At 37.3% G+C, this 57,671-nt stretch carries 44 protein-coding genes (1 of these 44 running past the window's edge); 9 read left to right on the top strand and 35 right to left on the bottom strand.

Annotated features, from left to right (window positions below; all coding sequences use genetic code 11):
• The 6 genes from NF867_RS16300 to NF867_RS16275 form a co-directional block, all read right to left on the bottom strand.
• Window positions 1-340, bottom strand: the beginning of a protein-coding gene (locus NF867_RS16300) for a DcaP family trimeric outer membrane transporter (protein ID WP_252589458.1). Its footprint begins 860 nt before the window's first position; 340 of the gene's 1,200 nt are visible here — the first part of the coding sequence; its start codon is at window positions 338-340; the stop codon falls past the left edge of the window.
• A 370-nt stretch (window positions 341-710) separates the two neighbouring features.
• A complete protein-coding gene (locus NF867_RS16295; RefSeq protein WP_252589457.1) occupies window positions 711-1,493 on the bottom strand; it encodes a DUF3050 domain-containing protein in 783 nt (260 codons plus the stop codon).
• Window positions 1,494-1,508: 15 nt separating this feature from the next.
• Window positions 1,509-2,252 (bottom strand): menaquinone biosynthetic enzyme MqnA/MqnD family protein, encoded by a 744-nt coding sequence (locus tag NF867_RS16290; RefSeq protein WP_252589456.1) that lies wholly within the window; start codon window positions 2,250-2,252, stop codon window positions 1,509-1,511.
• A 4-nt stretch (window positions 2,253-2,256) separates the two neighbouring features.
• Window positions 2,257-2,952, bottom strand: coding sequence for a histidine phosphatase family protein (locus NF867_RS16285; protein ID WP_252589455.1), 696 nt, complete (start codon window positions 2,950-2,952; stop codon window positions 2,257-2,259).
• Between the two features lie 93 nt (window positions 2,953-3,045).
• The gene (gene mqnE, locus NF867_RS16280; protein ID WP_252589454.1) at window positions 3,046-4,254 is read right to left on the bottom strand and encodes an aminofutalosine synthase MqnE; all 1,209 of its coding nucleotides are present in this window, start codon (window positions 4,252-4,254) and stop codon (window positions 3,046-3,048) included.
• A 155-nt stretch (window positions 4,255-4,409) separates the two neighbouring features.
• Window positions 4,410-5,213 carry a CHAD domain-containing protein gene (locus tag NF867_RS16275; RefSeq protein ID WP_252589453.1) on the bottom strand — a complete coding sequence of 268 codons (804 nt, stop codon included), beginning with the start codon at window positions 5,211-5,213 and terminating at the stop codon, window positions 4,410-4,412.
• Window positions 5,214-5,284: 71 nt separating this feature from the next.
• Between NF867_RS16275 and NF867_RS16270 the strand changes: the two genes are divergently transcribed.
• Window positions 5,285-6,400, top strand: a complete 1,116-nt coding sequence (locus NF867_RS16270) for a trans-sulfuration enzyme family protein (protein WP_252589452.1) — start codon at window positions 5,285-5,287, stop codon at window positions 6,398-6,400.
• 108 nt (window positions 6,401-6,508) lie between these two features.
• Here NF867_RS16270 and NF867_RS16265 read toward each other — a convergent pair whose 3' ends face one another.
• The 4 genes from NF867_RS16265 to NF867_RS16250 all read right to left on the bottom strand — a co-directional run bounded on the left by NF867_RS16265 (window position 6,509) and on the right by NF867_RS16250 (window position 13,303).
• Window positions 6,509-8,095, bottom strand: coding sequence for an ABC-F family ATP-binding cassette domain-containing protein (locus NF867_RS16265; protein ID WP_252589451.1), 1,587 nt, complete (start codon window positions 8,093-8,095; stop codon window positions 6,509-6,511).
• 226 nt (window positions 8,096-8,321) lie between these two features.
• Window positions 8,322-10,526: a catalase/peroxidase HPI gene (gene katG, locus NF867_RS16260; RefSeq protein ID WP_252589450.1), complete on the bottom strand. Its 2,205-nt coding sequence runs from the start codon at window positions 10,524-10,526 to the stop codon at window positions 8,322-8,324.
• A gap of 251 nt (window positions 10,527-10,777) precedes the next feature.
• Complete coding sequence (locus NF867_RS16255) at window positions 10,778-11,167, bottom strand: GIN domain-containing protein (protein WP_252589449.1); 390 nt, start codon at window positions 11,165-11,167, stop codon at window positions 10,778-10,780.
• A 222-nt stretch (window positions 11,168-11,389) separates the two neighbouring features.
• On the bottom strand, window positions 11,390-13,303 hold the full coding sequence (locus NF867_RS16250; protein WP_252589448.1) for a RecQ family ATP-dependent DNA helicase: 1,914 nt from the start codon (window positions 13,301-13,303) through the stop codon (window positions 11,390-11,392).
• A gap of 127 nt (window positions 13,304-13,430) precedes the next feature.
• On the opposite strand from NF867_RS16250, the gene NF867_RS16245 reads away from it, so the two are divergent.
• The gene (locus NF867_RS16245; RefSeq protein ID WP_252589447.1) at window positions 13,431-14,294 is read left to right on the top strand and encodes a fructosamine kinase family protein; all 864 of its coding nucleotides are present in this window, start codon (window positions 13,431-13,433) and stop codon (window positions 14,292-14,294) included.
• 79 nt (window positions 14,295-14,373) lie between these two features.
• Window positions 14,374-16,593: a bifunctional alpha,alpha-trehalose-phosphate synthase (UDP-forming)/trehalose-phosphatase gene (locus tag NF867_RS16240; protein ID WP_252589446.1), complete on the top strand. Its 2,220-nt coding sequence runs from the start codon at window positions 14,374-14,376 to the stop codon at window positions 16,591-16,593.
• 11 nt (window positions 16,594-16,604) lie between these two features.
• Here NF867_RS16240 and NF867_RS16235 read toward each other — a convergent pair whose 3' ends face one another.
• From NF867_RS16235 to NF867_RS16200, 8 genes are all read right to left on the bottom strand, one after another.
• The gene (locus NF867_RS16235; RefSeq protein ID WP_252589445.1) at window positions 16,605-18,392 is read right to left on the bottom strand and encodes a glycoside hydrolase family 15 protein; all 1,788 of its coding nucleotides are present in this window, start codon (window positions 18,390-18,392) and stop codon (window positions 16,605-16,607) included.
• 83 nt (window positions 18,393-18,475) lie between these two features.
• Window positions 18,476-19,711 (bottom strand): MDR family MFS transporter, encoded by a 1,236-nt coding sequence (locus tag NF867_RS16230; RefSeq protein WP_252589444.1) that lies wholly within the window; start codon window positions 19,709-19,711, stop codon window positions 18,476-18,478.
• A gap of 214 nt (window positions 19,712-19,925) precedes the next feature.
• Window positions 19,926-20,561 carry a carbonate dehydratase gene (gene can, locus NF867_RS16225; RefSeq protein WP_252589443.1) on the bottom strand — a complete coding sequence of 212 codons (636 nt, stop codon included), beginning with the start codon at window positions 20,559-20,561 and terminating at the stop codon, window positions 19,926-19,928.
• 137 nt (window positions 20,562-20,698) lie between these two features.
• Window positions 20,699-22,081, bottom strand: a complete 1,383-nt coding sequence (locus NF867_RS16220) for a dihydrolipoamide acetyltransferase family protein (protein WP_252589442.1) — start codon at window positions 22,079-22,081, stop codon at window positions 20,699-20,701.
• Window positions 22,082-22,298: 217 nt separating this feature from the next.
• A complete protein-coding gene (locus NF867_RS16215) occupies window positions 22,299-23,222 on the bottom strand; it encodes a ribonuclease Z (RefSeq protein WP_252589441.1) in 924 nt (307 codons plus the stop codon).
• Between the two features lie 12 nt (window positions 23,223-23,234).
• Window positions 23,235-23,621, bottom strand: coding sequence for an STAS domain-containing protein (locus tag NF867_RS16210; RefSeq protein WP_252589440.1), 387 nt, complete (start codon window positions 23,619-23,621; stop codon window positions 23,235-23,237).
• A 78-nt stretch (window positions 23,622-23,699) separates the two neighbouring features.
• Entirely contained in the window at window positions 23,700-24,650 is a 951-nt protein-coding gene (locus tag NF867_RS16205) for a phosphoribosylaminoimidazolesuccinocarboxamide synthase (RefSeq protein WP_252589439.1), read from the bottom strand.
• An 81-nt stretch (window positions 24,651-24,731) separates the two neighbouring features.
• On the bottom strand, window positions 24,732-25,700 hold the full coding sequence (locus NF867_RS16200; protein ID WP_252589438.1) for a PhoH family protein: 969 nt from the start codon (window positions 25,698-25,700) through the stop codon (window positions 24,732-24,734).
• A 167-nt stretch (window positions 25,701-25,867) separates the two neighbouring features.
• Here NF867_RS16200 and NF867_RS16195 point away from each other — a divergent pair, with 167 nt between their 5' ends.
• From NF867_RS16195 to NF867_RS16185, 3 genes are all read left to right on the top strand, one after another.
• Window positions 25,868-26,644, top strand: coding sequence for an SAM hydrolase/SAM-dependent halogenase family protein (locus tag NF867_RS16195; protein WP_252589437.1), 777 nt, complete (start codon window positions 25,868-25,870; stop codon window positions 26,642-26,644).
• A gap of 92 nt (window positions 26,645-26,736) precedes the next feature.
• Window positions 26,737-27,033, top strand: coding sequence for a putative quinol monooxygenase (locus NF867_RS16190; RefSeq protein WP_252589436.1), 297 nt, complete (start codon window positions 26,737-26,739; stop codon window positions 27,031-27,033).
• Window positions 27,034-27,305: 272 nt separating this feature from the next.
• The gene (locus NF867_RS16185; RefSeq protein ID WP_252589435.1) at window positions 27,306-29,126 is read left to right on the top strand and encodes an ABC transporter ATP-binding protein; all 1,821 of its coding nucleotides are present in this window, start codon (window positions 27,306-27,308) and stop codon (window positions 29,124-29,126) included.
• Window positions 29,127-29,292: 166 nt separating this feature from the next.
• On the opposite strand, the gene NF867_RS16180 is transcribed toward NF867_RS16185, so the two are convergent.
• On the bottom strand, window positions 29,293-30,513 hold the full coding sequence (locus NF867_RS16180; protein WP_252589434.1) for a DUF1015 domain-containing protein: 1,221 nt from the start codon (window positions 30,511-30,513) through the stop codon (window positions 29,293-29,295).
• A gap of 97 nt (window positions 30,514-30,610) precedes the next feature.
• Between NF867_RS16180 and NF867_RS16175 the strand changes: the two genes are divergently transcribed.
• Window positions 30,611-30,922 carry a hypothetical protein gene (locus NF867_RS16175; protein WP_252589433.1) on the top strand — a complete coding sequence of 104 codons (312 nt, stop codon included), beginning with the start codon at window positions 30,611-30,613 and terminating at the stop codon, window positions 30,920-30,922.
• 154 nt (window positions 30,923-31,076) lie between these two features.
• Window positions 31,077-33,323, top strand: coding sequence for a bifunctional SulP family inorganic anion transporter/carbonic anhydrase (locus NF867_RS16170; protein ID WP_252589432.1), 2,247 nt, complete (start codon window positions 31,077-31,079; stop codon window positions 33,321-33,323).
• A gap of 79 nt (window positions 33,324-33,402) precedes the next feature.
• On the opposite strand, the gene NF867_RS16165 is transcribed toward NF867_RS16170, so the two are convergent.
• The 16 genes from NF867_RS16165 to NF867_RS16090 form a co-directional block, all read right to left on the bottom strand.
• Window positions 33,403-34,368: a transglutaminase family protein gene (locus NF867_RS16165; RefSeq protein ID WP_252589431.1), complete on the bottom strand. Its 966-nt coding sequence runs from the start codon at window positions 34,366-34,368 to the stop codon at window positions 33,403-33,405.
• Window positions 34,369-34,379: 11 nt separating this feature from the next.
• Window positions 34,380-35,315: an alpha-E domain-containing protein gene (locus NF867_RS16160; protein ID WP_252589430.1), complete on the bottom strand. Its 936-nt coding sequence runs from the start codon at window positions 35,313-35,315 to the stop codon at window positions 34,380-34,382.
• A gap of 27 nt (window positions 35,316-35,342) precedes the next feature.
• Entirely contained in the window at window positions 35,343-36,797 is a 1,455-nt protein-coding gene (locus tag NF867_RS16155) for a circularly permuted type 2 ATP-grasp protein (protein ID WP_252589429.1), read from the bottom strand.
• A gap of 260 nt (window positions 36,798-37,057) precedes the next feature.
• Window positions 37,058-38,464 (bottom strand): SusE domain-containing protein, encoded by a 1,407-nt coding sequence (locus NF867_RS16150; RefSeq protein ID WP_252589428.1) that lies wholly within the window; start codon window positions 38,462-38,464, stop codon window positions 37,058-37,060.
• Between the two features lie 81 nt (window positions 38,465-38,545).
• Window positions 38,546-39,313 carry a hypothetical protein gene (locus tag NF867_RS16145; protein ID WP_252589427.1) on the bottom strand — a complete coding sequence of 256 codons (768 nt, stop codon included), beginning with the start codon at window positions 39,311-39,313 and terminating at the stop codon, window positions 38,546-38,548.
• 24 nt (window positions 39,314-39,337) lie between these two features.
• Window positions 39,338-39,838: a DUF5004 domain-containing protein gene (locus NF867_RS16140; RefSeq protein ID WP_252589426.1), complete on the bottom strand. Its 501-nt coding sequence runs from the start codon at window positions 39,836-39,838 to the stop codon at window positions 39,338-39,340.
• Between the two features lie 27 nt (window positions 39,839-39,865).
• Entirely contained in the window at window positions 39,866-41,245 is a 1,380-nt protein-coding gene (locus NF867_RS16135; RefSeq protein WP_252589425.1) for a RagB/SusD family nutrient uptake outer membrane protein, read from the bottom strand.
• A gap of 35 nt (window positions 41,246-41,280) precedes the next feature.
• Complete coding sequence (locus tag NF867_RS16130) at window positions 41,281-44,367, bottom strand: SusC/RagA family TonB-linked outer membrane protein (protein WP_252589424.1); 3,087 nt, start codon at window positions 44,365-44,367, stop codon at window positions 41,281-41,283.
• Window positions 44,368-44,764: 397 nt separating this feature from the next.
• Window positions 44,765-47,380 (bottom strand): DUF4961 domain-containing protein, encoded by a 2,616-nt coding sequence (locus tag NF867_RS16125; RefSeq protein WP_252589423.1) that lies wholly within the window; start codon window positions 47,378-47,380, stop codon window positions 44,765-44,767.
• A 100-nt stretch (window positions 47,381-47,480) separates the two neighbouring features.
• The gene (locus tag NF867_RS16120; protein ID WP_252589422.1) at window positions 47,481-48,542 is read right to left on the bottom strand and encodes a SusE domain-containing protein; all 1,062 of its coding nucleotides are present in this window, start codon (window positions 48,540-48,542) and stop codon (window positions 47,481-47,483) included.
• Window positions 48,543-48,598: 56 nt separating this feature from the next.
• On the bottom strand, window positions 48,599-50,194 hold the full coding sequence (locus tag NF867_RS16115) for a RagB/SusD family nutrient uptake outer membrane protein (protein WP_252589421.1): 1,596 nt from the start codon (window positions 50,192-50,194) through the stop codon (window positions 48,599-48,601).
• Between the two features lie 24 nt (window positions 50,195-50,218).
• Complete coding sequence (locus tag NF867_RS16110) at window positions 50,219-53,224, bottom strand: SusC/RagA family TonB-linked outer membrane protein (RefSeq protein ID WP_252589420.1); 3,006 nt, start codon at window positions 53,222-53,224, stop codon at window positions 50,219-50,221.
• Between the two features lie 214 nt (window positions 53,225-53,438).
• Complete coding sequence (locus NF867_RS16105) at window positions 53,439-54,230, bottom strand: inositol monophosphatase family protein (protein WP_252589419.1); 792 nt, start codon at window positions 54,228-54,230, stop codon at window positions 53,439-53,441.
• 1 nt (window position 54,231) lies between these two features.
• Window positions 54,232-54,702 (bottom strand): GtrA family protein, encoded by a 471-nt coding sequence (locus tag NF867_RS16100; RefSeq protein ID WP_252589418.1) that lies wholly within the window; start codon window positions 54,700-54,702, stop codon window positions 54,232-54,234.
• 54 nt (window positions 54,703-54,756) lie between these two features.
• Complete coding sequence (gene mtaB, locus NF867_RS16095) at window positions 54,757-56,091, bottom strand: tRNA (N(6)-L-threonylcarbamoyladenosine(37)-C(2))-methylthiotransferase MtaB (protein ID WP_252589417.1); 1,335 nt, start codon at window positions 56,089-56,091, stop codon at window positions 54,757-54,759.
• Between the two features lie 145 nt (window positions 56,092-56,236).
• A complete protein-coding gene (locus tag NF867_RS16090) occupies window positions 56,237-56,800 on the bottom strand; it encodes a UbiX family flavin prenyltransferase (RefSeq protein ID WP_252589416.1) in 564 nt (187 codons plus the stop codon).
• 258 nt (window positions 56,801-57,058) lie between these two features.
• Between NF867_RS16090 and NF867_RS16085 the strand changes: the two genes are divergently transcribed.
• Window positions 57,059-57,595 carry a thioredoxin family protein gene (locus tag NF867_RS16085; protein ID WP_252589415.1) on the top strand — a complete coding sequence of 179 codons (537 nt, stop codon included), beginning with the start codon at window positions 57,059-57,061 and terminating at the stop codon, window positions 57,593-57,595.
• Window positions 57,596-57,671: the final 76 nt, after the last annotated feature.

The raw sequence follows: 57,671 nt of genomic DNA, 5'->3' as shown, positions 1-57,671 counted from the left end.
TGTGAAATGTCGTTCGGCCTACATCGGTGCCTGTACCAAATAAATCGAATGCGAAACGGAGAGAAAGGTTACCCAAACGAGTTGGTATATTACTTCTAAAATCCAGGAATGATTGACGGGCACTAAAAAAAACATTGCCGTCACTGCCATATTGGTTTTTAAATGCCGGCAATTGTGTGGGACGCATAACATCAAAGTAATCAGGATTAATTTGGTTAAAATTATATCCCATATCAGTCATTATCTGTCCCGCAATTTCAAATTCAGGTTTAGGTTCTTCTTGGGCAAATAGGTTCAGATAAATAAAACTTATAAGCAGAGTTAGATAGAACTTTTTCATAGAGTTGGTTTTGTAATTAACTGTATGCTAATGCTTTAAAAATTTACCGTTTTTTTATTTATGAAACAAGGTGAAAACAAAAACTCAACAGCGGTTACTATGCGATTTCAATAAGTGCTTTCAAAGCAAAAAGCCCTTGAAAGTTGTGTGACCAATTTTCAAGGGCTTATTTAATAACTGTTATGCAACTGCTTCTAGTGTTGCACTTAGCCTTCATTTATGGGATTTATTTACAAGTTTTCAGTACTCCGAATTAATTATTTTATCCAATATCTAAATTGGGGAGAGATTTAGCCTTAAAAATCAAAAGGCCCGTTACAATAAAGTAACGAGCCTCTGTACCTAAGGTATATTTTTAGGATAAGCTATATTAACTCACAAGAACAGTGGTCTTTTTGATCTCGGCAAGTACACCATCCCACAGCTTGATGCGCGAGTTTAGGGCAGCAATTACAGCCTTTTCTGCAGCTTTCCATTTATCATCATCATCACAAAGCTCCTCGGTCATTTGAATAGCTAATTGGCCATGATGACCACCATCTACTTCGATATGACGCTCAATATAATACCTGAAAATGCCGATTTCGCCAGGATGTTGTTGATCCAATTCTCGTAGAATGGAAATAAACATATCGGGTATTAAGTCTTCTCGACCAAAAGTAAAAACGGCCGCTTGTGTATGCAGCTTTCCTTCGGCAATGGTATCGAAAGTGAAATTCACGAATTGTTGTATCGAATTGGGTAGTTCAGCTGTGCGAAGAGCATTAGTAACTGAATAAATACCGGTTACGCATTTTAAAAAGAATTTTAACTGCGATTTGTCGGCACCTGCCTGTTTCATGGCATCGAGGTATAACTCAAAGTGACTTATACGGTTACCCTGCTCATCTACATCGCTCTCCTCTCCTGTCACAATCTCATTGATCAGGTAACGTGTTGCTGCCGAGCCAACTGGTTTCCATGGTGCTTCGGTGCAAGTAAGATTTTGTTGCAGGCTTTTTAATAGCGACATGAAATCCCAAACCGCATAAACATGATGGCGCATAAAAATGCGTAAATGCTCAATGGTTTTAATGTTCTGATATAATGGATGTTCAATAAGCTGCTGACGCAAAGGTTCTATAGTGTTGCGTATTTGTTCTACATTCGACATAAACCGGATTTTAAATTAAACTGCGCTGATCAAACTATGATCAATTTCTTTCAGGAATTCGAGGTATAAATTCAAGGCCTGATGCTTCTTATCATCAAACACATAATCTATCTTATGCAACAGGTAATCGTCGATATCAAAATCAGCACGTTTATCCATTGTTTTCAATAGATCTACCCTATGATCAACACCATAAGCAAGGGCTTTGTTTAGTTCGGCCTTTAACTGTTCATTAACAGGTTTATTGGCGGTCCATACGGCAAATGCAAATGGCAAACCTGTAAAATTCATCCATTCTTCGGCTAAATCATAGGCGTAGTTGAATTCCTGTTTACGACCAAAAGTTCTGTCGCCAATTAAAACCTGAGCATCAGCCTCGCCTTCCTGTAAAATCACCGGATCAATGTTCCAGTATTTCTTCATTAAGATGCGTGCCAGGTTATTTGAGGTACGTGACTGTGGGTCTAAACAAATGGTACTGATTTGCTGAACAGGAACATCACTGAATATAAATACTGAATTTACGGCCCCTGTAGCACCAATACAGTAATCGCCAATAATTTCGTAATAAGGCAATCGAAGTAAAGCAGCAACAGGGATCAAACCCACATCTGCTTTATCATCTATCAGTTTCTGGGCACAATCGGCAGGAATATCCAACGAAAGCTCAAGCTTATCCAGTACGTTAGAATGTTCCAGTCCGTATAAAAATGGTTTAGTATTAGTATATGAAACTGCCGAAACTCTTAATTTTTCCATCCTACTATTTCTCCAAATGGGCCAATGAATTAAAAGTTACTAATTCAAATTGTTCCCCGTCGTAACCAAGTGTGTATAATGATGTATTTTGATGGATAAACTTGTCCATATACCTAAACTCAATATTCAGTAAACCGCAAAGCAAAATACGCATGGCACGGCCGTGCATACAGATAAGGACATTCTTTTCCTCTTCTTTCCTCATAACATGCTTCATTGCCTCCATCTGGCGGTGACTTACATCTAATGGGCTCTCTCCACCTGTAAACCTAACTGCATAATTACCTTCTGTCCAGGCGCTAGTCACAGCAGTAAAACTGTCAATAACGTCTGATTTATAAGGTTTTCCCTCATTCTCGCCCCAATCCAGCTCATCAAAACCTTCAAACTGTTCCCAAGGTAATCCCTTAGTGATAAAAGGCTCCATGGTTTGGTGGGTACGTTTTAAAGTTGATGTATAAATTTTATTGAATGGAATCTGTTTATATGAATCATAAAAGAGCTGCGCTTGCTCCCGACCTAATTGATTCAAATCGGTATTAACTCCACGTCCCTGAACCACTCCACTGCGATTGTAGTCGGTTTCGCCATGACGAACAACGTACAGAATCTTCTTGTAATCCCGGTTTTGAACATCCACATCCCCTTCTTGAAACGCTGGGTGATTCATAAAAATTTCCTTCATATATTTTTTGTCCATGGACCATGGTTTATAGTCCATGGTCTCCTGTCATCACTAAGCAATCTTGATGCTTCTTAAATTGTATTTTGTACTTCTACCTTCGTATTTCTTCTAATTAATGCCTTCATTAATTACTGGCAAAGCAATAAATCCAGCCTCTTTCTCTTCGAGGCTGAAATCATAATTATTATAATCCGTTACCACATTGTAAAGGGTATCACGTTCAACAGGATGACGATTCACATGCTTGATCAGATCAACCAGTTCACGGGTACTCATTGCAGGATGCTGTTCTTCTGAGCCGGCCATTGAGTAAATTTTGGTCGTATCATCAATAGTCCCATCGATATCATCAACACCAAAAGCTAATGAAAGCTGCGTGGTCACGCGACCAATCATTGCCCAATACGATTTGATATGATCGAAATTATCGAGGTAAATACGGCTTACAGCGTAGTTTTTCAAATCTTCAATTACAGAAACTTCCGCAACATCCGACATTTGATTGTCTTTGTTTCTGAATTTTAATGGAATAAATGTTTGGAATCCACCTGTGCGGTCTTGCAGCTTACGAAGTTCATCCAAATGATGGATGCGATGCCAATACTTTTCGATATGTCCATAAAGCATGGTGGCATTTGAGCGCATTCCCAGTTTATGCCATTCTTCATGAATTTGCAGCCATTGTTCACCTGTACATTTGTCGGCAGCAATTTGCTCACGAATTTCTGGATGGAATATTTCTGCACCACCGCCTGGCATTGATTCCAATCCGGCTTCTTTCATCAGGCGCATACCCTCAGCATAACTAAGTTTTGCCTTTTTAAATATATAATGATATTCTACTGGCGTTAAGGCCTTAACATGCAATTCGGGACGATGTGCTTTAATTGCACTGAATAATTCGGTGTAAAACTTAAAATCATATTGCGGTAACACACCTCCAACAATATGAACTTCAGTAACGGGTTGCCCGTCATATTTTTTCACCACATTCATCATGTCTTCCATGGTGAATTCCCACCCTTCGCTACGCTGTTTTATTAAACGTGAGTATGAACAGAACTTGCAATCATATACACAAAGATTGGTAGGTTCGATATGGAAGTTGCGGTTAAAATACGTGAAATCGCCATGTCTCTTCTCCCTGATATAATTGGCAAGCGTTCCTAAGTAGCCAAGATCACCTTTTTCATAAAGTAATACACCTTCGTCAAATGTAATGCGTTGGTTATCCTTTACTTTTTGGGCAATGCACTTTAGTTCGGGAGCAAGATGCGGATCTGCTAAAAGTATGTCGAGTTGTGTTTCAGATCTCATGTATTAAATTTTGACAAAAATAGAAAACCTTTAATAGGTTCTAAGCCTAAAAAGAAATTTAAACGGTTTAGTGGATACAACAAATGTACATTACCTTTAAATAGTAAACAATGTTGACTATGTCAATGGAAACATCAAAACTCTAAAAACTGTTTTTAAACAAGTGAATTAGTATTCAGTATAGACAGTTTTTTAAGGCAATCGATTCGTAGTTTTTCTATAAAAATATTGAGATTCAGTATTCTATGTCTTAATTCCAGGTCTTGCTCCGCTTCTTCTATATGCTTTGTAACAAACTTATAAAGTAGCTCATAGTCATGTAATTTTCCTAGTTCTTCCTGCAAATGATCAATATGCTCAACAGTGGTTTTATCAGCTGAAGTTCTATGAAACAGTTTACGTAATAGTAAAACATGTTTCAGTTGCGCCCTAATATGATGCAGTTGTTCTTTGTCGGGTCCATGCAACAATTTATCCTGTATATTCAATTTGTTGATACTAAATACTTTTAAATCTTTATTTAAAGTATCAATTGTCGTTGGATCCTCAATATAGTCAGCGAGTTTATTTAAGGTTCCTAGTGCTTCGGCCCCATTATAATTGTCTATTTTTTCAATAAATTTCTTTTTAAGTTCATGACGTTCATACGATAAATGCTCATGCAAGTCGTTTATTAGTTCATTTTCTTCAGAAAAATAATGTTTCAGGTGTTTTTCGAGCTGATGATTATCTCGTAATCTACCGGCATGCTTAAAGAGTTTTTTAAAAGGCTTAAAGAGGGATTGATTAGCATCAGGATTATTTAGGTGATGTTGGTACAATAGGCATAAAGCTTTAAGTGTTTTGAGTTTTATGCGTAGTGTATGCAAATGTTCGTTGTTGCAATCGCCAGATAATAAAGCCAACACTTCATTTAAATCTGAAGAAAGTACATCGATCGTGCGATTTTCAGTTTCCACATGCTGATTCTTTATTAAATTTAGGCTTTTTAAACTACCTTATTAGCTTAATTAATACAATAATTTCTAATATGAAAATAGAGACATTAGCCATTCATGCCAGCAATCATCCTGATAGTGCTACAGGTGCAGTAACCTCTCCTATCAACTTATCAACCACCTTTTTGCGCGATGAAGACTTGGGTTATTCCAAAGGATTTATGTACACCCGACATAATAACCCTAATCGTCAGCAACTCGAAAGCTGTATGGCAGCATTGGAAGGCGGTGAAGCAGCATTGGCTTTTGGTTCAGGTTCAGCAGCGGCATTCGCGGTTTTTCAGGCCTTACAGCCCGGTGATCATATTATCGCTCCCGATGATATGTATCATGGCCTGCGTACTCAGCTTCGATACATATTTGTCGAATTAAAAATGTGGGTGACCTTTATTGATTTTAATGAAATTGAAAATCACATCAGGCCAAATACAAGGCTCATTTGGATGGAGACACCTTCAAATCCATTGATGAAGATTACCGATATAGCCCGTGTGGTTGAGCTAGCTAAACAGCATGATATAATTACTGCTGTCGATAATACGTTTGCTACTCCTTGTATTCAGCGTCCGTTGGATATGGGCGTTGACCTCGTAATGCATGCAACAACCAAATATATTAATGGGCATAGCGATGTTTTAGGCGGAGCCATTATTGCTAAAAAGAATGATGATTTCTTTGGAAGAATTAAGATGGTGCAACTGTTGGGAGGTGGTGTTCCTTCACCGTTTGATTGTTATTTAACCCTGCGGGGAATAAAAACATTACCGTATCGGATGAGAGGACATTGTGAAAATGCAATGGCACTGGCTAAGTTCCTTGAACAACATCCAAAGGTTGAAAAAGTGTATTATCCAGGCTTACCTTCTCACCCCGATCACGCAGTTGCCGCACAGCAAATGAAAAATGGGTTTGGAGGTATGTTATCGTTTCAAGTTAAAGGTGAGGCCAAAGAAGCTATTAAAGTGGCTAACACCACCAAGTTGTTTATGCAGGCTACGAGTTTAGGTGGAGTAGAAAGTTTAATTGAACATCGTGCTTCACAAGAAGGCCCTGACACGAAAACCCCTCAAAACTTGTTAAGAGTTTCTGTTGGCCTGGAACATATAGATGATCTTATTGCCGATATTGATCAGGCACTTTTGGCCTAAAGGTATATCGAGACTGTCAAAACCTTTGTCATCCTGAAGTAGAGGGAATTTTCAACCCATTTCTGATTCAGATTTCTAGTAACTCGGGATGACAAGGATTTCAAACAATCAAAGTTCCATAATACGTTCAATATTTATCTCTTGAATAAACTGTTCATCATGCGTAACAACTAGCAGCGTCCCTGAATATTCATTAATAGCTGAGGTTAATATGCCAATATTCTGAAGATCCAGGTTGTTGGTGGGTTCATCTAAAATGATCACGTCAGGAGAAAGATTATAGATATTTAAACAACAAATTGTTAACCGCATCCGTTCTCCACCACTTAAAGCACTACAAGGTTTGTCCCAATCGTCTTTGGAAAACAGAAAACGATTAAGCCTTATTTTAACCTCGTGCTCCTCCAACTTGCCACTATTAAAACTCTGGGCCTGCTCATAAACAGTAAAATGATTTTCGATCAATGAATAGTCCTGATCAATATATACCGATTTGATTTCAGCACTAAAAACTGATCCGGTAGTTGGTAGTAAACTTCCTATAATAAGTTGTATTAGTGTGCTTTTACCCGATCCATTTAAACCCTTTAATAAAATACGTTCACCGCTTGAAATTTGAAGATTTAACGGATTGGCCCAAAGCATTTGTTCTCCGTAACTGAAATTAAGACCGGTACATGTGAACAAAATTTTACCCTTATGCAAATTGGAGTCGTCAAAACCGAACTTCATTTTATCATTATCAGGTACTGATTGACGGAGCTCATGCAAATTTTTTGTAATCCCTCCAATTTTCTCTGCGTGTACACTTTTTAGCTTCGACGAGCTATTTTCAGCATTATTTCGCAAGGTGTTCATCATGATGCGAGCAACGCCTGCCTTCTCTTTCTTCCCTTTACCACGCGCATCTAATTTTTGCTGGCGCTCTAATGTTTCCCGTTCTTTTTCTCGTGCTTTCCGAAGCTCCTTTTCTTTATAACTGATTTCCAGGCTTAAAGAATTATTCTCAATTTGCTTTTGTTCAGCATAAAAGTCATAATTCCCTCCGTAAACTGAAATACCATCTTTTTTTAGCTCACACATCGTATTTAAAAGATTCAGGAGCTTACGGTCGTGGCTAACAGCAATCATTGCGCATTGGGTGGATTCAATAAATTCATATAGCTGTTTTCGACCTAATACATCCAAGTGATTGCTTGGCTCATCCAATAAAACTAGTTCAGGCTGATGAATGGAAATTCCTGCAAGAAATACTTTGGTCTTTTGGCCGCCGCTCAAGTTTTCCAATTTGGTAGTTAAATCAAGATCTGCCAAATTCCAGTAGCTTAAAGCTTCATTGCAACGTTCCTCAATACGCCAATCGTCTGCAAGCAAATTCATATTATCTTCGGTAACCTCGCCATTTAATATCTCATAGAAGGCGTTAAGTTTATGATCAATTTTCAATGCTTCCGCTATAGTCAAATGATTATACTGCCCAAAAATCTGAGGGATGTAATATGGTAATGATTCAACCCTTAACTGACCTTGCGTAGGTTGTAATTCATTGGCTATAATTTTAAGAAGAGTTGATTTACCCGTTCCGTTATTACCAATAAGGGCTATCTTATCCTTATGTTCCAGGGATAGGTTAAGGTTGACAAATAATAAATCTTTATTTGGATGTACGTATGAAATGTTCTGTAAAATAAGCATAATTCCTTTCGATAAAGGTGAATGAAAAAGCAAACCAATTGTATTGGTGCTGTATTTAATTACCTGAAAGAAATTTTATCTTACATATAGTGCTGTGAGACTTTTAATTTAGATGGCAAAAGTAGAATTTTTTTTCAAATAAGGTTTAATTCGAATATTAAGTAAAAAGGTGGTCTGTTTACAAACCACCTTTAATTATTAAAATTTTTTCGATTATTATCGTGAGTTAAGCCAGATCAAAACGATCAAGGTTCATTACCTTATTCCAGGCGGACACGAAGTCTTTGACAAATTTTTCCTTTGCATCGGCACTGGCATATACCTCGGCCAAAGCCCTAAGTTCGGAGTTTGAACCAAAGATCAGATCAGCGCGAGTAGCAGTCCATTTAAGTTTTCCTGTAGCCCGATCTGTTCCTTCAAACTCTTCTTGTGCTTCGGAACTTGCTTTCCAAGTGGTGTTTATATCAAGCAAATTGATAAAGAAATCATTAGTTAATGTCTCCGGATTCTTGGTAAATACACCATGTCTCGAATGATCATAATTAGTGTTCAACACGCGCATACCTCCTACCAAAACAGTTAATTCGGGAGCCGATAAGGTTAATAGTTGTGCTTTATCCACCAACAACTCTTCTGTTGATACGGGATAATTAGTTTTACGATAATTACGAAAACCGTCAGCAATTGGTTCAAGCACAGCAAATGAGTCAACATCTGTCTGTTCTAATGTAGCATCCATGCGGCCCGGAGCAAAAGGAACTGTAATATCTACACCGGCATTTAAAGCAGCCTTCTTAATTCCAATGCAGCCTGCCAATACAATCAAATCGGCGAGTGAAACCTTCTTACCTCCAGATTTAGAGCTATTAAATGCTGTTTGAATTTCTTCAAGTTTTCCTAATACTTTTTTCAATTGAGCCGGATTATTCACCTCCCAATCTTTCTGTGGAGCTAATCGAATACGCGCTCCATTAGCACCACCACGCTTATCTGAACCTCTGAATGTTGAAGCTGATGCCCAGGCTGTTGAAACCAGTTCGGATACGGTTAACCCCGATTCTAGTATTTTATCTTTTAATACAGTAATATCTTTGGCATCGATCAAAGGATGATTAACGGCTGGAATTGGATCTTGCCATATCAATTCTTCTGCAGGCACCTCAGGACCCAAATAACGAGCACGAGGCCCCATATCACGGTGGGTTAATTTAAACCATGCACGGGCAAAAGCATCGGTGAACTCATCAAAATTTTCGTGGAAGCGGCGGGATATTTTTTCATAAGTTGGATCGAAACGCAGAGAAAGATCTGTGGTAAGCATCGTTGGCGTATGACGTTTTGCAGGGTCGTAAGCATCAGGGATGGTGCTTTCTGCATTTATAGCTACCCATTGCTGGGCACCTGCCGGACTTTTAGTTAACTCCCATTCATGACCAAACAAATTCTCAAAGAAGTTATTGCTCCATTTGGTAGGAGTTTGTGTCCAGGTAACTTCGGGGCCCCCGGTAATGCAATCAGCGCCTTTTCCTGTTCCAAATTTACTTGTCCAACCCAAGCCTTGATCTTCGATGGCTGCAGCTTCAGGTTCAGGACCTACATGCGAAGTTTCTGCCGCCCCATGCGTTTTACCAAAAGAATGACCTCCAGCAATCAGTGCTACTGTTTCTTCATCATTCATAGCCATGCGGGCAAAGGTTTCCCTTATATCTTTAACAGCTGCAATTGGATCAGGATTACCATTTGGACCTTCAGGATTTACATAAATAAGGCCCATTTGTACGGCAGCTAAAGGTTTCTCAAGATCACGATCGCCTGAATAGCGTTTGTCCCCCAACCAGGTATTTTCCGAACCCCAATAAACCACCTCTTCGGGTTCCCAAGTATCTTCACGTCCCCCGGCAAATCCAAAAGTTTTGAAGCCCATCGACTCTAAAGCTACATTACCAGCCAAAACCATCAGATCGGCCCATGATAATTTGCGACCATATTTTTGCTTTATCGGCCAGAGTAATCTTCGTGCCTTATCCAAATTGGCGTTATCGGGCCAACTATTCAGTGGTGCAAAACGCTGCTGACCGGCACCGGCACCACCACGGCCATCGCCAATACGGTAAGTACCTGCACTGTGCCAGGCCATTCGGATGAATAATCCTCCATAATGACCAAAATCTGCAGGCCACCAATCTTGAGAGTCTGTCATTAAATGGTGAAGATCGTCCTTAACAGCTTTCAAGTCGAGACTTTTGAATTCTTTGGCGTAGTTAAAATCTCCACCCATTGGGTTAGATAAAGTGGAGTTCTGACGAAGGATATTTAACTTAAGTTGATTGGGCCACCAGTCGCGATTTTTGGGGCCACCACCTCCAACACTGTGTTTTAAATTTTCATTTGAAAAGGGGCATTTGCCATTGCCGTTAGAGTCGTTTCCCATGGTTATATAGTTTTTTACCTATACAATTTACAAAATTGTTTATAATGGAAAACAGCCAAAGTATTGGTGGTGATCGATTTATATTAAATAGATAGAAAAAAAATAGTATCGTCTAAGCTATATTGAATGTCGTAACATGATGATATGGAACTCCTACATTCAAAACTGTTTTACTATATTCTCAATTTCATATAAAGCAAAAAGCCGCTTTAGTTTCCCAAAACGGCTTTGCCATGTTTACGCTGTTCCTGTTAGTTCTTTACTACCTTAACGTCTCCAAAGGTGCTGATGTTCCTAATATCTTTTAATGTAACCCAAAGTGTAATTCTCTTCTTTACGTTTCCTACTGTATATACATTTAGTTCGTTATTATCTAAGAACGATTGTACCGAAGCACCTAATTCTGCCGGAGCTTCCACAATAATTTTTTGATCTGGCCCTTCTGCGAGCATCACTTTAAAATTGCCACTAACTTTAATGGTTTCAAATGCAGCAGTGCTGATTTCTTTTTTTACCATTTCGGTACCTGGCTTTGATTTTCTAGGATTGTTATCGTCATTTGAAATAGTGAATGACATGGTAGAGATTGTTACTAATACAACTGCTGCAGCTGCACCAATTTGTTGGATCATTTTTTTCATAATTATCAGTTAGTTTTTTAAGTTTCTTTGTTAGGTATGACTCTGTTTTATGATTTAAAGTTGCAGCAAGAAAGGCTATTTTAGGTAACAAATGCAGTAACATACCAAGTACAGGGTTGTAAAAACGAGGCTACTGTGAAATAGAAAAATTACACTGAATTATGATTTTTTAACAATTAAGAAAGCTGATTTTAACAGCAAAATTGTATGGCATTAATTTGATTAATCTTGGTGGGAAAGCATTAAATGATTGTTTTCGCTAAGAAGAAGCGTTCCATCGTCGATTAGTAAACGTACAAAGTTGGTTATCTGATCATTAGAAAAGTTGGCAAAATGCAAATGGATCTCCGGAAAGAATACAGAGCCATTGTTAAGCAATGTAACAAGCTCGTTTCTAAATAACTCAAAACCAACAGATTGCATAACCTGTTTTTTACGTTCGAGGCAAATATCGCAAGTGCCGCAATCTTCAGCATTACTTTCATTAAAATAACTACGGATAAAAACGCTCCGACAAATCGCGGTTTCATCAGCATAATTAAACATAGCCGTTAATTTTTGCTGTTGATTTTTCTTACGTTCGTCCAGGTAGGCTTTATTGATAAACATGGTTTTCGCATCGGCACGAGGGGTTAAAAAGGTAACTCGAGGCCAATCCGTTTGAGGTAAGTAATTAATAATATTCAGCTCATCCAGCTTTTTAAGCATCTGCACATACGTTACCGGGTTGATATTGGTACGCGAGGCCAAAAGTTTTTCGTCAATTGGAACGTAATTATCAAACAAATTACCATATGAACGCAGGATGATCTTTATCGGAATATCAAATGTTGAATTAGCAATCTGAAAGCGATATAACTCGTCATTATTCACCACAAACTTTATTCGCGAAGGCATGAACACACCTTCCGAAAAGTTGAGGTAACCGTCTTTCTCCAAAAACTTGAAGCAGTTAAGTACTTTAACAGCTTTTAAATTATAGCGGGAACAGAGTTCATTAATATCGAGATCATAGGTTAAAAACTCTCCTCCTCCAATGGCTAATTGAAAATAATTGCCTAACGCCTGGTAAACTGCCCTCACATCTTCAGGCTCTGGAAACGCCTGTTGTTGCTTTTGCTCCATCTCCACCTTATCGGCATCACAATACAGTAATACCGCAAAAGCTCTTTTTTCATCACGCCCAGCCCTGCCGGCTTCCTGGTAGTACGATTCAATGCTGTCGGATGGTTCAAAATGGATCACAAAGCGAACATCGGGCTTATCGATTCCCATACCGAAAGCATTGGTACAAACCATTACCCGCATTTTATTATTAACCCATGCATTTTGCTTTTTAAATCGTTCGGCGGTAGGAACACCTGCATGATAAAAGTCGGCACTGATCTTATTTATCCAAAGAAAACGTGCCAGCTCCTGGGTTTCTCTCCTGTTTCGAACATACACGATTCCGGTACCGGGTACTTTCCTGATGATTTCCAATAGTTTTTCATGCTTATTTTCGGCCTTCCGAACAGCATACACCAAATTCTTTCGTTCAAAACTTTTAGTAAAAACCTTTGCGTCCTTGAACAATAGTTTTTCCTGTATGTCCTGTTTAACTTCAGTAGTAGCGGTAGCAGTTAAGGCTAAAAATGGAGCTTCTGGTAATAACTCTCTTAAACTTGCAATATTCAAATACGAAGGCCGAAAATCGTAGCCCCATTGCGAAATACAATGAGCTTCATCAACCACCACAAAGCTTACCTGCATTCTTCGCAAACGAACTTTCACAATCTCAGTTGAAAGGCGTTCGGGCGACATATACAAAAACTTGATATCACCATAAACACAATTATCAAGCGCAATATCAATCTCTCGATAGCTCATGCCCGAAAATATCGCTACAGCTTTAATATCACGTTTTTGCAGGTTTTCCACCTGATCTTTCATCAAGGCAATAAGCGGCGAAATTACAATACACACTCCTTCCATATGCATGGCAGGTACCTGAAAGCAAATCGATTTCCCCCCACCGGTGGGTAACAGAGCCAATGTATCATGTCCCTGCAGCACCGACTCTATAATGTCTTGCTGTAAAGGCCTGAATTCAGTGAATCCCCAATATTGCTTTAATATTTCGTGAATGGTTTGCATGAAAGTTTTCAAACCTAAAATAAGGCTTCGGTAAAAACACTGCAACTTCTATTTGTTAATCAACTTATGGACAGGTAATTAATTACTTAACCAAACTATTCGATTGGCTTTAGTTATCTTTATTATAATGAAAAACGTATTTCAGCAAGCGATTAGTCAGGTACTTAATAAAGAAGTTAGCATTGATGCCTTTCATCAAATTGAAGGCGGTTCGATAAGCAATGCAGCGAGAATTGACACAAATGAGGGACGCTTTTTCATTAAATGGAATGATGCCTCGTACCATAAAATGTTTGAAACAGAAGAGTTTGGCCTGCAAAAATTGAGGAGTTTTTTACCTGCTTTAGTTCCTCAATTGCTTGGTTCTGGTTTGGTTGACTATACGGCATTTATTGTCTTGGAGTGGATAGATCCTGATGATCCTAAGGAGAATTATTGGGAGGATTTTGGCGAAAAGCTGGCCTTACTTCACCAAAACACACATACTAACCACGGGCTTGATCATACAAACTTTATTGGCAGCCTTCCGCAGTATAATCCGTATGGGAATTCGTGGATTGATTTTTTCATTACAAACAGGTTACAGGTTTTGGTTGAAGCTGCTTTTAATAAGAACCTTTTGAACAATACCCATTTGAAGATGGTATATGCATTATACAGCAAATTGTATTCATTAATTCCTGAGGAAAAGCCATCCCTACTACACGGCGATTTATGGAGCGGAAATGTGTTATGTGGAAATGATGGTTTGGTGAAAATTTGTGACCCAGCTGTTTATTATGGACACCGTGAAATGGATTTAGCAATGAGCACTTTATTCGGCGCTTTCAACAATCGATTTTACGAAACATACAATGAGCATTATCCCCTTGTTCCAGGATATAAAGAACGATTCGACATACATAACTTATACCCATTATTAGTTCATCTTAATTTATTCGGATTTAGTTATTTAAATCCTATAGAGCAAATTTTGAAAAATTATGCCTAGAATTGATTGTAATTTATTGTTTAATAAGTAGTTATAATTATGATAGAAAGTTTACTCTTCAAACTAATTACAAAACTTTATGAGCATCTCAAAAACAATAATTGTTTCCAATCGCTTACCGATAAAAATTACATTGAATGGAAGTCAAATTGGCTATCAAAATAGTGAGGGAGGTTTAGCTACCGGTTTAGGAAGTATTTATCGAGAAGGTGACAATATTTGGATAGGTTGGCCTGGAGCCATTATCAATGACGAAAGTATTCAGGAAGCAATAACAGAAGACTTAGCCACCAAAAGCCTTTCACCCGTTTTTTTAACCGAAGAAGAGATCAATAAATATTATGAAGGCTTTTCAAATGAAACACTTTGGCCCTTGTTTCATTATTTTCCATCATATGCCAATTATAATGATGAACAATGGTGTACCTACAAAACCGTAAATCAAAAATTTGCCGATGCGGTTTTGCGGGTTTTAAAAACCGATGATCAGATTTGGGTGCACGATTATCAGCTGATGTTGGTACCTCAAATGATCAGGGACAAGGCCAAGAATGTTAAGATTGGTTTTTTTCTGCATATTCCTTTTCCTTCATTTGAAGTATTCCGTTTGCTTCCCTGGCGTAAGGAACTACTTAATGGTGTTGTTGGTGCCGATTTAATCGGCTTTCATACCTTCGATGATTCCATATACTTCATTAACTCATGTCAACGAATTTTGGGGCTCCCATCCAACTCTAACCAGCTTTTTATTAATGATAAACCGATAATTGTTGATGCGTTCCCGATAAGTATCGATTTTGAAAAGTTCAACACCCTGGCAAATGATGTATTGCAAAAACCACATGAAGAGAACATCATTAAGCGTAAAGGCAAAGCAAAGCTGATGCTATCAGTTGACCGACTTGATTATAGCAAGGGTTTAATAAATCGATTGAAGGCTTTTGAGAAGCTATTGGAACAACATCCACAGTATATAAAAAAGGTGGTTTTTGTTCAACTGGTGGTTCCATCAAGAGATACGGTAAAACAATACAGTGAACTTAAAGAGCAAGTGGATAAACTGGTAAGTAATATTAATTCGAAATATTCAACTCTTGATTGGGTGCCAATTCATTATTTCTACCGCTCATTTTCAATTGATCTCCTCGCCGCATTATACAAAACAGCTGATATTGCCCTTGTAACACCTATGCGTGATGGTATGAACCTGGTTAGTAAAGAGTTTGTGGCTTGTAAAAGCGATGAAACAGGAGTTTTAATCCTGAGCGAGATGGCAGGCGCATCAAGAGAGTTAAACGATGCCATTGTTATCAACCCTAATGACTCAAATAAATTTGTTAAAGCCCTTGTCCAGGCTCTTGAAATGCCGGTTGATGAACAACGACATCGTATGCGATCAATGAGAGATATAGTATCGAGGTTTAACATTCATCATTGGGTAAAACTATTTATGAACCGACTGGAAGAAGTTAAAGTACTTCAACGAAAACTTTCTGTTCGTGAAATAACGCCAATGATTGAGAATATGATCAAGGAACGCTATCAAAGGGATCAGAAACGCTTACTTTTACTGGATTATGATGGAACGTTGGTGGAATTTAACAGTAATCCATTGTTGGCTTATCCCGACCTAGAACTGCTGCAGTTGATTCAGAAACTTATTGATGACCATAAGAACACGGTGGTATTAATAAGTGGACGTAAACAGGAAACCCTAAACGATTGGTTTGGACAAATGAACCTGAATATTGTTGCTGAACATGGTGCATGGATAAAACGTAAAAGTAAAAGTTGGCAGCATCATGAAATCGATGTAAGCTGGAAAGGAGATATTTATAATACCATGCAATCAATAAATGATCGTACCCCGCGCTCATTTATTGAAGACAAAAGTTATTCGGTAGCGTGGCATTACCGTAATGTTGAGATTGGTTTGGGTGAATTAAGGGCAAAAGAATTGGTAGAGAACTTAAAAGTCCTGGCTGCCGATAAGGGTCTGCAAATAATGCATGGAAACAAAGTGATTGAAGTAAAAAGTAATGAAGTAAATAAAGGTAAAGCGGCAAAAAAATGGATCGATCATCATCACTATGATTTCGTAATGGCAATTGGCGATGATTTTACGGATGAAGATACTTTTAAAGCGCTTCCAAAAGGGTCGATAAGCATTAAAGTTGGTGGCACAAGCTCTGAGGCGGCCTTCTATCTACATACTCCCACTGATGTTAGATTGCTCCTGAAAAAGCTCATTAAAGCTAAGGAAAAAGTTATAGTCACAGATACAAAATATTCTGAATGAGTACTTTAAGTTTAAATGTTGTTATAAAAATCTGGTTTATCCATTTTTTTGGCTATTCGATAAGCAGCATTCATCAAGCCCACATGGCTATAAGCCTGTGGGAAATTTCCCCATTGGCTACCGTCACTTGATAATACATCTTCACTTAATAAGCCCAAGTGATTGGTGTATTTTAATAAATTTTCAAAGGCATGAACTGCCTCATCTGTACGTCCAACACAAGCTAATGCTTCAACATGCCAAAAGGCGGTGATCAAGAAAGTAGTTTCTGGGACGCCAAAATCATCTTTGTGTTTGTACCGATAGAATAAGCCTCCTGGAGCTTTTAATTCTTTTTCAACGGCTTCTAAATGCTTTTTGGCACGCTCACTTCGAGGGTCGATGTAATTCATCATGATTAATTGTAGAGTGCTGGCATCTAAATTGGAAGTACCCACTGCTTGAGTATAAACCTGTCGTTCCTCGTCATAACATGCTTCAATGTGTTTTGCTGCCCTATCGGACAATTCAAGTGCTTTTATCTCTAATGCATGACTTTTTATATGTCTGGCAATACGAATTGCAGCCTGGCATCCTGCCCATTGAAACAAATTGGTATAGCAGTGTCGCTGAGCCAAGTGACGAAATTCCCAAATGCCAGCATCTTCCTCATCAATGGTGTTTTCAATTTTCAACAGCATCCTTTCCAGCCAGGGAGCCGAATCATGTCGTTCGGCATAAGTAAAGCGTTTATCTGTATATAGCGGAAGCAACGATAATAGCATTTGACCATATGCATCGTTTTGGATATGCTCCGACGCTTGATTACCAACTCTAACTGGCTTATTGCCCAAATACCCCTCAAGTTCAACTTCCCGTTCTGTAAGATCTGCATCGCCTGTAATACTGAATAATGGTTGATAACGTCCCTTTTCATTTTCCGAAATGTTTGACAGGTAATGAAAATAATGCTCCATCTCCTCAAAGTGGCCGATATTATTGAACGCCTGCAAAATATAATATGCATCACGAAGCCAGCAGAAACGATAATCCCAGGTCCGTCCACTCTGATCAAATTCAGGTAAACTCGTAGTGCTGGCAGCTATTATGGCTCCTGTATCTTCAAACTGATGAATTTTTAATGCTAATGAAGATCGAATAACATGCTCCTGAAACATGTTACCAATACCAGTATTTTTGATCCACTGTTGCCAATAGCTAGTTGTTTTACGTAAGAAATCTTCGGCGGTACTCTCCAACGGGGCCTCTAAGGGACTTCCATATGTCAGTACCAAATATTTAGGTTCGTTTAATGCCGAATATTTTCCCTCAATGATATGGCTAAGGGAAAAATTAGAGGTTAAACGGATCGGATTCTCAAGACCGTAATACTGCAGGTGATTGCTACCTGTATACATTTTTAAGTCGCTTTCCCCATAGTTTTTAGTTGGGCGGCAAGTAACTTTTACCCTTGGATTTCCAGAAAGTGCCTGAATTTTACGAACAAGCATTAAAGGCTTGTAAAAGCGTTCATATTGAAAAAAACGAGGAGCAAAATCAGTAATCCGATAAATCCCTTCATCACATTCAACATGTGTACACAAGATATTGGTATTCTCCAAATAGAATTGGTGAGTAGTAAAAGGTCCTTCAGGAAGAATGGTAAATGTTCCTCCTTTTTCTCTATCTAGTAAACTACCGAAAACAAAGCTGCTGTCGAAACGGGGCCAGCATAACCAAGAGATATCAGTGTTTTTATTGACATGCGCAATAAATGCGCAGTTTCCAATAATTCCGGATTGATAGGTGTGTTTCTGCATAAATGAAAGCTGATTTAGAAAGAAACGACAATACCTTAAGTTAAAGTATATTTTGCAGAAAACAGAGAAAATGAGATTGTTAATTAACTGACCTCAACAATCTCCACTTCTTTCACCGACTTTTGCTGTAGCCAGGAAAATCCCATGAAAACTACAACACTAATGCCAGTAACCAGATACCATAAAGAGGTAAAACCATAGCTCTGAACCATTTTTGAACCAACTGTTGGAGCTATTACCTGTGCTGCTGAATACGCAATGGTATATAAAGCAGCATACTGTCCTCTGTTGCTATCACCACTACGTTTAATCCAAAATGTATTCATAAATGGCATCGAAAACATTTCTCCAAAAGTGATCAATAACATGGCTATAATAACCACCCATGCAGAAGGTCCCAGCATGTTAAATATGAAAAAGGAGGCACCTGTGAGTAATACGCCTCTAGCAATGTAATATAGTGGAGGATGTTTGCCTTCAAGTTTAAAAACCAAAACCATCTCTATTAATGCAATCAATAAACCGTTAATAGCCATTACCAATCCGATCTCCCACTCTTCCAAATGCACCACTTCTTTATAATAAACAGGCAGAATGCTAAACATCTGAAAAAAACAAACGGCATTCAGCGTTACAAACACAACAAACCAGATATACGTTTTATCACGATAAGCTGATTGATTTGAGCTTGGCCGAGTATCTTGAGTTTTTTTCTCTTCAGTTTTTATCTTTTTAACAGGTGGTAGTAATACTTTAAGTAAAATGGCTGCGGCAATGCAGGTTAATCCATCCACCCAAAACAATAAACCATAGCTAACACTGGCTAACACACCTCCTATTGCCGGTCCTACCGACCAGCCTAAGTTGATAGCCAATCTATTTAATGAATATGAACGAGTTCTGTTCTCTGGTGCACTGTAATAAACAATTGCGGCCGCATTGGCGGGTCTAAAGGCCTCACCTATTACGCTCAATGCAAAAAAACAAGCCCCAATGCCCCAAATAGAGTGCATTTGACCCAAAAGAATGAACATGAAGCCATTTAAAAACAAACTCCAAAACTGAAGTGTGGAGAACCCAAATTTATCGGTAAGCTGTCCACCTGCAAATGCCCCAATAATTGCACCTAGTCCAAAACAAGCCATTACAGCTCCGGCCTGTTCAATAGTATAATGGAGATCTTGAGTTAGGTAAACAGTCATAAAAGGTAACACCATTGTCCCTGCCCTATTAATGAGCATTACAACTGAGAGTAACCAGGTAGAACGACTGAGACCGCCGTAGGCATTTTTGTAGAGGTTTAACGCTTGTAAAATCATGAAGTTTGGTTGCCACACTAATATCAGAAATTACTGTTGCAGCAAAAAATTGAAAAGAAGAATAAAGTGTAAAGAAATTATGATGAAAAGCTTGAGAAGGCTGATTTGAATTTAAATAGGCTTTTGGGTAAGTAACTGACTTATCCGTAAATGCTAATAATTTAAAGAATTAGGTTTAGACATAATTATCCAAACCCAATTCTATATTTTTTAATTATTTAATTTTATACTGATAAATAGTATTGATGTGATTTATGTCAGAAACTGAAACATCTAGATCCTGTAAAATACCGTCTGCTACATCAAATACCCAACCATGAACCGAAAGTTTTTGACCTTCATTCCATGCTTTTTGAACGATGCTGGTATTACAAACGTTTAGCACTTGTTCTTTAACATTTATCTCACAAAGTAACCTGAATCGAGCTTCCTCATCTTCAACTGCATTAAGCTCATCTTCGTGCATCCGGTAAACATCTTTGATATTTCTTAGCCAGTTATCAATTAAGCCAAAATTGTTGTTTCCCATGGCTGCTTTAACACCCCCACATCCATAGTGACCAACCACTAAAATATGTTCAACCTTCAATACCTTAACAGCATATTGAATTACCGATAAACAGTTAATATCGGTATGAACTACCATATTGGCAATGTTACGGTGAACAAATACTTCACCTGGATCTAAACCTGTGATTTCATTTGCCGGCACTCGACTATCGGCACAGCCAATCCATAAAAATTTTGGAGCCTGTTGCATCGCAAGATTCTTAAAGTAGTTTTCATCTACTTCTAACCAGCGTTCAACAAACTTCCTGTTATTATCAAAGAGTTTTTCGATATCATTCATTATATAGACTGTTTTTAATTAAATATCAAATTTATATCAGTTGATTAAATTAATCAATATTCAAGATAAAGCTAATTCAATTATGCATGCATTATTTATAAAAAAACCGTCTCAAGAACTTGGACGGTTTTTTTATTTTAAATATCACGATTAGGATCGAATGCTTCAAGGTAATCAGCAACCTTTCGAACAAAAGAGCCTCCTAACGAGCCATCCACTACCCTGTGGTCATATGAAAGTGATAAAAACATCATATGGCGAATAGCAATAACGTCGCCAAATTCGGTTTCAATTACAGCAGGTTTCTTTTTGATTGCACCAACTGCTAAAATCGCCGCCTGAGGCTGATTGATAATTGGTGTGCCCATTACGTTGCCAAATGAACCTACGTTGGTTAATGTAAAAGTACCACCCTGAATTTCATCCGGCTGCAGTTTATTGTTACGTGCGCGGTTTGCCAAATCGTTTACTGATTTGGTTAAACCTACCAAATTCATTTGATCAGCATTTTTAATTACTGGTACTATCAAATTTCCGCTTGGCAATGCCGTGGCCATACCAATATTAATGTTCTTACGGATAATGATCTTTGTTCCATCAACAGAAACGTTCACCATTGGTAAATCTTTAATGGCTTTAGCAACTGCTTCAATAAAAATCGGAGTAAAGGTAATTTTTTCGCCTTCGCGTTTTTCGAAGGATTTTTTCACTTTTTCTCTCCATTGAACAATATTCGTCACATCGGCTTCAACAAATGAAGTAACGTGCGGAGACACATGCTTGCTCATCACCATATGGTCAGCAATCAGTTTGCGCATACGGTCCATCTCAATGATTTCGTCGGCGCCCCCAACAGAAACTGCAGGTGTTTTAATTTCAATTGTTGAAGGTGAAGGACTTGTTTTTGGAGCAGCTGCAGTGGCAGGCTGTGTTACTGTGGCTGATTGTACTGGTTCTGCTACTTTAACAGGAGTCGCGACCACATTACCGCTGGCTCTTTGTTCCACATATGCTAAAATATCCTGTTTAGTTACACGACCTTCTGATCCGGTTCCTTGGATTGAATCAAGTTCAGCTGAAGAAATATTTTCACTTTCAGCAATGGTGCGTACTAATGGAGAGTAAAAACGAATACCACTTGATTTTATCGGAGCTGGAGCCGTTTCGGTTCTGCCTAGTGTAGCGTTTACCAAATCAAGATCCGGTAACTCTTCTGCTTGTGGTTCATCAATTTTTATTTGTGACTCTGGCTCTGGACTTGAAACAGGGTCTTCAGCAACTGCAGTTTCAATAATTGCAATGGTTGCTCCTACCTGAACAACATCATTCTCTCCGAAAAACGTTTCCACTAATGTTCCTGAAACAGGAGATGGCACCTCTGAATCTACCTTATCAGTGGCTATTTCTAAAATATTATCATCGGCTTCAATTTTTTCGCCAATGTTTTTCACCCACTTGATAATGGTGGCTTCTGCCACACTCTCACCCATTTTGGGCATAATCAGTTCGTAACGTGCCATAGAATGTAGAATCTCGTTTGTAAATAAGGTTAATTTTTGGTTGAACAAATGTAGAAATTTTCTTCTAACGAAAGTCGGTTATTTACTGTTCAAATTGAGAAGTATGTAACTGGATTTAAGCCCTGGGTGGTTGTTTTAGAAATATAAAAACAGCAGATTCCTGAGTTTGAAAAGAGCTTAAGTTATTAAATTGATTTACAGATTGTTCAGTAGCTGCTTATTGGTCACCAACCTCAAATGTGAAGCCCTCTTTGGCTAAAAAGCTATTCACAAATTGAGTCTGACATTCTTCTAAATGCGGCAGAAGATCACGGTAACGAGCCGAAAAATGACCAATAATCAATTTTTGAGCCTTCGCCATTGTAGCAATTTCACCAGCTTGACGGGCTGTAGTATGAAATGTATCAGCAGCTCGCTGCTGTAAATCATGCAGGAAAGTGGCCTCATGATATAATAGATCTACCCCATTAATTTGATCAAGAATGGACATATTCATAATCGTATCTGAACAATAGGCATAAGCCCTTGGCTTTGGAGGTTCAATTGTTAATACCGCATTTGGTAACACTTCTCCATCAGGTAAAGTATAATCAGCCCCCCCTTTAATTAATGGAATATACTCAGGTGAAATATTAAATTGCTTGATGTATTCTTTGATAATTCGACGGCCCCGAGGTAATTCTCTGAATAAAAAACCTGTGCATGGGATTCGATGATCAAGAATAATGGTCTCTACCTCAAACTCCGAATTTTTAAAGATTATCTCAGGATGATTTGTTTGGGTAGGTACAAACTTTAAGGGGTATCGTAAAACCGTTTGAGAGTATTTTAGCTGGATCTCTATGATTTCCAGCAGTTCTGGCGGACCGGCAATAAATAATTCGGTTGATCGTCCGTTTAAATGCATGCTGGAAATCAGCCCTACTAAACCCAGGTAATGATCGCCATGTAGGTGGCTTATAAAAATGTAATCGATTTTATTGTATCCAAAACCATATCTACTTAATTGAAACTGCGCACCTTCGCCGCAGTCAATCATGTAATATTTTTGGTTATAGTTTACAATCTGCGCAGTTGGATAGCGGTGATGAGCTGGAGTAGCAGAACTGCTACCTAAAATGGTTACTTCAAACTTCGTCACTCGCTTTAATTTTTATTCCTCAGCTTCGCCTTTTAAATCACGTTCAATTTCCTCCATGAAAATGAAATCAACAGCCTCATCAATAGTAGGAATAAGGTTAATTACATTTTCTAATTGAGAAATCTTAATTAGTTTTTCTACAGAAGAACTAACGCCGCTCAATACAAACGTCCCTTCCTGGTCACCTCCTTTGCATAATCGGTGAGCTAGCAAAATAGCACTTAAACCAGATGAATCTGAATATTTAACTTCAGATAAATCAAGAATAATGTTTCTAATACCTTCTGCGTTCAATAAAATAAGTTCCGACTTAAGCATCGGAGTAATGATGGAGTTAAGCTTATCTTCATTAAGCTTAAATACTACATACTTTTCGTGTTTATCAACCGAAAATTTCATAGCGCGTAATTTTGTAAATGGTTAATTTGGTTCAATTGTGTTCGCCAAATTAAACTTTAATTTCTAAAAATTTAATATTTAAACATTTTTTTGAATGAAATCATTAACATTTGACTCCACTCTTGCTAAAACATTACTTGAATCTCCTTTAATAAATTGTTCACCCACAATTTTTTCATACAACTCGATATAGCGTTCAGAGATTGAGTTCACAATTTCGTCGGTCATTTCCGGTACTTGTTGACCATCTTTACCTTGAAAACCGTTTTCAATTAACCACTGGCGCACGAATTCTTTTGATAACTGGCGTTGGGGCTTGGTTTCGGCCTGCAACTGCTCATAGGTATCTTTATAAAAATATCGAGATGAGTCAGGTGTGTGAATTTCATCGATCAGGTAAATTTTACCGTCTTTTTTACCAAACTCATATTTTGTATCGACCAAAATTAAACCACGCTCGGCAGCCATTTCTGTTCCGCGTTTGTACAATGCCAAAGTATAAGCCTCAAGTTGTTTGTACTCCTCTTCAGTTACAATACCCTGACTTATTATTTCTTCTCTGGAAATATCCATATCATGGCCTTCCTTGGCTTTGGTTGTAGGAGTAATGATGGGCTGCGGAAGCTTATCATTCTCTTTTAACCCTTCAGGTAAGGTTACACCACACAATAAACGTTTACCAGCTTTATATTCACGAGCAGCATGGCCTGCTAAATAACCACGAACCACCATTTCTACAGGATAAGTTTCGCAAACTAACCCTATGGTTACATTTGCATCTGGCACAGCAACTACCCAGTTTGGAACAATATCTTTTGTAGCATCTAAAAATTTAGCAGCAATCTGATTAAGTACTTGTCCTTTATAAGGAATAGCACGTGGCAGAACTACATCGAAAGCTGAAATACGATCAGAAACCACCATTGCAAGGTACTTATCTTCAATATTGTAAACGTCGCGTACCTTACCGCGGTAAAACGATTTTTGTTTAGGAAAATTAAAACTAGTGTTATTTAAAGTCTGTGTCATTTTTATTGTTGGTAATTGATAAAAATTGAATTGATCAATTAATTATCAAATCATTATACTAAGGTCGTAAATCTAAAGTTTCTATATATCTCCGTATGCTTCCAAGATTCGGCGTACAAGTTTATGACGCACCACATCCGAGCCATTTAAATAGATAATATCAATGCCCGATATCTTTTGCAATATTTCAAGCGCCTTGAATAAACCCGAATGTTGCTTTTTCGGTAAATCTATTTGAGTAATATCACCCGTTACAATAAACTTAGCTGAAGGTCCCATACGTGTTAAAAACATTTTCAACTGCATGTCGGTAGCGTTTTGGGCTTCATCTAAAATCACAAATGCATTATCCAGGGTTCGTCCTCGCATGAAAGCCAATGGTGCAATCTCAATGGTTCTGTTCTCCAGGTAAGTTTTCAATTTTTCAGGTGGAATCATATCATCCAACGCATCATATAAAGGCCTTAAATACGGATCGATCTTTTCCTTTAAGTCACCGGGTAAAAAACCAAGATTTTCACCTGCTTCAACCGCCGGACGTGTTAAAATAATACGTTTTACCTCTTTATTTTTTAGTGCTCTAACTGCTAAGGCAACTGCCGTATAAGTTTTACCTGTACCTGCTGGGCCAATAGCGAAAATTATATCGCTTTTATTGGCACTTTCAACCATTTTTCGCTGGTTCTCACTGCGAGCCTTTACCATCAGGCCATTAGTTCCAAAAACAATTACGTCTTTGTTACCAGCACTATCACCATTAACCGCTGTGGTATCATGAATGTTGATGGTTGATGTCGGTTCAACTCCTAAGATCAACTCCACATCCCGACCCGAAAGCTGATTAAACTTTTCAAGATGATTGGTTAGGTTGATAAATTTTTCAGTAAAATTTCCAAGTTCCTTTTCATCTCCTAACGCTTTAACCTCAGTTCCACGCGCCACAATTTTAAGTTTAGGAAAATTTCTCTTTAAAATTTCAAAATTTTCATTGCCCGTTCCCCAAAACACTTGTGGGTCAACGTGCTCAAGTTTCAAAATAGTTTCACTCAAAGCAGTTCCTTTTATCTGAATATAACTTGTTTAATTTAGCCATCAACCCCGCTTTTCTATTTTTATTTTTAGATGGCGAGCTATTTATATTGCGGGTTTTTCTTATTAAAATTCCAATATTTGCGTTCGGAAATTTTTGAACGGTAAAAATAACCAAATAATATCGAATGGCAATCATCACCTTAACTACTGACCTTGGGCACCGGGATTTTTATCAGGCTGCTCTTAAAGGAGCCATTCTTAGTCAAATTCCCGAAGCTCGAATAGTAGATATTTCTCATCAAATTTCTTCTTACAATATACCGCAAGCCGCGTTTATTCTGAAAAATAGTTACAAATTTTTTCCACAAAACACGGTACATGTTGTCGGAATTGATGCAGATTATAATCAATCGCCTCGTTATCTGTTGGTTGTAAATAATGGTCATTATTTTATTGGAGCTGACAATGGAATATTTTCATTGCTTTTTGACGAGAAACCTGAAAAAATCATTCAACTTAACATAAAACCCAACGCTGAATTCGGTCATTTTCCACTGCTCGATGTCTTCGTAAAGGCAGCATGCCATGTTGCTATGGGAAAGGATATGAATGAAATTGGGACTTTAACTGATAATTATCATCATAGTTCACTGATGCAGCCGGTACTGGATGGGAATATCATTCGCGGAAGTGTAATTTATATTGATTCGTTTCAGAATGTAATTACCAATATCACTCGTGAATTATTTGAGCAGAGCGGAGCAAAAAGGCCGTTTGATATTTATTTCAGAAGAAATGAATCGATCAATAAAATCAGCACTCATTATAATGATGTTCCGCAAGGAGAGAAATTAGCCTTGTTTAGCATTACCAATTTCCTGGAAATTGCCATTAATAAGGGCAATGCTGCCGGATTGTTGGGTTTGAGCCCTGGTGATATGGTGAGAATTGAGTTTAAATAAAAAAGCTATAACTCCAACCCCGTAATTAGCATGGAAATTTTGCGAAGCCATTTCTGAATGTTATAAATACAGGTTGGAAAAGATCCTATAAAATGATTAAACGAATTGTGAAGATGACTTTTGCTCATGACAGAGTTAATGATTTTTTAACTGTTTTTGAAGAGTCGAAAGAATTGATCAGGGCATTTAAAGGCTGTGAGCATTTAGAACTACTAAATGATGTAAACACCAATAATAGGTACTTTACGTTAAGTTTTTGGGAATCAGAAGCTCATCTGGAGAACTATCGTCAATCGGAATTGTTTAAATCTACGTGGGCAAAAACAAAACCTTTATTCATAGAAAAGGCCGAAGCATGGTCTGTTTCGGTTAAAGTTGAATTATTGTAATGAAAATATATTTAATTATTGTCTCAATATTTGAAGGGCTAATAGGTTTAGGTGGTTTTACATTGGTAGTTTTAAACCTAATAAAATGGAACGCTAATAGAAGCACCAGTTTTTACTTGTACAGGGCAGGTAAAATTTTGATGGTTGTATGCATTGCATTGGCACTACTTACCTTTGTTAAAATGTTTATCATAAAAATGTAAAATTCTATCGTTTAAGCCTCTCCTAGTGGTATTTTATTAATTTTGCAAGTCTAAAACAGTAGTCATTAAATGGCGCGTCAGCGATTAAACAGTAGTAATCCTGCTGAACAGGAACTTCCTAAAGCAAAAATTTCGAAAGAATCTTTACAACACGCTTTAACATTATTAAAATACATAAAACCTTACCGCGCAAAATTCGGTTTAGGTTTATTTTTTTTAATAGGCTCAACAGTTGCCTTTATGTACATTCCGATGGAAATGGGCAAATTGGTTGGTGTCGCAACTGAATCGATTAAAAAAGGTGATTTGACTCAAATTAAGGAAATTGCCTTGGTATTATTCGGAACGCTTGCTTTTGCGGCAGTATTTTCATTTTTCCGCATTTTATGGTTCGTTGAAGTATCAGAAAAAACGGTAGCCTCAATCCGCAAGGATGTTTATTCGAACCTTATTCGTTTGCCAATGAATTTCTTTGCGCAAAGCAGGGTTGGTGAGTTAAATAGCCGTATTTCTTCTGATCTTTCGCAAATTCAGGATAGCATCACTACTACCCTAGCCGAATTTTTACGACAATCGATCATTTTGATTGTTGGTATTGTGGCCGTAACCATTATTTCTAAAGAATTAACCTTATTCATCTTATGTGTATTGCCGGTTTTAATTCTTATCGCCATATTTTTTGGAAAATATATACGATCAATTGCTCGTAAAGCACAAGATAAGTTGGCGGAATCAAATACCATTGTTGAGGAAACCTTACAAGGTATTGCCAATGTAAAGGCATTTACTAATGAATCATACGAAACTAACCGCTATACCCAAAGCATCAATCAGGTTGTTAAACTGGCATTAAGAGGAGCGAAATTCAGAGGAGCATTTGTCATATTTATCACTTTAGGAATGTTTGGAGCCATTATCTCCATTGCAGTTTATGGCGCTAGTTTGGTTCATTTGGGTAAAATAGAAATGAAGGATTTCATTTCGTTTATCTTGTATACGGGCTTTGTTGGCGGTGCAATGGGTGGATTTGCCGAGATTTTGGCCCAGATTCAAAAAACACTTGGTGCTACTGAACGTGTGGTTGAGTTATTAGGTGAGCCTAGCGAGCAAGTAGCCATTGATGAAGACAGTTATAAAATTGAGCATCCTATTAAAGGAGATCTGGCTTTTGATCGTGTTTCATTCTATTATCCTTCGCGCCCTGAAGTGCAGGTGCTTAATGAAGTAAGCTTTACCGCTAAGGCTGGAGAAAAAGTGGCTATTGTAGGTCCTAGCGGTGCCGGAAAATCAACAATTGTTGGCCAAATCCTTCGATTTTATGAGCCACAACAGGGACAATTATTATATGATGGTTTGCCTGCTTCGGCTTATTCATTAACCGATATACGCAATCAAGTGGCCATTGTTCCTCAAGATGTTTTACTTTTTGGAGGAAGCATTAAAGAGAACATTGCCTATGGAAAAATTGGAGCTACTGATGAAGAAATTATTCAAGCTGCAAAACGTGCCAATGCGCATAATTTTATCATGAATTTCCCTGAGGGTTATGAAACCAAGGTTGGAGAACGGGGAGTTAAACTTTCAGGAGGCCAACGTCAACGGATTGCCATTGCCAGAGCTTTACTTAAAAATCCGGTTATTTTAATTTTAGATGAAGCAACCAGTTCATTGGATTCAGAATCTGAACGTTTAGTTCAGGAAGCGCTAGAAGAACTGATGAAAAATCGTACTTCAATTATCATTGCTCACCGTTTATCAACTATTCGTGAGGCCGACAAGATAGTTGTGCTTGAAAAAGGAAAAGTTATTGAGCAAGGAACTCACAATGAATTGATTTTAAAGGATAATGGTTTGTATCGATATCTTTCAGAATTACAGCTTGAGAGTTAGCTAATAGCTATTAGCATTTAGATATTAGATATTGGTTGCTTACAAAGAGGTTACTAATATCTAAATAGTAATTATTTCTAATTGGTAATTATCTAAGGCTGATAACTAAATATTAGTCTTTTCTAACAGACCAATTGCTTAAAGCCAAAGCCTAATAACTAAATAATCAGTCGATAAAGTGAGTTACTAATCCTAAAGGCATTTTAGGTTCAAACCAGGTTGATTTAGGAGGCATGATTCCTCCTGAATCAGCTACCGACATTAATTCTTCAACCGACACAGGAAACATGGTTATTGCATAATTGTAACCTTCTTTTTTGATCTTATTCATAAGCACAGAGCAAGAGTGCGTTCCGGGAGCAAATCCTAACCTGTTATCATTTCGTGGATCATTTATTCCGAAAACAGGACTGAGAAATAAGTCCTGTAAGCTGCTAACATCTAGTTTTTTAACTGGATCTACATCATTTTCTTTAACAGGAATATTAAACTTAAACCATTTTCCATCAGCCCAAAGTCCATATTCTCCCTTTCCCTTTGGATAATAACAATCAACCATTACGGTCTCCAATCGAAAGTTCTTTTGAATATAATCTAACACTTGGTGAGTCTCTAGATCAGCCTTAATTAAGCGTGAATAAGAATAAATTTTAAGTTCGTCTGCAGCAAAATAAATGGACGAACAGAAGTTATATTCCTCGCTCCCGTTGTGCCGCTGATTATGTTTTCTCCGGTTAAGACCATATGCGGAAAACGCAGCCGCACGATGGTGACCATCGGCAATGTAAACACTAGCCAAACCTTTGAATTGTTGCTTCAAAAAATTAATGTTTTCCGGTTGATCAATTACCCATAAATCATGCTTTCTATTAGTGTCATCTATAAAACTTAAGGACGGCAAGTTTGAAGTAACATCTTTAATAAAAGATGAAATGGCTTTGTTTGGTTCGTAGGTAATCAATACTGGTATACAATCCAATCCTGTTTCTTGAATGAATTGGTAAAGTTGATGTTCTTTTTCAGGCTGGGTGTATTCGTGCTTCTTAATTGTGCCATTTAAATAATCATCCAGCAAGGTGCAGGTCCAAATACCGGTAGCTGATTCGTTGTTTAGTATAACACGATAAATGTAAAAGCTAGCATTATGATCTCGTTCTAAAATATGGTTTTGTAGAAAATGTTTAAGTTTTACGATTATATTTCCGAATCTCGATTCATGTTTCTGAACATCTATTTCGGGATCGAGTAAATGCAGGAATGACTCAGGATTATTTGATAACCATTGTGGGTTTTGTTGTGAAAATGGATTGTCAAGATGGTTCAATACCACTTTTTTAATAAATGAAGTGGTAGGCTTTAAGCCTTTAAATGGTTTGATCACAGACATTTTTCCTCCGTATTATAAAATCAAATAGTCTATTTAATTTATAGTAATAATATTTTTACCGTTTTTTTTCAACCAAATGAATTAGTTTTGCCACACGATGTTAAAAAAACTGGTACATATTACATTCATTTTTCTTCTGGCCAATATTATGCTTGCGGAGGTTTGTACTGTATATAGCTGGATAAATAAAACATCACAACAGGTATTGATTGAAGAGGAAGATCATAAAGATAACCATGATCATGCTAAAAAGCTGAAAAAGAAATCGTTTGACGATTATTTCAACAAAAATGCTGTCCTTCTTCAAAGTATTGATGCTTTTTTACGTTCCAGAAATCACGGTTTCGAACTTATTCTACATAAAGATCCTCATATAGAGATTCTTTGTCCCCCTCCTAACTTTTCATAATAAATTTTAGTTTTTAGTTCCATTTACCTACTAATAGTGGATAACACATGGAATAATTTCACCTTTTGGTTAAGGCTGCTTTTGTTGCAACTATTCAGTATTGGAATTGGATCGCATGAATCAGCATTGACTTTCTTACTTAAAATTTATTAAAATGAACAAGTCAGGATTATTTACAAATATAAAAAACGACTTTCCTGCAAGTATTGTCGTGTTTTTAGTAGCCTTGCCCCTATGTTTAGGAGTGGCGATGGCATCAGGAGCTCCATTGTTTTCAGGTTTAATTGCCGGTATTGTTGGCGGAATTGTTGTGGGCAGTTTAAGCGGTTCACAGTTAAGTGTAAGTGGCCCGGCCGCAGGTTTAACCGCTATTGTTTTAAGTGCAATTACCGAATTGGGCGCTTACGACATCTTTTTATTAGCCGTTGTAATGGCAGGTGCCTTACAAGTAATTTTAGGATTAGTAAAGGCTGGCACGGTCTCAAACTATATTCCTTCTAACGTAATTAAAGGTATGCTTGCCGCTATTGGCGTTATTTTAATTCTAAAGCAAATTCCACATGCTTTTGGATACGATGCTAATGCCGAAGGCACCTTTACTTTTATTGATACTGATCAGCATAATACATTTTCCGAGCTATTTTTCATGCTTTCGAAAGTGCATTTCGGAGCGGTTATTATTGCTATGATTTCAATCGGTATCTTGTTAATTTGGGAACGTCCATTCTTTAAGCGTTTTAAACTTTTTCCGGCACCATTGGCAGTAGTAGTGGTTGGTATGCTAATCAATCAATTGTTTATTGTATCGGGCTCACCATTGGCTATTCAAACATCCCATCTGGTTAATATTCCATTAAGTGATGGACTTGGAGGCTTTATTTCAAACTTTACCCTACCAAACTTTGCAGCTTTGGCTAATCCCCAAGTTTATATGGTGGCTTTGACCATTGCAATTGTGGCTTCAATTGAATCGTTGTTAAGCTTAGAGGCAGTTGATAAGCTTGATCCCGAGCGCAGATATTCCTCAACCAACAGAGAATTAACCGCGCAAGGTATCGGAAATATGGTTTCTGGCTTAATTGGTGGTTTACCCGTTACTTCAGTAATTGTTCGTAGTTCGGCAAATGTTCATTCAGGAGCAAAATCCAAATTATCTACAATTTTACATGGTTCGCTGCTTTTAATTTCGGCAATGTTTATTCCTGGTTTATTAAACATGATTCCCTTGTCGGCGTTGGCAGCCATCTTAATCATGACAGGTTATAAACTGGCCAAAGTGAAGATTTTCAAGGAAATGTATAATAACGGTTGGGGACAATTTATTCCATTTGTAGTCACCATTGTTGCCATTGTTTTCACCGATTTATTAATTGGTATTGCCATTGGTATTGCCGTATCAACATTAAGTATTTTAAATAAAAATCTTCGCAATGCTTACTTCTTCAAAAAAGAGCAATATCATGTTGGTGAAGTAATCAGGGTTGAATTATCGGAAGAGGTTTCCTTCCTAAATAAAGCTTCATTGCTGCTTACCCTTGAGAACATTCCTCAAAATTCAAAGGTGGTATTAGATGCTACCAAATCTGTTTATATCGATTTTGATGTTATTGAAGTAATAAAGGAGTTTAAAGACGTAAAAGCTCCTGAAAGAAATATTCAGGTAAACCTTCTGGGCTTTAAGAATGATTACAAAGATTATAATAATGTAAGCTTTATCAGTGCTCCAACTAAAGAAACTCAATCACAATTAACACCGGAGAAAGTACTACAAATTTTAAAGGACGGAAACGATCGTTTCGTAAGCAATAACCAATTAGACCGTAATCATTCGCACCTGGTGCATACAACCTCTAACGGTCAGTTTCCACATGCGGTTATTTTGAGTTGTATCGATTCGAGAACATCTTCGGAAGTGATTTTCGACCAAAGTATCGGTGACATTTTCAGTATTCGTATAGCTGGAAATATTGTAAACGAGGACATCCTGGGAAGCATGGAGTTTGCTTGTAAAGTCGCCGGTTCTAAGTTGATTGTTGTTTTGGGCCATACCAATTGTGGAGCAATTAAGGGAGCCTGTGACCATGTACAGCTCGGTAATTTAAGTGGGTTGCTAAACAAGGTTCAACCGGCTTTGGATGCTGAAATTGTAACTGTTGATAATCGTACATCAAAGAATATCGACTTTGTGAACAATGTTACCAAGCTGAACATTTTTACAACCAAGAAGAAACTCCGCGAAAAGAGTGTTATTCTGGATGAAATGATTGCTAAAGGAGAAATTGCATTGGTTGGCGGTTTGTATAATGTTGAGACTGGGAAGGTAACATTTTACGATCAGGGATTACATCATCATAAAGACACTCCTGTGCAAATGGTTCAGGAAGTTTTCCAACAGGTTTAACTCATCTGTGGATTTTTTAGTTGTGTTAGTTTTGACAAATAAGGTGCATGAAAATGCACCTTTTGTCGTTATAAATATTCTATTGTTGTTGCTGTTGCTGCTGTTGATGGACTATTTCGATATGACGTTGGTAACTATTACGGTTATTTACGGTTTGGTTAACAGATTCAATAATATCCCCAAAGTCTGACTGCAAATTATCTTCATTTCCTACCATCACAGAAACATTTAGAGAATGATCACCTCCGCCCTTATACACCCCTTTAACGGGTGAACAATCACTAAAATTACGGCCAACCGCCAATCGAACATGGGTTTCGTTAGCGATACAATTATTAGTAGGGTCTAAACCCAGCCAGCCATATTCGGGAATATAAGCTTCGGCCCAGGCATGGGTAGCTCCTTCTCCTCTCATTCCATTCTTATTCGGACAAATATAACCGCTAACATATCGGGCAGGTATATTAATTAAACGAAGCATCACCAGTAAAATATGAGCAAAATCCTGACACACACCAGCCTTTAATTGCCATATTTCATCCAAGGTGGTTTCAACAGTAGTTACTCCTTTTATATATTCAAAATTCTCATAAATGCACTTGCAAAAATGAAGTGAGGCCTGATAAGGTGTATAGTCTGCTTTACGTTCAGGCTTTACAATCTGACGCAATTCTTCCAATCCATCAAACTGCTCCTGCTTTAAATAATCAATATATGGTATCTGATTTTTTAATTTTTCCAGTTTATCCCATTGCAAGGAAGCAAACATGTCATCAACAGGCAAAGGACGAGGATAGGTTTCTACCTTTAATTTCGATTTAATATTTAACTCTTTGTGAGGCTCATTGTAGGTAAACACCCCAACCTCATTACCATAATAGTCAAAATAAACATCTACTAAAGGGTCACCGCTAATTTTAACATCCTGCTTTATCACTTGTTGATAATCATCATTTATAGGATAAAGCATAATTTGATTAGCACTGTCACGAACAGAATTTTGGTAATTGTAAACGGTTAAATGTTGTATATACAGTTCCGGCATAATTTCTTTGATTAAGCGTACGCGAAATAGTGTTCTCCCAATGCGTTTCCAACTCCAAAAAGTTCCTTTTTTAGGTGCGAAAGGTAATTGTGAAGCCCCTCTTCATAAATTCCATCAACAGAACTATACTTCACCCTACTTTGTAACTTACCAATCATAAAAAGCAATTTTTGATTTTGATTAGTGGACAGTTCATTGTTCAGCCTATCGAAATAGCGATATAATTGATTGATGGCATAGAGTACCGAACGGGGAAAATCATTATTAAAAACAACTTGTTCCACCACACTTTGCGCTTCAATTCCTTTGCGATAATTTTTAAGGTATAATTCATAACCGCCAATTGATAGCAAGAGATGTTTTAGATAGCTTGTATCACTGAGCAAACCTGCACTGGTTTCTACCGCACCAATTTTGATATCTAGAATGTCAATTGATTGAATGGCCCGTTCAAGGTACTTTCCAATACTCATAAAACTTCTGCCTTCACCTCTTTCCATGGTTATTTCGGTTGTTCCGTAATACAGCATTCCCTGTTTTATAAGAATATCCAAAACCGAAACGGGATCATCTTTCTGCAATGAACGTTCAATAGAGGAATCCTTAATCGTATGATAATATTCGTTTAAACACTGCCAAAGGTCTTTATTGATGTGATCCTGAACACTGCGGGCATTTTCACGAGCAAGGGTGACAATATTTAAAACAGAATTATGATTTTCCTTATTGATCAGCATATACCTTAGAACTTCTCTACTATTGGTTTCCAGTTCTACAAGGCTATTATCATTTAATCCGGTAAATATTTTAATTACTGGTCTCCATGTAAAATCATTCAATACATCTTGAGAAGTAGCATAATTGATCTTCAACATTCGTAAAATACCGTCGCTCCGCTCAATATAACGACTCATCCAAAACAAACTATCGGCAACTCTACTTAGCATATTTTAAAATTATATAATATGTGAATATTAAGAGGAAGCCAACACCCAAGTATCTTTACTTCCCCCTCCTTGCGAACTATTAACCACTAACGAACCTTCTTTCAAAGCTACTCTGGTTAAACCTCCAGGTACAATTTCAATCCCATTCGGGCCACATAAAGCAAATGGGCGCAGGTCGATACGACGTGGCTGTAACTTGCCTTGCATATAACAAGGAGCCGAAGAAAGATTAATGGTGGGTTGAGCAATAAACTGGCGGGTATCTTTCAATATTTCCAATTTATACTCTTCGATTTCTTTTTCCGAAGCTGAAAAACCCATCAACATTCCATATCCACCACTTTCGTTGGTTTTTTTAATAACCAGTTTATTAATATTCTCAAACACATATTCGCGTTCTTCAGGATTTGAAAGTTGAAAAGTAGGGACGTTTTTTAAGATCGGATCTTCATTTAAGTAATACTTGATCATATCTGGTACGTAAGCGTATATCGCCTTGTCGTCTGCTACTCCATTTCCAACGGCATTAACAATGGCTACATTTCCCTTTCGATAGGCACTCATTAAACCTGCCACACCCAAAATACTATTCGGGTTAAAAGTTAGGGGGTCAATAAATTCATCATCCACCCGCCTGTAGATCACGTCAATTTGCTGCAAGCCAGCGGTGGTTTTCATATAAACATTATGATTATGAACCACCAGGTCTCGTCCTTCAACGAGTTCAACACCCATCAAACGCGCCAATGTTGTATGCTCAAAATAGGCCGAATTATAAATTCCTGGTGATAAAAGCACTACCGTGGGATTGGCTGTAGCCCTTGGCGAAAGCGACATTAGGTTTTTATGGAGAATTGATGGATAACCGGTAACACTTCTCACTTTACAAAGAGGAAGAATATCTGGAAATAAACGCTTGGTAATTTCCCTGTTTTCGAGCATATAACTTACCCCCGATGGTGTCCGGAGATTATCCTCTAAGACATAAAACGTTCCGTCATTATCCCTGATCAGATCGATTCCTGCAATGTGAACATAAATATCATAGGGCACGTTAATATTGTGCATTTCACGTGTAAAATGAGGACAAGAGTAGACTATTTCTATTGGAACTATCCCATCTTTCAGAATAAATTGATTAGTATATACATCTTTTAAGAAGAGATTTAGCGCTTTCAGTCGTTGTTTTATTCCTTTTTCAATAAATGTCCATTCAGTTTCAGTTATAATTCTTGGGATGATATCAAACGGAAATATCTTTTCTATCCCTTCTCCGCTATTATATACGGTAAAGGTAATGCCTTGACGCATGAACAAGCTTTTTGCAAGATCTTCTTTTTTATTAAGGTTTTCAACAGATTCTGCTGATAAATATTCAATTATTTTACGATAATGACTTCTTATTTCACTATTTCCATCAAACATTTCATCGTAAATATTATTTTTAACTGAATATGAATCAAATGTAGATGTGTTATTCATTGTATATTTAGATTAATTGAATTCAAAATAGCAATAATTAATTCATTTTAGATTAAATATTTTCTATTTTATATTATTACATCGAAAAAATAGTTGAATAGTTCGCTTTTTTATAAAATATAAAATACATTTTTAATTTATTTCATTTTACGCAAAAAACTACTAATTCCATCGAATTTATATAGTTTAATATAAATAAACAAGCCGTTACTTTTCACTAACGGCTTGTTTTTAATAAGACTTTCAGAACAGTTAATCTGCTAATTTTTTACAAGTGAATAGGTATAACCAGTTGGAGCAAGGTTTAATGTAATGGTATAATTTCCGGCAGTTGGAACAGGAATGTTACTTCCACTATTATACTCTAAACTTCCATCGTGACCATCGTCACCAAAATTAATATCCCAACTATCATTGGCTCTAAATTTCATCTCCCCAGCCTTTAGGTCTGTTGTTATTATCCAGGTGTAGGTACCCTTTGTATTGGATGTTAAAGCCATTGGAGTACTACTATTCCAATCTTTAGCTGTTGAACTGCCAATAATTCCCCAATTTGTAGGAGTAACTTTATAGGTACCTGTTTTCTTATCTATATTCATAGCTACTTCTATCCGGTAAAATCCGTCGGTGCTAACCTTAACATTATCTTCATTATCAGACACCAACTCACCTTCAACGTTCTTCACTTTGCCTATATCGCCATCCCAACTGCCTTTTTGAGGTAAAAATTTAAACCCATCTCCACTCACAGTAATGTATTGATACATATCAAACTTACCATCGCCCATATACACTAATCCTACTGCATTATCAGGGGTCCAATCAGCAACAACTGATCCTCCAACTAAATACAGTTTTGTTGGCTTACCTATTAATACTACCGGTAAACTATTGGTGTAAACAGATGATTGAGTTGTTGTACTAGCGGTAGCATTAACGGTCCAGTTTAGTGCAACAGGAGAGCCAGCCGGGTATCCTTTGGCTAATAAAGCATCTGATAAAGCTTCATGTGTCAGGTTTAAAACTGTATCAGCACCGGCTTTATCCGAAACGAATTCTAACTTATTTGCAGCATTGTTTGCATCAACAGCAACAACTTTGTAAGTAATTGTACCAGTTGTTGCAACAGCTTTCTGCCAAACAAACTTTAATGCACCCCCAGTCTCAAGCTCAAGGTTAGTCGAAGTCGGTTTTGGCCCATACAGCACAAAATTTGTTATACCAACCCCAAAACGGGTAATGTTAATATTAAACACCTCGGTACTTTGAACTTTAACAGAGCCATTATCTGCAACTACCGCCCATACTAAATCAGATTCTGCCTGATCAGGAATACCAGCAGCTTTTAAAGCATTGTCAAGAGCTTTATAGGTTATGGTAAGCTGTGTTGCCTTGCCTTCATTATCTGAAGGAATGGAAATAAGTGGCTTAGTAATATCTCCACCTTTTACAGTAGCAACCCAGGTGTAGGTTGGACTAATACTTACTCCAGGAGGGGCGGCCGACCAAGATAAAACTACCTGGTTATTTGGATAAGCAGAATTTAAAGATAAGCTGGAGTTATTTGCTGGTGCAGTCAGATTAAAACTACCTAAGGCTTCGCCCTTTGCTTTATTATCAAGCAAATCATCCTGACAACCAGAAAGACTTATTGTTACTGCTATCATAGCCGCAGATAAAGTATATACAGCTGAGTAGAATATTTTTCTGAATAGCATAATCAATTCTAATTTAAATGTAAAACCCAATTACTGTAAATCATACAATGTTAACTCGCCAACACTGGTTTGCACTCTCATTGCACCTCCTCTTTCGTCATAACCATTTCCAACAAAATAATATTGTAGTTTTACAATCTTATTACCACCAGCGGAAAACAGTTGAGTTGGAATAAAAGAGTAGGAGAAGATCTTATTACCACTATTCTTAACTGGCAAATCGCGTTTCTCTGTATCGATCATATTTCCGCTTTCATCTAAAGCCTTAATTGAAATAGTTTGTGGAGTCATGCGGGCCGCATCCGAATTATCAGCCAAACTTTGATCAAAATTTAAGGTAATAACGTCTGATTGGCTTACTTTAGCTGGAAAAGCCCGAAATTGAGTTGCAGTGAAAACCAATGGATCAAAATTATTTGGTTTAAAATCTTTAGTTTGCTTTGATCCATCCTTAGTTTTAACAAGGCAACCAAACCATTGGAGTTCACTAGGAGACTTACCAAATGCTGCTGTACCAACGAATTTATATTCCCAAACGTTTGTACTAATCTTGATAAGTTTATTGGCATCACTGGAACTTCCCCAACCTCCATTTGTTAAACAATCGCCAGCATTTGACCAAAGCCATAAATAAGCAGGCTCAATTCCTTCAAGCGGACTACCGGTAACATCTATTCTTAATGTAACCTCGTCTTCGGCGGTATAGGATGTGGGAGAAATTGTTAATGTTTGTGCACTGAGTATATTACAAATAAGCAATAATATCAGCGTTAGTATCGAATATTGTTTAGTTTTCATTTTTAATCGATTTAAGTACTGCAATTACTTTTTAAAATGATACTCATAAGTTAGCACTGGTTTACCGCTTAGTGTTTTAACCACTTTCAAAACCAATTCATCATTTCTTAATGAAGTATAATTGGCAATTTGAACGTCGACAGAGTTACCACCATTTGTAAGTGTAATAACTGATGGGGCAATCTCAGAATCAACAGACCAATCACCAGAAGAAATCGGAATCAAACTTGGAGCCGAACCTGGGTCGAAAGAAAATGTGGTTGGATTCCCATCATTATCTGTACTTAAGATTAATTTCATTGTGGTATACGGGTACAATGAAGTGATATCCAATCGCTGATAGGGAAAACCTTTCTTTACTGCATCATTATCAATTTGGATAACTTGTTCAGTACTCCATTCGCCAGATAAACCAGATACAATATTTACCGGTTCTCCAACTGGTTTTACATCTTCAGGTTGGCAAGAAACAATACTTAGCACCATTGGAAGCAGAATAATTGCCGTTGATAGTATTTTTTTCATGATAAAATCTTTAATAATCAATAATTATTAATTACAACCTCCTTCGGGATTTTTAGGAAAGTTTACACTGTTAGCAATTTCTGCTTGAGGAAACTGCAAAACCATACCAGGGCAATTCCAAGGAGCTCCTCTTGTAATTACATTTTCACCACTAGCTCCAATTCTTTTAATTTGAGTCAATCGATCTCCTTCCCCTACCATTTCTAAAATTCGTTGCTGACGGGCTGTGGTTATTACTAGTGCAGCAGATGAATTTGTCGCCAACGGAGGAATAGTATTGCCATAGGCACGGGCAAGTATATCGTTCAGATCTTGTATTCCAACAGCCATTTTACTTGCATCATTCAACTCCCCAGCACTTTCAGCACGTGTTAACTTCATTTCGGTTAAGTGAATAATTGGCAATTCAAATACACTGCTGTTATATTTCGTTAATACACCAAAACCTTGAACCTGGGTGTACCAATTTTTTCTTCGGTCATTAGGGTTAGATGTTGCAGATGAATAAAAGTTTTGTGCGATCCTTAAAGTTGGAATAGAGCTTCCATCACTTCTAAACTGATTTCGTAATTCATTGAATCTATTTAAATTACTTTCATTAACCAGTTTAAAAATTGCCTCCGGAGTACCATCAGGCGAAAAGCGGGTAGCAAAATCTGCGTCGAATGTAAATTTGCCACTTTGAATTACCTCATTTGAATAATTATAAGCATTAACATAATCATTCATTTGGAAATAAACACGAGCTAACAATGCCTTTGCTGCCCATATAGATGCGTAATTACCATTATCATCTGGCAATAGTGCTTCAGCTGATTTTAGATCGTCAAGAACAAATGCATAGGCCTCACTAACTGGAGGTCGTGAGCCAGAAGAAGGTACCGAACTCGACCTTAAAGGAACACCCAGATGACTATTATCAACCGTATAGCCATATGGTTGAGCAAAAAGCCTTACCATTTCAAAATGGCATAAGGCGCGCAAAAATTTAGCTTGCCCTTCAATAGAGTTTCTGTTGATTGTAGCCAGATCAAGGTTTTCTAAAACAATATTTGTTCTGTTGATCGTTTTATAGCTATATTCAAATACACCAGTTTTGTAATCTCCAAAAATTGATGACTTTCGATTATAGATCTCTCCAAAATCACCCGAAAGATTATCTCCTCTTAACTCATCGCCAAGCAGCGATTGGATCACCTGAAGCTTACCACCATATATTCTATCACCACCTCCGGCCAGCAGATCGTAACAAGAGTTTAATAAATTTGTAAGATCTTGTTCATTTTTTAGAGCCTCTTCACTTGGAACTTCTCCTTCTGTAGGAGGCACATCCAGAAAATCTTTACAGCCTCCTGAAAAGATCAAAGAAGCCGTAAGCAGATATATTATATATAATTTCTTATTCATTTTCTTTTGTATTTAAATTCAAAGTTTCCAATCAATTAAAAACCGATGTTAATACCCAATGTCCATGATTTTTGTTGAGGAGGAGTTAGGTAGGTAATATTTGGGCTCATATTTCGATCCTGAGCGTTCTCAAAATCACGGGCTATTTCAGGGTCACCACCTGGGTATTTAGTAAAAGTTAAAATATTGAATCCTGTTATATAAACCTTTGCACTATTGATACCCATGCGTTTTTGAAAATCTGCGGGTAGGTTATATGAAAGAGTAAGTTCTCGTAAGCGTACATACGAGGCATCATACAAGAACAATGTAGAGTTGTACTGCCATTCACTTGATAAACCATCATAGGTTCCGGTTTGCATTGTTAATCGTGGAAAACGAGTATCATCCCCAGGTTTTCGCCAGCGATCACCTATCTCACTTCTCATGGTCCAATCCGTTACAACCCCCATTTGTCGTTTGGCTGAACCATCGTAGATATTTCCTCCAAAAGAGAAATTGAACAGAACTCCGAGCTCAAATAATTTGTATTTAAATGTGTTGTTAAACCCTCCAAATGCATCAGGTGCCACCTTTCCGGTTACAACACGATGATCTAATGAAAAGGTTTTGGTTTTATTTCCGTCTTTATCTAACCAAATTGGCAAACCATCCGTTGGATCTGTTCCGTAATACCTTACCAGATAATTGGTTCCAACAGGATAACCTTCTACCACACGTGTATCATTTGTTCCACCACCGACAGCATCAGACGAAAGATCTCTTAGATCTATAACTTTGTTATTTAAGCTTGAAATATTAAAATTAGTCGACCAACTAAAATCAGCCGTTTTAATATTCACCGTATTAATAGAAAACTCAATCCCGTAGTTTTTTATTTTTCCAATATTCTGCCAATAAGTAGCCCAACCTGTTGAAAGTGGAAGGTTCCGATTAATAAGCACGTCTTTTGAAAGTTTATTATAGTACGAAAGTTCACCAGTTATACGCGCATTGAGCAATGAATAATCAAGCCCTATATCGAAGTTGTTTGATGTTTCCCATTTAAGATTTGGATTCTCAAGCCTGGTAGGGGCCGTAACTGGATTGTCGTTATAAAGAGGTAAAACATCCGGGGTTGCATATGTACCTCTCCATTCATTAAATGGTAGATTGGAGTTACCTGTAACACCAAAACTTGCACGTAATTTTAGAACATCAATAAAGGTTATCGATTTTAAAAAGTCCTCTTCCGAAATGATCCATGCACCTGAAATGGCTGGAAAAAAACCGTATCTGTAATTTCGACCAAATTTAGATGAACCATCAACCCGAGCTAAAGCCTGAATTACATAACGATTATTATAGGTATAATTGATCCTTCCAAAATAGCTTACAAAGGTCCATTGATCTCCAATTCTCGAATTCAACCCTAAAATTGTTGGATCATCCTCCATATTTCCATTGTATTCATATAAAGGGCCGTCTGCAAAATCCTGAGTTACAGTAGCATTTCGGCGTGTTGACTTTTGAGCTTCAATACCAATAGTACCTGTTAATTTATTTTGTTCATTTGGGTTCCAGTTGTATGAACCTACGAGTGAATTATTCCAGTTAGAAACGTAGGTTGGCCATCGTTCGGCTCTACCCTGTTCAGTTGGAGCACGTCCAACGAGTTCGGCATTTTGGTATTTATCTTCTTTAATATCCAGATAGTCTAAACCGCCATTAAAAGTAAAAGTAAGATCCTTTATCGGTGAGTAATTCAGAGAAAGAGCAGCCACACTTCGTAAATCAACGGTTCTCCAAATGGTCCCTTCTCGTTGTCGTACAGGGTTTGCCCCCAGAGAAAAAAATGAACCATCGGCATTGTAAACAGGATAAATAGGAAGTGCTGTCGACATTGCGTCACCCAAGCCTCCACTCCATGCGGCAGCAACCCGATTATTTTGTCCCCTTGTGAAGCTGCCATTTAAGGTGGCATTCAAGTTATCAAGGATCTTGTATTCGAACGAAACTTTCGCACCTGCACGACTATATGAGTTCCCCTTCAAATAACTATTATCTTTACTATAATTTGCGCCTAAATAGGCTTTATACTTTTTTGTACCATAGGTAAACGACAAATTATTATCATTTTGAATACCTGTTTCTGTTGTTTCATTCCACCAGTCAGTATTTGTTTTGCTGGCAAGATCCCATGATAAACCATTAGGCAATGGCGCTAACCCTGTATTTCCATCATTCTCCCATGCTTCCTGACGTAGCTGTAACCATTCTGATCCACTTATGAATTCAGGTTTAATAGAGGCGTTGGATAATCCAAGCCTGGTGGTAAAATTAAATACCGGCTTACCTTCTTTCCCTTTTTTGGTAGTGATAAGCACCACCCCATTGGAACCACGTGAACCGTAAATACCTGCAGCTCCTGCATCTTTTAACACTTCAATTGATTCTATATCATTAGGATTAAGTGCAGCTAAAGGGTTTTGGTTCATTGCCCCCCGGTTACTATTCAAAAAAGGATCTTGTGTTACAGGAATACCATCAACAACATATAAGGGATCACCACCGGCACTTATCGAGGCTGTTCCACGAATCCGTACCACCGAACCTGAACCTGCCAAACCGCTACCTTGTGTTACTTGTACTCCGGGGGCCCGGCCTTGAAGACTCGCCTCAAAACTTGGAGTTGGCAATGCTGTAATTTCTGCGGAATTAATTTTAGTAATTGCGCCGGTAACCTCTCTCCTTTTTTGTGTACCGTAACCAACCACTAAAACCTCGTTTAACGAATGTTCCTCAGGCTTCATTTGAACATTGATCTTTGTACTGTTACCAATGTTAATTTCTTGCTTTGAGTATCCGATAAACTGAAAAATTAGTGTGGAGTTTTCTGGAACATTCAGAGTGAACTTCCCATCACCATCTGTTGAGGTACCCAGTGATGAGCCTTTAACGACGACACTAACGCCGGGCATAGGAGCCCCGGATTCATCCACAACTGTTCCGGTTATTTTCACATTGGCCTCTTCAGTAATCCTGAAGCTTTTTAAAAGACCACTTGCAATACAATGATGGCCACCTTGAGCCACCACAATTACTTGCAATAGAAAGAAAATTCTAAGTAGATTTTGTTTCATGTTTTGACTTAGTTTAGAGATACCTAAGTTTAATAATGTATAATTGGCACAATAAGTTACAAAAATGTCAAAACCTGATTATCAGAAAGTTAATTGAAATTACTTATTATAAACATGATTAGATTAGCAATATTTTATCCTAAGGAGGTTATTGTTAACAGAATTGATATCAACAACTATCGATTATAGAAAATTCAACAAAAATTAAAAAATATTACAAAACACTTAACAAAACGAGGTGATTTTTATAAATTAATAAATAGAAGCGTTGATTATTATATTAATTATCAGATACATTTTTATAACTAATAATTATGCAGGAAATGGGTCTCCAATAATAAAGAAGCGGTCCGTATTTAAAAACACGGACCGCTTCTAACAATATATGTATCCTAAATTAAGGATTTACTACAGAACTTGTATAAACATGGTATTCACCGGCTTCAAGAGTGGTATTATAAGTACCGGCAGGTAAATTAATAGTTCCTGAACCACTGCCTGCATATTCATACCAGGCACCGGATGTAGGGAAGTTAATATTAATAGCCTGGGCGGTTACATCAAAGTTTCCAACAACAACAGTTTTACCCGCAGCTGATTCAATCACCATGTAACGTATACCAGTGTTACCTAATGAATTGGTAGTAACCGAGGCATTATCCAACCAATTGGTTTTTGTTTTTAACTTAACCATTCTTGAGTAAACATCATGCAGTTTCTTACGATTTGCATCTTGTGCATATTCCCAGTGAATTGGTTTTTCACCTGTACGTCCATTTTGGTCAATGGAAATATCGTAACCTAGCTCTCCGAATTGCCAAATCATATTAGGCCCTGGAACAGTAAACAAGAATGCAGTAGCCATTTGCTGACGATTTAATGCGGTTGCCAAATCTTTAGTATTATAAGAGCCACTTACATTTCCATAGCTTTTGTTTTTAAACAATTGTCGTTCTTCATCATGACTTTCCATGTAAGTCACCAGATTTGGGCTGGCAAAACCATGATTAGTATATAACGTACGAGAGAACTGTGAATCTGTCATCCATCCCATTGTTGCTTGGGCAAAGTTATTATTGAGGTTATTCCATAATAACATTCCTTCTGCAGCCAATTCTTTTTCTTCCTGATCGGCACCTAAGTGCTCCAGAATAACATAAAAGTTCGGATCGATACTCTTCATGTAGTTATTGTAATCTTTCCAGATGGCTATACGAGTAGCATCATATGCACTCCAGGCTCCCACATCATTAGGATTATTCTTTTGGGTGAAGCCTTTTGAAAGATCGAATCGGAAACCATCTAAGTGGTATTCCTCCATCCAAAACTTCATTACATTCTTACTAAAGTACTTCGTATCAGGACTTTCATGGTTAAAATCGTAACCCACATTGTAAGGATGCGTAGCATCGGCATTGAACCAAGGACTATTAGACGCCGGTTTTCCGGTAGTGCCATTCCAATATAACTGTACCATTGGCGACTGGCCAAAAGAGTGATTTAACACCATATCAATTATTACAGCAATACCTCTTTTATGGCACTCATCTATCACTTCCTTCAGCATATTTTTAGTACCATAATATTTATCAGGAGAAAAATAGAAGCTTGGGTTGTATCCCCAACTATTGTTTCCTTCAAACTCATTTACTGGCATTAACTCAATTGCATTAACACCTAATGTACTTAAGTAACTAAGCGTATCGCGTAAAGTTGAGTAACTGTGTGTTTGCAGAAAATCGCGCAAATGCAATTCATAAATTACCAATTTGCTTTTGACAGGGCGTGTAAAGTTTGCATATTTCCAGCTATAGGTTGGTTCGTTGCTTTGGGCAACACTAACAATACCTGTAGTTTTGCCGGTTGGATATGCCTTTAACCCAGGGAACACTGATGCTGGAATATACTGGTCGTTATTAGGATCAAGAATAAGCTCGCAATACGGATCGGCAACTTTTAGGTTTCCGTCAACCACAAACTGATATCCATATTTTTCACCTGGAGTGATGCCGTCAATTTGAATCCACCAACGTTTACCGTCAGGTGTTTTCTTCATAAAACCTTTTACATCCAATTTCCAATCAGTAAGATCACCGATAACGAATACATTTTGCTTATTGGGTGCAAATAAAGTAAATACAGCGGAAGTCCCATTATTGAGATAAGTAACTCCATCAGGTTTGGCACCTGCCGGTAATGCAGCAACTTCAACAGCTCCTTTTACAGTGATGTTAAATTTCTTTTCAGCAGTTTTACCACTAGAAGAAATCACTGCCTTAATTTCATTTTCGCCTGATTTTGTTAGCGAAACATCAGCTGTTAAAGAGGCTATATTTTCTGCTGATTTAACTTCTGTACCGTTTAAATAAATAGTAATCTTTCCTTTGGCTGAAGCTACAGAAGTAACTTTTACCGATTCTCCCATATTAGCAATGGAAGCTACAGGACTTGGCTCATAAAAAGGATTAAATTCCGGTGATGTAAATCGAATATTTAAAGTTCCACTTGCACTAATTGGCAAGTAAATATCGCTCCCATCAGCATTTCGACCTGATTTACTTCCGTCTCCATTTTTAAAGAGCATAGCTACCTTAAGTATTTTTTCGCCTGCTGGAACATTAAAAAATGATCTTGGGGTAAATTTAAGCTGATATTTATCCGTAGCAACTCTGGTAAGCTTGGCATTGGCATCAGGTTTACTAAAATCAGAGCTCTTAACATATTTCCAATCAGACGGACCTGTACTTTTATCTGTTATTACACCTGTCCATATGTAAACATCGCTCGCAAAGCTCTTAAGACCCGCGTTTCCTTTATCAGCATTAAAAACCAGGGTGATTTCCTTATCATCAGTAGGGAAAGCAGGGCTATAGGCAATTACAGCCTTTTCGTCAAGTGAATTCACCTCTTCAACCACAGGTGGTTTCGGAGGCGTAGGCTCATCATCTGACTTTTTACAGGCAGCGATAACCGTTATAATTGTTAGCAGTAATAACCCGAAATATTTTTTCATTAACATGTTTATTATGAATATTACAACGCAAAGATAATCAGCATTATACAAAACAAGCCGCCATTTATGTTGGCGGCTTGTTTTATTGACTTATATCAAATTAGTTTTTGACAATGGTATATGATTTACCAACAGCGTCTAATACAAGAGAGTAGCTTCCTGATGTTGCCACAGCAATATTAGCGCCACCTGGCTCTAAACTTCCGTTAGCGCCATCATCACCAAGGTTTACAGTCCACTCATCATTTAATCTGAATTTGAATGATTTACCACCTACAAGGTTCATTGTTACACTCCATGTTTTAGCAACCGGATCGTAGGTCATATTGGTATCAGTATCCCAACCTCCAGGTGTTGCATCACCAATAACACCCCATGAACTTGAAGCTAAGGTATATGTTCCTCCTTTTAAGGTTGGCATATTTAATCCAATACGATAATATCCATTGGCAGGAACTGGAATATTTTGCTCGCCATCTGAAATAAGCACACCTGGAGAGCCACCTTTCATACCCAAGTCTCCGCTCCAGCTTCCTTTTGTTGGCAATAGCTTAAACCCATCACCGGCAACAGTTAAATATTGATAGCTTTCAAATTTTCCATCGCCTAATGATGTAAAGGCCATAGCAGCGCCTTCATTCCAGCCAATAGTTGTAGAACCGCCTACCAAATACATTTCTTTAGGCTTTCCTGCATAAGTAGTAACTGCCATTGAAACGTTACCTGAATAAATTGGATCTACCTTATCTGTAATACTAGAAGAAATACGACATTCAACTTCAGAAACCTCAAATGGTGCTAACTTCAAGTCAGTTAATAAAGTATTAAACTGAGCTACGGTTAATGTTTGAACTATCGAACTTCCGTTACCCTCTGCATTTAAAGGATAAATTGCTGGTGCCGCGAAATTATTTCCTTTTTTATCAACTTGTAATACATAACTAACAGGAGCTGAATAACCATAATCAGCTCTTGTCCAACTAAAAGTAATTGCATCATCAGATGCCTTATCTTCCAATAATATTACAGCTTGTTTAGAGGCGGTTAATACAGATGGAGTGCCATCAGTTGCAATTACCATATCCTCATCTTTCTTACATGAAGTGAGCATTAGCGTAAAAACACTACCGAACAATAATATTTTCTTAAATATATTTTTCATATTATATCTATCTAATTATCATGTACTGCTGATTATCTCAGCAGTACATAAAAAAATTAATAATTTGGATTTTGAACTAGATTAGGATTAGCTGTTACATCAGCAGAAGGAAGAGGATAAAGATTTCTATAATCTTGTACACTCGAACCAGTAGGAGCCCCACCTTTCCATGGCCATAAATATGAACCTTCAACAAATTTGTGGAAACGAATTAAGTCAGTTCTTCTGAATCCTTCCCAATATAACTCACGTGAACGTTCATTTAACAGCTCATTTAAATCAATAGTAGTCAACTGCCCTGCAGCTGTTGTCTCATAGGCACGCGCTCGTAAAGTATTAACCGCAGCAAGTGCTTCTGTAGTGTTACCAGCACGTAATGCAACTTCAGCAACAATTAAGTGCATTTCCGCTAAACGGAATAAAGGAAAATCAGTATCAGAAAAACCCGTACTCATATTAGAAGAAAAGCTTCCATCTGATTTAAGGTTTTTGAATTTAATACAAGCGTATCCTTTACTGAAACTAATAACATCTTTAGCTTCATTAATATCCATACCATCATTATCAACAAACATTGCACGTTTATCAGGAGAGCTTAATGGAGTTGGGAACTGAAGCGGTAGATTTTTAGTACTGCGGTGTCCACCCCAGCCTGAGCTGGTACCAGATACATTTTTATCCATCGAACCACCTACGGATCCGTTTACCAAGAATGTTGTGCCACCATAGCCCTGAGTTTTAGCACCATCGTAATTAATACTAAGGATAATCTCACTTTTACCAGCAACGTTATTGTCGGCAACAAAAAGATCTTTATACTTAGGAGTTAACGTATAGCCTGCATTAATTACTTTTTTAGCATATACAGCCGCTTCAGCATATTTTGCAGTGCCAGTATATACCTCTGCATTTAAATATAAACGAGCTAATAAAGCCCATGCAGCAGCCTTGTCGGCACGACCATATTCATTTGTTTTTGGATCTTTTAATAAAGATTCGATTGCTTTTAATTCACTTTCTACGTAATTAAATAAAGCAACCCTATCTTTTTGAGGAGGTAATGAGGCTCCAATCGGGCTGTTTTCATCAACAAATGGTACATTACCGAATAAATCTACTAATACCCAATACTGATAAGCTCTTAAAAAACGTGCTTCTGCTGCTTGAAATTTGATTTCAGTAGCTTCTGCTCCACTAATACCTCGTGAACTTAATTTAGAATCAGTTGATTCTCTTAGAAATTCATTCGCCAATGTAATTTGGTAGTATGACCGGTTAAATAAACCTCTTAAAAAAGGATTATCAGCAGACCAATTCATCATGTGAAAATCCTGTAAGCCGGCATCTCCATTCCATGCGGTAATGGTTTCATCAGTTGGAAGCTGCTCTGCATTCCAAAACAAGCGGAAGAAATCTGAAGTTCCTTCATCAATTCCACCTAAATCACCCTGACCTGCAGGGCCGTTATTTCCGGTTGTAGCAAAACTACCATATACTTTGGCCAAAGCTTGTTTATAACCCGCAGCTGATTGATAAACCACATTTGAGGTTACATCATAAAATGGCTGTCTATCCAAATCATTTATACATGATGTTAAAGCAATCGCTAATACACCTGTTAATGAAATTTTCTTAATATATCTTGAATTCATGGTGATAATCTAAAATTGTTGTAACTAGAAATCTACTCCTACCCCTAAAGTGAACGTACGTGGACGAGGGTAAAAGTTATAATCAATACCGTTAGAAATTTCCGGATCTAAGCCTGTGTATTTAGTAATTGTAAACACATTCTGAACGTTTGCTGTCAAGCTCAAATTTGAGATTGCCTTGTTAATCTTACCAAAATTGTAACCTAAGTTGAAGTTATCCATACGGAAGAATGAAGCATTCTGCAAATAATAATCAGAATTGAACTGAGTACCATTGAAGCCTGTAGTTAACAAGTTTGTAGAGGCATTAGCCAGGAAATTTAATGGATTCAGGAGTGTTGTGTTTACACCTCTGTTTGAATAAACGTTGTTATATACATAGTTACCAAGAGAGCCATGGAACGACATTGATGCTGTCCATTTCTTGTAGTTTAATGATGTATTAGCTCCAAAAGTTACATCAGGATTTGATGATTTATATTGATACAGATCTTGGTTATTTAAAATACCATCTTTGTTTCTATCTACATAAGCACCTTCAATTGGTTTTCCTGCAGCATCATAAACTTGCTGATACATATAATATGAACCAACAGGGTGGCCAACACTATAGATCTGAACCGAGCTACCGGTACCTCCAGTTATACCTCCTGTTAAAACACCAGGTGATGTAGGGTCTTCTACAAGTGAAAGTTTGGTAATCTCATTTTTATTGAAGCCAACGTTAAAGCCAATGTTCCATGTAAGATCTTTTTTGCTTACCGGAATGGTGTTAACAGTTAACTCAATACCTTTATTATTTAATGAACCAACATTTGTTAATAGCATGTTGCTAAAATTAGCACCTGCTGGAACCGGAATTATACTCAATAAATCTGAAGTATTTTTATTATAGGCATCAATAGTAGCAGTAATCCGGTTATTAGCGAAACCTAGATCCATACCAATGTTAAACGCTTTGGTTTCTTCCCATTTCAAATTAGCATCATACGCTACAGGGCGGTACATCTGATAAAAAGTGTCCCCAAATTGATATTGAGCGGTTGATGTTGAAAGTCCATAAACTGGGATATAGCCATAATTAGCAATACCATCTTGCTGACCTGTAACACCCCAACCTGCACGCAACTTAAAGTCACTAATAGTTTTGGAGTCTTTCATAAAATCCTCTAAATTAACTTTCCAAGCACCTGAGATAGATGGGAAATATCCCCAACGTTTTTCTGGTGAAAATCTCGAAGAACCATCAGCACGCATACTGGCTTGAAGTAAATACTTATCTTTTAAGGTGTAGTTTAAACGACCAAAGAAGGAAACCATTGTATTTTGTTGCTTGTTAGGATAAGGAGTTGCAGCTAAAGTTTGCTCAGAACCATCAGTTGTATAAGTAGCATAATTTCCTTGGTTGCTTAAAACATCCTGATAAGTATAACCAGCAGTAGCATCTAAGCTACTCTCAATTGATTTGATATCTTTATTGTAATTAAAGAAGAAATCAAATGACTTATTGATTCTCTCTTGTGAATACTTAGCGTTTTGATATCTGTTGTAATATTGAGGCGCAGCATCAGCATCTGCAATTGTTTGCCCTTCTCCTTTACTGTAATCATAACCAACATTAAGATTAGCTTTTAAAGCAGGAAGAAACGGGAATTTGTAATCTAAACGAAGATTTCCTAAAAACTGGTTAACCGTACTATGGTTTGAATTCTGGTTTAATAATGCAACAGGATTGGCTGTTGTTTGGTTGTTCCAGTCGCCTTTGTTGTCTAACCATTGGTAATACCCACCATACTTATCATATTTACTATCATTACCATAAATAGTTTGTGTCGGATCAAATGAGATCGCGCTTCCGATAGCTCCTCCATTTGAGAATGAATTTTTAATATTTGAAAAACGCCCGTTAGCTTCAACTGAAAGGCTGTTTTTGAAAAATTTAGGAGTAAGCGAAAGAGCAGTTGCTACGCGTTTCATGTTATCTGTACGCACAATACCATCTTGGTTTAAATAACCAACAGAAGCACGATAAGGAAGCTTTTTAATACCACCAGTAAGACTTAATGAATTGTCAGTAGTAAATGCCTTCTGATAAATTTCATTTTGCCAGTCAGTACTAGCATTACCCATCATATCTTTCTGAGCTTGTGTACCATTAGCGTTTACATATGCACGGAACTGATCGGCTGACAATACATCTACTTTCTTGATAATTTGCTGCACACCATTTGAAGTGGTGAAATTAACTTTCAATTTATCATCAACCCCTTTTTTGGTGGTAATGATTACAACACCGTTTGTTGCACGTGAACCATAAATAGCCGCTGATGAAGCATCTTTTAAGATACTGAATGACTCGATGTCTTTAGGATCGATACGACTCAGAGGGTTTTGAGAACCTGCTAGAGAACCATTGTCCATTTGTACCCCATCAATAACAATTAATGGATAATTTGAAGCATTAAGTGAACTTCCTCCACGTATTAAAATGTTTGCACCTGCACCTGGAGCTCCACCATTAGATACGATTTGAACACCGGCAACCTTACCTGTCAATAACTGTTCTGGGGAAGCTATTGGTCCTTTTAAGAAGTCTTTCTGATTAACAGAAGCAATTGAACCGGTTAAATCCTTTTTAGCTTTTGTTCCGTAACCAATTACAACCACCTCATTAAGTACTTTTGACTCAGGTTTTAGAGTGATATTAACCTTGGTGATTTTACCATTCAGGGTTACTTCCTGCTTTACAAAACCGATGAATTGGAAAACTAATGTAGCATCAGCAGGAGTTACAATAGAATAAACACCATCAACATCAGTTGTGGAGCCTTTAGTTGTTCCTTTGATTGTTACAGTAACACCAGGAAGAGGCATACCCGTGTCATCGGTAATAGTACCGGTAACGGTTACATCTGCTTTAGAAATTTTGGTGATTAGATAATGATTGACATTTGGTGATGCCATTGCCGACCCCAAAGCAGGGGCTAACATTAAGGCATAGCATAGCCTTAAGGGTAAAGTTTTTTTCATAATACTGGCTGTTTTTTCTTTTTAAATTATTGCTGATTGAGTTAGCTCAATGCTTAATTCGAGTGCTAATATAAAATCCTCAACCTAATTGTCAAAAAAAACTTACCAGATATTAATATATTTTTTACATAAAACAGATTTTCAGTTAATTAAAAAGAATTATTAACCCCTATTAATTGATAAATAATCAACAAAATGGTTCTGTTGTTGTGAATTAAAAGTATTGTTTAGTAATTTTTAGAATATTATCTCCCGTAAAACCGTTTCCTGCAACTATCTCACGAGTATTAATGTACTCATCGCCACCAGTAAAATTGTGGATTGTTCCACCAGCCTGTTTTACAAGATAGGCTCCGGCTGCAACATCATACGCGTTTAAATTAAACTCGAAGTAGCCATCAAAACGTCCACATGCAACATAAGCCAAATCTACAGCTGCTGAACCAATCCTTCGTAATCCATGTGTTTGTTGCATTAATTCTTTAAAAACAGAAATATATTGTTCTGCTTTATCAAAATCATAGTACGGGAATCCGGTAGCTAGCAATGATTCACCCAAAGTTTTATTTCCTGAAACATTAATAGGGTGACCATTTAAATAGGCCTTCTCCCCTTTCCAGGTATAAAATAACTCATCAAGATTAATTTCGTACACTACACCTAATACAGGCTCATCATATTCATGAAGGGCTATACTAATGGAATAGGTAGGTATTCCGTGAATAAAATTGGTGGTTCCATCCAAAGGGTCAACAATCCAATTATATCGCTCTCCAGTTTTATTAATGGTTTCTTCTTCTGTTATAAAACCTGCTTCAGGCAGAATTTCTTCTAATGCCTTTACAATCATTTCTTCTGATGTTTTATCTACGTATGACACCAGATTATTCAATCCTTTATATTCAATCTTATCAGTGCTAAACTTTTTACGCTCTTCCCTGATAAAAGCTCCTGTTGCTAACGTGATCTCTTTTACTTGTAAAAAAATGTTTGCTAAATCAATCATATTAAACTGTTTTTACTCTGAATGCGAAATATTTTCCTAACAAAAAGCTCATTATAGCCACAATCATCGCTGAAAAAGCTCTTGAAAGCGTGGGCTCTAAATGCATAAACTCCACAAATAATTTCAACAGGAAATAATTAGCTGAAAAATTAATGGCCGCCACTAATGCATACCTGAATAACTGTACACGTGTACCAAGGTTTGAGTTATTGAAAACAAAAAACTTGCTAATCAGAAAATTAGTAATAAAACCGGCTGTAAATGAAACACAGAGTGCCGCAGTATGGGCACTTATTACTGAACCAAGAAAGTTTACAGATTGTTGCTCCAGTATATAATAGTAGAAAACCCGATAGAGAGCTATATCAACTAATGTAGCTGTGCCTCCTGATACCAGAAATCTAAAAGTTTTATTTTCAAATACTTTTTTTGAGAGAGTAAGGGCTTTTTTACGGCGTTCTCCGTGAGCCATCTGTAATACGGTTATTAGGTTTTAAAATGTTTAAAAAAGAATAGTCAACAAATATTAATGAACCAGAATTTCATCAGCTTCTTTAATATCAACATCTCCTTCGGTGTTTATTGCAACCAGTTGAACCTCTTTTAGTTCATTAACTAAAACAGGATCGTACTTTACTGAAACCTTAATATAGTTACGGGTAAAGCCATGCATTTTACCATCTTTGCAGTCGGCCTCAAATAAAACCTGATAGTTTTTAGTCAAATTTTGCTCGTAGAAGTAACGGCGTTTTTTCTCCGAAAGAATATGCAGCATTTTGCTTCTATCGGCTCGTTCCGAACCACTAACTACCCCATCAAAGTTTGTAGCAGGAGTATTTTCTCTTTCTGAGTAAGTGAAAACATGCAAATAAGAGATGTCCAGTTCATTCAGGAAATTATAGGTATCAAGGAAATCTTCTTTAGTCTCACCAGGAAATCCAACAATAACATCAACACCGATACAACAATCTGGCATTAATGATTTGATTTTGGCAACACGTTCGGCATATAGCTCTCTTTTGTACCGGCGACGCATAAGCCCCAGCACTTTATTATTCCCCGATTGCAACGGAATATGAAAATGGGGTACAAATCGCTTTGATTGAGCTACAAATTCAATAACCTCATTGGTCAACAGGTTCGGCTCAACCGATGAAATACGTATTCGATCAATTCCTTCCACCTTATCAAGGGCTTGAACCAACTCTAGAAACGTACTCTCATGCTTTTTGTTACCATGCTCACCTTTCCCATAATCACCAATATTCACTCCGGTTAGCACAATTTCTTTTACCCCTGAAGCTGCAATTTCAGCAGCCGATTTCACAATATTTTCAATCGTATCGCTTCTGCTCGCTCCACGGGCCAAAGGAATGGTACAGAAAGAACAAGTATAATCGCAACCATCCTGAACCTTTAAGAAAGCACGGGTTCGGTCTCCAATAGAATATGATGAAATGAATGTATTAGCTTCGTTAATAGGCTGATTATGAACTTCAGCTTTAGGCTTTTTAGTTAGGTCGCTTATAAAATCTAATAACCTGAATTTCTCTGCAGCACCTAAAACCAAATCAACCCCTGGAATTTCAGCAATTTCGGCAGGTTTCAACTGGGCATAGCAGCCAATTATTACCACATAGGCTCCGGGTGAATATTTAAGAGCCTCTTTCACAACCTTCTTACACTTTTTGTCGGCGTTTTCAGTTACCGAACAAGTATTAATCACGTACACATCAGCACCCTCCTGAAACTCAACCTGCACATAGCCATTATCGGCAAACATACGGCCGATGGTCGAGGTTTCGGAGAAGTTCAACTTGCATCCAAGTGTATAAAAACTAACTTTTTGAGGCGAATTCATAAGGGCGCAAAGATAAGTTTTTTGAAATTTAAAATCAGATAATTTGAGAATTTGAAAATGTAGTAATTAGCTGATTAATTGATGTATAAGTTATTTCCATTATTTTCTCATTTCAAACCCTCATATTTTCACTTCTCCATATTGCTTATTGCTCTCCCCATCTGAAGGAATCCATTTCTAAACCGGCAAGGTCTATTACACGGTTAACTACGGTTAGGGCAATCTCTTCATGCGTTTTTGGTTTGCTGTAAAATGAAGGACTGGCGGGGCAAATTATTCCTCCAGCTTCTGTAACCGTCTTCATATTGTTTATATGAATCAGGTTCAGAGGTGTATCACGGGTTACCAGAATAAGCCTTCTTCTTTCTTTTAGAATCACATCCGCCGACCTTGTTATCAAATCATCAGAAACACCAGCAGCAATACGGGCTAAAGTTCCCATAGAGCAAGGAGCAATAATCATCGTATTAAACTTTGCAGATCCTGAAGCAAAAGGTGCCATGAAATCTTTTTTATCATAAAATTTGAATGGGTATTTCGAATAGGAGTTATCATCCAGTTCGAACTCCCAAACCTGCTTGGCATTGTCAGACATCACAATTCCAATTTCCTCAACCTGATGACGAAGTTGAACAAGTTTATCAAGCAATACCTTTGCGTAAATAGAGCCACTAGCACCTGTAATCGCAATTATGATTTTATGTTTCATTTTACTGAAAATCAGTTGTTTAATAAACACCTCTTGAACGAATTCTATTTTACTACTTCAAATTAAAGCCTAATGAGTAAATTCACTCGCTAATTAAAATATATGAAAGTCGGAGCAAAAAATGCTGATAATAAAAAAGGGCCGATTAATCTCTTAATCGACCCCACATCTACCTATGAAAAACATGCCCTGGGTGGGCTCTACAAAAGTAGAAAGATTTACTAGATTATTAAAATATTTTATAAAAAAATTAAGAATATGCCTTTAGTTTTTACAAAAAGAGCCTTTTTAAGTGTTTTAACAAGCTTTTTGCTACTGTCTAATTTTTGTTACAGTCAGCAAAAAAAAGAGATTAAATGGTTAAACATACATGAAGTTGAAGCACTTATGAAGAATAAGCCTAAAAAAATACTAATCGATGTTTATACTGACTGGTGCGGATGGTGCAAAACGATGGATAAAAAGACCTATCAAAATGATGATGTTGTAGAAATCATCAATAGGGATTTTTACGCTGTAAAGCTGAATGCCGAAACAAGGGATACTATTACCTTTAATAAAAAGATATATGCCTACAATGCTAACTACAAATGCAATGAGTTTGCCGCGGCTATCCTAAATGGTCACATGGCATATCCAAACACCATATTTCTTGATGAAAAACTCCAATTATTGACTAACCTAACCGGTTTTATTAATAGTGATGAGTTTATTCCAATACTTAACTATTTTGCTGAGAATCATTATTTAAGTAAAAAATGGGAAGAGTATAAATCGACTTTAAAAAAAATGTAAAAACGAAGAAGAGGCTGTCTCAAAAGGACGGCCTCTTTCTATTTTCAGGGGTTATCAACAAGTTAAAGCAGGATTT

Origin of the sequence: Solitalea agri, assembly GCF_023914155.1 — a bacterium.
Lineage (GTDB): Bacteria > Bacteroidota > Bacteroidia > Sphingobacteriales > Sphingobacteriaceae > Solitalea > Solitalea agri.
Note: the sequence above shows the minus strand (reverse complement) of the source record. Positions and strands in the feature narration are given on the sequence as shown.

Excerpts from the sequence above, each read along its gene's own strand:
- NF867_RS16295 (WP_252589457.1), bottom strand. The coding sequence starts at position 1,493 with ATGTCGAATGTAGAACAAATACGCAACACTATAGAACCTTTGCGTCAG.
- NF867_RS16290 (WP_252589456.1), bottom strand. The coding sequence starts at position 2,252 with ATGGAAAAATTAAGAGTTTCGGCAGTTTCATATACTAATACTAAACCA.
- NF867_RS16285 (WP_252589455.1), bottom strand. The coding sequence starts at position 2,952 with ATGGACAAAAAATATATGAAGGAAATTTTTATGAATCACCCAGCGTTT.
- mqnE (WP_252589454.1), bottom strand. The coding sequence starts at position 4,254 with ATGAGATCTGAAACACAACTCGACATACTTTTAGCAGATCCGCATCTT.
- NF867_RS16270 (WP_252589452.1), top strand. The coding sequence starts at position 5,285 with ATGAAAATAGAGACATTAGCCATTCATGCCAGCAATCATCCTGATAGT.
- NF867_RS16265 (WP_252589451.1), bottom strand. The coding sequence starts at position 8,095 with ATGCTTATTTTACAGAACATTTCATACGTACATCCAAATAAAGATTTA.
- katG (WP_252589450.1), bottom strand. The coding sequence starts at position 10,526 with ATGGGAAACGACTCTAACGGCAATGGCAAATGCCCCTTTTCAAATGAA.
- NF867_RS16255 (WP_252589449.1), bottom strand. The coding sequence starts at position 11,167 with ATGAAAAAAATGATCCAACAAATTGGTGCAGCTGCAGCAGTTGTATTA.
- NF867_RS16250 (WP_252589448.1), bottom strand. The coding sequence starts at position 13,303 with ATGCAAACCATTCACGAAATATTAAAGCAATATTGGGGATTCACTGAA.
- NF867_RS16245 (WP_252589447.1), top strand. The coding sequence starts at position 13,431 with ATGAAAAACGTATTTCAGCAAGCGATTAGTCAGGTACTTAATAAAGAA.
- NF867_RS16240 (WP_252589446.1), top strand. The coding sequence starts at position 14,374 with ATGAGCATCTCAAAAACAATAATTGTTTCCAATCGCTTACCGATAAAA.
- NF867_RS16235 (WP_252589445.1), bottom strand. The coding sequence starts at position 18,392 with ATGCAGAAACACACCTATCAATCCGGAATTATTGGAAACTGCGCATTT.
- NF867_RS16230 (WP_252589444.1), bottom strand. The coding sequence starts at position 19,711 with ATGATTTTACAAGCGTTAAACCTCTACAAAAATGCCTACGGCGGTCTC.
- can (WP_252589443.1), bottom strand. The coding sequence starts at position 20,561 with ATGAATGATATCGAAAAACTCTTTGATAATAACAGGAAGTTTGTTGAA.
- NF867_RS16220 (WP_252589442.1), bottom strand. The coding sequence starts at position 22,081 with ATGGCACGTTACGAACTGATTATGCCCAAAATGGGTGAGAGTGTGGCA.
- NF867_RS16210 (WP_252589440.1), bottom strand. The coding sequence starts at position 23,621 with ATGAAATTTTCGGTTGATAAACACGAAAAGTATGTAGTATTTAAGCTT.
- NF867_RS16205 (WP_252589439.1), bottom strand. The coding sequence starts at position 24,650 with ATGACACAGACTTTAAATAACACTAGTTTTAATTTTCCTAAACAAAAA.
- NF867_RS16195 (WP_252589437.1), top strand. The coding sequence starts at position 25,868 with ATGGCAATCATCACCTTAACTACTGACCTTGGGCACCGGGATTTTTAT.
- NF867_RS16190 (WP_252589436.1), top strand. The coding sequence starts at position 26,737 with ATGATTAAACGAATTGTGAAGATGACTTTTGCTCATGACAGAGTTAAT.
- NF867_RS16185 (WP_252589435.1), top strand. The coding sequence starts at position 27,306 with ATGGCGCGTCAGCGATTAAACAGTAGTAATCCTGCTGAACAGGAACTT.
- NF867_RS16180 (WP_252589434.1), bottom strand. The coding sequence starts at position 30,513 with ATGTCTGTGATCAAACCATTTAAAGGCTTAAAGCCTACCACTTCATTT.
- NF867_RS16175 (WP_252589433.1), top strand. The coding sequence starts at position 30,611 with ATGTTAAAAAAACTGGTACATATTACATTCATTTTTCTTCTGGCCAAT.
- NF867_RS16170 (WP_252589432.1), top strand. The coding sequence starts at position 31,077 with ATGAACAAGTCAGGATTATTTACAAATATAAAAAACGACTTTCCTGCA.
- NF867_RS16165 (WP_252589431.1), bottom strand. The coding sequence starts at position 34,368 with ATGCCGGAACTGTATATACAACATTTAACCGTTTACAATTACCAAAAT.
- NF867_RS16160 (WP_252589430.1), bottom strand. The coding sequence starts at position 35,315 with ATGCTAAGTAGAGTTGCCGATAGTTTGTTTTGGATGAGTCGTTATATT.
- NF867_RS16155 (WP_252589429.1), bottom strand. The coding sequence starts at position 36,797 with ATGAATAACACATCTACATTTGATTCATATTCAGTTAAAAATAATATT.
- NF867_RS16150 (WP_252589428.1), bottom strand. The coding sequence starts at position 38,464 with ATGATAGCAGTAACAATAAGTCTTTCTGGTTGTCAGGATGATTTGCTT.
- NF867_RS16145 (WP_252589427.1), bottom strand. The coding sequence starts at position 39,313 with ATGAAAACTAAACAATATTCGATACTAACGCTGATATTATTGCTTATT.
- NF867_RS16140 (WP_252589426.1), bottom strand. The coding sequence starts at position 39,838 with ATGAAAAAAATACTATCAACGGCAATTATTCTGCTTCCAATGGTGCTA.
- NF867_RS16135 (WP_252589425.1), bottom strand. The coding sequence starts at position 41,245 with ATGAATAAGAAATTATATATAATATATCTGCTTACGGCTTCTTTGATC.
- NF867_RS16130 (WP_252589424.1), bottom strand. The coding sequence starts at position 44,367 with ATGAAACAAAATCTACTTAGAATTTTCTTTCTATTGCAAGTAATTGTG.
- NF867_RS16125 (WP_252589423.1), bottom strand. The coding sequence starts at position 47,380 with ATGAAAAAATATTTCGGGTTATTACTGCTAACAATTATAACGGTTATC.
- NF867_RS16120 (WP_252589422.1), bottom strand. The coding sequence starts at position 48,542 with ATGAAAAATATATTTAAGAAAATATTATTGTTCGGTAGTGTTTTTACG.
- NF867_RS16115 (WP_252589421.1), bottom strand. The coding sequence starts at position 50,194 with ATGAATTCAAGATATATTAAGAAAATTTCATTAACAGGTGTATTAGCG.
- NF867_RS16110 (WP_252589420.1), bottom strand. The coding sequence starts at position 53,224 with ATGAAAAAAACTTTACCCTTAAGGCTATGCTATGCCTTAATGTTAGCC.
- NF867_RS16105 (WP_252589419.1), bottom strand. The coding sequence starts at position 54,230 with ATGATTGATTTAGCAAACATTTTTTTACAAGTAAAAGAGATCACGTTA.
- NF867_RS16100 (WP_252589418.1), bottom strand. The coding sequence starts at position 54,702 with ATGGCTCACGGAGAACGCCGTAAAAAAGCCCTTACTCTCTCAAAAAAA.
- mtaB (WP_252589417.1), bottom strand. The coding sequence starts at position 56,091 with ATGAATTCGCCTCAAAAAGTTAGTTTTTATACACTTGGATGCAAGTTG.
- NF867_RS16090 (WP_252589416.1), bottom strand. The coding sequence starts at position 56,800 with ATGAAACATAAAATCATAATTGCGATTACAGGTGCTAGTGGCTCTATT.
- NF867_RS16085 (WP_252589415.1), top strand. The coding sequence starts at position 57,059 with ATGCCTTTAGTTTTTACAAAAAGAGCCTTTTTAAGTGTTTTAACAAGC.